General features: G+C 68.2%; 35 protein-coding genes and 1 pseudogene (1 of these 36 running past the window's edge). 16 read left to right on the forward strand and 20 right to left on the reverse strand.

The genetic code is table 11. The features are described 5' to 3' along the window. Positions 1-465: 465 nt before the first annotated feature. Genes ACWF4Z_RS34570 through ACWF4Z_RS34580 form a run of 3 tightly spaced genes read right to left on the reverse strand, consistent with a single transcriptional unit; the run spans position 466 to position 3,301 of the window. Positions 466-2,163: a serine/threonine protein kinase gene (locus ACWF4Z_RS34570; protein ID WP_452247420.1), complete on the reverse strand. Its 1,698-nt coding sequence runs from the start codon at positions 2,161-2,163 to the stop codon at positions 466-468. After that, complete coding sequence (locus ACWF4Z_RS34575; RefSeq protein ID WP_452247421.1) at positions 2,160-2,684, reverse strand: hypothetical protein; 525 nt, start codon at positions 2,682-2,684, stop codon at positions 2,160-2,162. The genes ACWF4Z_RS34570 and ACWF4Z_RS34575 overlap by 4 nt, the downstream gene beginning before the upstream one ends. Further along, on the reverse strand, positions 2,684-3,301 hold the full coding sequence (locus ACWF4Z_RS34580) for a hypothetical protein (protein ID WP_452247422.1): 618 nt from the start codon (positions 3,299-3,301) through the stop codon (positions 2,684-2,686). The genes ACWF4Z_RS34575 and ACWF4Z_RS34580 overlap by 1 nt, the downstream gene beginning before the upstream one ends. 243 nt (positions 3,302-3,544) lie before the next feature. Here ACWF4Z_RS34580 and eccD point away from each other — a divergent pair, with 243 nt between their 5' ends. After that, positions 3,545-4,927: a type VII secretion integral membrane protein EccD gene (gene eccD / locus ACWF4Z_RS34585; RefSeq protein ID WP_452247423.1), complete on the forward strand. Its 1,383-nt coding sequence runs from the start codon at positions 3,545-3,547 to the stop codon at positions 4,925-4,927. A 1-nt stretch (position 4,928) separates the two neighbouring features. After that, a complete protein-coding gene (gene eccB, locus ACWF4Z_RS34590; protein ID WP_452247424.1) occupies positions 4,929-6,356 on the forward strand; it encodes a type VII secretion protein EccB in 1,428 nt (475 codons plus the stop codon). Positions 6,357-6,414: 58 nt separating this feature from the next. On the opposite strand, the gene ACWF4Z_RS34595 is transcribed toward eccB, so the two are convergent. From ACWF4Z_RS34595 to ACWF4Z_RS34615, 5 genes are read right to left on the reverse strand one after another with little or no spacing between them, the layout of a single operon-like run. Further along, a complete protein-coding gene (locus tag ACWF4Z_RS34595; protein ID WP_452247425.1) occupies positions 6,415-8,055 on the reverse strand; it encodes a hypothetical protein in 1,641 nt (546 codons plus the stop codon). A gap of 2 nt (positions 8,056-8,057) precedes the next feature. Beyond that, complete coding sequence (locus ACWF4Z_RS34600) at positions 8,058-8,399, reverse strand: hypothetical protein (RefSeq protein ID WP_452247426.1); 342 nt, start codon at positions 8,397-8,399, stop codon at positions 8,058-8,060. 17 nt (positions 8,400-8,416) lie between these two features. Beyond that, the gene (locus tag ACWF4Z_RS34605; RefSeq protein ID WP_452247427.1) at positions 8,417-9,067 is read right to left on the reverse strand and encodes a hypothetical protein; all 651 of its coding nucleotides are present in this window, start codon (positions 9,065-9,067) and stop codon (positions 8,417-8,419) included. Beyond that, the gene (locus ACWF4Z_RS34610) at positions 9,067-9,432 is read right to left on the reverse strand and encodes a hypothetical protein (protein ID WP_452247428.1); all 366 of its coding nucleotides are present in this window, start codon (positions 9,430-9,432) and stop codon (positions 9,067-9,069) included. The genes ACWF4Z_RS34605 and ACWF4Z_RS34610 overlap by 1 nt, the downstream gene beginning before the upstream one ends. After that, a complete protein-coding gene (locus ACWF4Z_RS34615; RefSeq protein WP_452247429.1) occupies positions 9,429-9,812 on the reverse strand; it encodes a YbaB/EbfC family nucleoid-associated protein in 384 nt (127 codons plus the stop codon). Before ACWF4Z_RS34615 ends, ACWF4Z_RS34610 begins: the two co-directional genes overlap by 4 nt. 117 nt (positions 9,813-9,929) lie before the next feature. Here ACWF4Z_RS34615 and mycP point away from each other — a divergent pair, with 117 nt between their 5' ends. Further along, positions 9,930-11,219, forward strand: coding sequence for a type VII secretion-associated serine protease mycosin (gene mycP, locus ACWF4Z_RS34620; protein WP_452247430.1), 1,290 nt, complete (start codon positions 9,930-9,932; stop codon positions 11,217-11,219). A gap of 333 nt (positions 11,220-11,552) precedes the next feature. Here the strand turns inward: mycP and ACWF4Z_RS34625 are convergent, their stop codons facing one another. Together ACWF4Z_RS34625 and ACWF4Z_RS34630 are read right to left on the reverse strand one after the other, a co-directional pair. After that, positions 11,553-11,858 carry a hypothetical protein gene (locus ACWF4Z_RS34625; RefSeq protein WP_452247431.1) on the reverse strand — a complete coding sequence of 102 codons (306 nt, stop codon included), beginning with the start codon at positions 11,856-11,858 and terminating at the stop codon, positions 11,553-11,555. 34 nt (positions 11,859-11,892) lie between these two features. Continuing rightward, the gene (locus ACWF4Z_RS34630) at positions 11,893-12,225 is read right to left on the reverse strand and encodes a WXG100 family type VII secretion target (protein ID WP_452247432.1); all 333 of its coding nucleotides are present in this window, start codon (positions 12,223-12,225) and stop codon (positions 11,893-11,895) included. A 182-nt stretch (positions 12,226-12,407) separates the two neighbouring features. Here ACWF4Z_RS34630 and eccCa point away from each other — a divergent pair, with 182 nt between their 5' ends. The 6 genes from eccCa (at position 12,408) to ACWF4Z_RS34660 (ending at position 43,139) form a co-directional block, all read left to right on the forward strand. Further along, the gene (gene eccCa, locus ACWF4Z_RS34635) at positions 12,408-16,364 is read left to right on the forward strand and encodes a type VII secretion protein EccCa (RefSeq protein ID WP_452247459.1); all 3,957 of its coding nucleotides are present in this window, start codon (positions 12,408-12,410) and stop codon (positions 16,362-16,364) included. A 24-nt stretch (positions 16,365-16,388) separates the two neighbouring features. Beyond that, positions 16,389-16,790 (forward strand): hypothetical protein, encoded by a 402-nt coding sequence (locus ACWF4Z_RS34640; RefSeq protein ID WP_452247433.1) that lies wholly within the window; start codon positions 16,389-16,391, stop codon positions 16,788-16,790. A gap of 1 nt (position 16,791) precedes the next feature. Continuing rightward, positions 16,792-18,447 carry a hypothetical protein gene (locus ACWF4Z_RS34645; protein ID WP_452247434.1) on the forward strand — a complete coding sequence of 552 codons (1,656 nt, stop codon included), beginning with the start codon at positions 16,792-16,794 and terminating at the stop codon, positions 18,445-18,447. A 40-nt stretch (positions 18,448-18,487) separates the two neighbouring features. Further along, positions 18,488-18,868, forward strand: coding sequence for a hypothetical protein (locus tag ACWF4Z_RS34650; RefSeq protein WP_452247435.1), 381 nt, complete (start codon positions 18,488-18,490; stop codon positions 18,866-18,868). Next, entirely contained in the window at positions 18,855-20,492 is a 1,638-nt protein-coding gene (locus ACWF4Z_RS34655; RefSeq protein ID WP_452247436.1) for a hypothetical protein, read from the forward strand. Before ACWF4Z_RS34650 ends, ACWF4Z_RS34655 begins: the two co-directional genes overlap by 14 nt. A 132-nt stretch (positions 20,493-20,624) precedes the next feature. Then, on the forward strand, positions 20,625-43,139 hold the full coding sequence (locus ACWF4Z_RS34660) for a WXG100-like domain-containing protein (RefSeq protein ID WP_452247437.1): 22,515 nt from the start codon (positions 20,625-20,627) through the stop codon (positions 43,137-43,139). Here the strand turns inward: ACWF4Z_RS34660 and ACWF4Z_RS34665 are convergent. After that, positions 43,136-43,732: a hypothetical protein gene (locus ACWF4Z_RS34665; protein ID WP_452247438.1), complete on the reverse strand. Its 597-nt coding sequence runs from the start codon at positions 43,730-43,732 to the stop codon at positions 43,136-43,138. The two genes, ACWF4Z_RS34660 and ACWF4Z_RS34665, sit on opposite strands and share 4 nt — an antisense overlap. After that, positions 43,732-44,376 carry a hypothetical protein gene (locus tag ACWF4Z_RS34670; protein WP_452247439.1) on the reverse strand — a complete coding sequence of 215 codons (645 nt, stop codon included), beginning with the start codon at positions 44,374-44,376 and terminating at the stop codon, positions 43,732-43,734. Before ACWF4Z_RS34670 ends, ACWF4Z_RS34665 begins: the two co-directional genes overlap by 1 nt. Positions 44,377-44,471: 95 nt before the next feature. Between ACWF4Z_RS34670 and ACWF4Z_RS34675 the strand changes: the two genes are divergently transcribed. Then, positions 44,472-45,245: a YwqJ-related putative deaminase gene (locus ACWF4Z_RS34675; RefSeq protein ID WP_452247440.1), complete on the forward strand. Its 774-nt coding sequence runs from the start codon at positions 44,472-44,474 to the stop codon at positions 45,243-45,245. After that, the gene (locus ACWF4Z_RS34680) at positions 45,172-45,669 is read left to right on the forward strand and encodes an SUKH-3 domain-containing protein (RefSeq protein ID WP_452247441.1); all 498 of its coding nucleotides are present in this window, start codon (positions 45,172-45,174) and stop codon (positions 45,667-45,669) included. Before ACWF4Z_RS34675 ends, ACWF4Z_RS34680 begins: the two co-directional genes overlap by 74 nt. Here ACWF4Z_RS34680 and ACWF4Z_RS34685 read toward each other — a convergent pair. Then, entirely contained in the window at positions 45,647-46,882 is a 1,236-nt protein-coding gene (locus ACWF4Z_RS34685) for an aminotransferase class V-fold PLP-dependent enzyme (RefSeq protein ID WP_452247442.1), read from the reverse strand. The genes ACWF4Z_RS34680 and ACWF4Z_RS34685 overlap by 23 nt on opposite strands. On the opposite strand from ACWF4Z_RS34685, the gene ACWF4Z_RS34690 reads away from it, so the two are divergent. Next, positions 46,881-48,266 carry an aminotransferase-like domain-containing protein gene (locus tag ACWF4Z_RS34690; RefSeq protein WP_452247443.1) on the forward strand — a complete coding sequence of 462 codons (1,386 nt, stop codon included), beginning with the start codon at positions 46,881-46,883 and terminating at the stop codon, positions 48,264-48,266. The two genes, ACWF4Z_RS34685 and ACWF4Z_RS34690, sit on opposite strands and share 2 nt — an antisense overlap. On the opposite strand, the gene ACWF4Z_RS34695 is transcribed toward ACWF4Z_RS34690, so the two are convergent. Further along, the gene (locus ACWF4Z_RS34695) at positions 48,235-50,919 is read right to left on the reverse strand and encodes a GNAT family N-acetyltransferase (RefSeq protein WP_452247444.1); all 2,685 of its coding nucleotides are present in this window, start codon (positions 50,917-50,919) and stop codon (positions 48,235-48,237) included. The genes ACWF4Z_RS34690 and ACWF4Z_RS34695 overlap by 32 nt on opposite strands. 88 nt (positions 50,920-51,007) lie before the next feature. Here ACWF4Z_RS34695 and ACWF4Z_RS34700 point away from each other — a divergent pair, with 88 nt between their 5' ends. After that, positions 51,008-51,715, forward strand: a complete 708-nt coding sequence (locus ACWF4Z_RS34700; RefSeq protein ID WP_452247445.1) for a siderophore-interacting protein — start codon at positions 51,008-51,010, stop codon at positions 51,713-51,715. On the opposite strand, the gene ACWF4Z_RS34705 is transcribed toward ACWF4Z_RS34700, so the two are convergent. The 5 genes from ACWF4Z_RS34705 to ACWF4Z_RS34725 all read right to left on the reverse strand — a co-directional run bounded on the left by ACWF4Z_RS34705 (position 51,716) and on the right by ACWF4Z_RS34725 (position 56,327). Then, positions 51,716-52,345 (reverse strand): TMEM175 family protein, encoded by a 630-nt coding sequence (locus tag ACWF4Z_RS34705; protein ID WP_452247446.1) that lies wholly within the window; start codon positions 52,343-52,345, stop codon positions 51,716-51,718. It lies immediately after the preceding gene. 75 nt (positions 52,346-52,420) lie between these two features. Further along, positions 52,421-53,431 carry a LacI family DNA-binding transcriptional regulator gene (locus tag ACWF4Z_RS34710; protein ID WP_452247447.1) on the reverse strand — a complete coding sequence of 337 codons (1,011 nt, stop codon included), beginning with the start codon at positions 53,429-53,431 and terminating at the stop codon, positions 52,421-52,423. Between the two features lie 25 nt (positions 53,432-53,456). Further along, positions 53,457-53,666, reverse strand: a complete 210-nt coding sequence (locus ACWF4Z_RS34715; RefSeq protein ID WP_452247448.1) for a hypothetical protein — start codon at positions 53,664-53,666, stop codon at positions 53,457-53,459. A gap of 74 nt (positions 53,667-53,740) precedes the next feature. Next, on the reverse strand, positions 53,741-54,784 hold the full coding sequence (locus tag ACWF4Z_RS34720; protein ID WP_452247449.1) for an aldo/keto reductase: 1,044 nt from the start codon (positions 54,782-54,784) through the stop codon (positions 53,741-53,743). Between the two features lie 73 nt (positions 54,785-54,857). Continuing rightward, entirely contained in the window at positions 54,858-56,327 is a 1,470-nt protein-coding gene (locus ACWF4Z_RS34725; protein WP_452247450.1) for a flavin monoamine oxidase family protein, read from the reverse strand. Positions 56,328-56,497: 170 nt separating this feature from the next. Here ACWF4Z_RS34725 and ACWF4Z_RS34730 point away from each other — a divergent pair, with 170 nt between their 5' ends. After that, positions 56,498-57,046 (forward strand): RNA polymerase sigma factor, encoded by a 549-nt coding sequence (locus ACWF4Z_RS34730; RefSeq protein WP_452247451.1) that lies wholly within the window; start codon positions 56,498-56,500, stop codon positions 57,044-57,046. On the opposite strand, the gene ACWF4Z_RS34735 is transcribed toward ACWF4Z_RS34730, so the two are convergent. After that, a complete protein-coding gene (locus ACWF4Z_RS34735; protein ID WP_452247461.1) occupies positions 57,028-57,354 on the reverse strand; it encodes a hypothetical protein in 327 nt (108 codons plus the stop codon). The genes ACWF4Z_RS34730 and ACWF4Z_RS34735 overlap by 19 nt on opposite strands. Between ACWF4Z_RS34735 and ACWF4Z_RS34740 the strand changes: the two are divergent. Together ACWF4Z_RS34740 and ACWF4Z_RS34745 are read left to right on the forward strand one after the other, a co-directional pair. Then, positions 57,266-57,631: pseudogene (locus ACWF4Z_RS34740) on the forward strand (aminotransferase class V-fold PLP-dependent enzyme); the annotation flags it as partial. The gene ACWF4Z_RS34735 and the pseudogene ACWF4Z_RS34740 sit on opposite strands and share 89 nt — an antisense overlap. A gap of 16 nt (positions 57,632-57,647) precedes the next feature. Next, a protein-coding gene (locus ACWF4Z_RS34745) for a hypothetical protein (protein WP_452247462.1) crosses the window boundary here: on the forward strand, positions 57,648-57,671 show its 5' portion. It continues 420 nt past the right edge of the window; 24 of the gene's 444 nt are visible here — the first part of the coding sequence; the start codon lies at positions 57,648-57,650; the stop codon falls past the right edge of the window.

A 57,671-nucleotide genomic window follows, 5' to 3' on the forward strand; every position in this document is an offset into this window, starting at 1 on the left:
CAAGGGTCGAAGATCGCGCAGCGACGCCGAAGGCGCCCTTGACCCACACCACCGCGACCAGCACCATCAAGCAGCCCGGAGACCGCGCCACCACAGTCGCCTCGCGCAAAACCACACGAGCCGCCGAATCCACCACCTGCGCCCCCGCCGCAGGCGGCAAACGGACCAGCCGCCGCGCAGCGGCGACCAATCAACCCACACAGCTCAACCCACACATCCGTCACAAGAGGCGGATAACCCTTCGTCTCGTGGGTTCTCCCATCGCATACCAGCAGAGACCCCCCAAGCCGCGGGGATAACCCACCCCTGTGATCACACCCACCCGCCACGGCCCCCGGCCCGGCACCCTCACTCCGGTCCCTCTGCGCAACCAGCTAACCAGCGGATCCACCGCCCGCGCCCCGCTGAAGGCGGCGACAGTCAGCCGGCGCGAAGCGGTGTCCGATCAGACCCGCGACGGAGGTACTAGCTCTTGCAGGTCGCGCCGCGGATGGGCTTGGGGGAGCTGACGTAGGTGGCGGTGCCGTCGGTGCCTTGGACTTCGAAGCAGTACTTGAGTCCGGGGCTGACGGGGATGGTCAGCGTGGTGCCTTCGCCGCGGTAGGTGGTTTTGGGGCCGCCTTTACCGCCTTGCTCTGCCATGAAGACCGCGTAGTCGAGTGGCTTGGAGCTCTTCCAGTTCAGTACGACGAAGCTGTGCCTGTCCTGTGGTGCCTGCAGCACGATCTCGACCACGGGCGGCGTGCCGGCACCCGGCGTACCGGCGCCTGCGTCTGTCGGTGCGGAGGTGGCTGGAGCTGCTTGTTGTGCGCCGGATCCGTGGCTCGCGTGCAGGATCACGGGTGTCACGGCCAGCACCGCGATCGAGGCGGCTGCCGCGATCACCAGCTCCCGGCGCGGGCGCCACCGTGTCTTGGTACCCGCCACCGGCCGAGCCCCCTGAGCAGCCGCAACCGGCGCCACCGGAACCACCGGCTGCACAACAGGGATCCCCGCAAAGTCATCAAACTCTCCAACCTCCGGAGACGTGACAGCAGGACCGGCAGCTGTCGGCGGGGTGACGGCCGCGGGTGGCGGGTGTGGGGTGCTGGCGAAGTCGGCCGGGTTGAAGGGTGGCGCGGCGAAGTCGTCGAATTCTTGGGTGGAGAGCGCGGACGGGGTGGGCTGCACCGGGGGCGGTGGGGCGATCGGGGCGGCGACAGGCTTGGTGCGGCGGCGCTTGAAGCGAGCCTTCTTGGGGCGGGGCGCCGTGATCGGCAGACCGGGCTGCACACCAGGCGAGTAGTGCGACGCGACCGGCGTCGTCGTGCGGACCGCGGGAAGCTCGTCGCGGAAGTCGTCGAAGTCCAGCTCGTCGTCGGCGTCCGAGTGCTCCGGTAGCATCAACGACTGCAGTTCCCCGGCAACCGCGGCAGCCGTCGGCCGCGCCTCCGGGTCCTTCGCAAACATCCCCTTCAACAGCGACGACAACCCGGCCGGTACGTCGGAACCCGACACATCCGGCACCGGATCGTTCAACGCCCGCAGAATCACCCCGCTCGAAGGATCACCAGGCATCGCGGGGAACGGCGACTGCCCGGTCAGCGCCAGATACAGCACCGCAGCCAACCCGTACACATCACTCGGCTCAGCCGGCTCACCACCGCGTAACACCTCGGGCGCCGTGTAGGCCGCATCCACCAAGGTGTCCCGCGCGAACCGCAACCGCAGCGTCAACCCAAAGTCCGCCAAGGCCGGCAACCCGCTGGAACGCCGAAGCACGTTCGCCGGCGTGAAACCGCCATGCACGAGGCCCGCCGCGTGCGCCTCGCCCAGCACAGTGGCAAGCGCATGGCCGAGCGAGATCACCTCGTTGATCGGCAACGGACCACCCGCGACCAGATCTGTCAGCGTCTGCGGGCAGAACTCCATCCGCAAACCACTGCGCCCGTCCGGCAGGTCGTCGTACTGGTCGATCAGGAGCAGCGATCCGGCCGACGGTAGACCGGCCAGGACCTTCTGCTCATCCCGCACCGCCTGGTACGTCCGCTTGTCGATCGGCTCCGGATAAACCTTCAGCACGGCCGTCCGTCCACCAGCGGGCGGGGCCATCAGATAGACCGTGGCGACCGGGCCGGTGGCGCGCGGGACCAGCGTTGCCGGCGAGATCATCGCAGCGCTCATGATCGCATCCCACCCTCATCGGCCGTAGCCAGAGCCACATCGAGATAGGCACACCCATGCGCGATCAAAGCGCGCAGATCCTGCAGGACCCCAGCCACCACCGACTCCGGATCAACCGCAGGTGACGCCATCCGCGCCCGCACCAAACAGGTCTCCCACAACGTCCGCGGCAACGTCCCCCACTGCCACAGCTCAAAACTCGAGCCATCGAGCATTGCGATAGTCCCCAGCCCAGGAATCCCTACAGCAAAGGAATCCAGCCGCTCCGGACTGTTGCCCAACCCAACAAACAACGAATCCATCCGATGCGTACGAGCGAACGCCGCCATCGCCGCAGGCTCATCCGGTACGTCGACAACCACGCCAAGCCCCACCAACTCCGAAACATCACCCTGCCCGCCGTGAGCCAACCCCCACACGGCAAAGGCCGAATCGGACAGCACCACTTGCCGCCGCCCGACCCGCACCACATGCTCTCCCGCATGCAGACCGCCGTAATGCCCCAACGGAAAGACACTCATCAGAGCCCCTCGCGATCGAAGTACGCCGCCCGCACCGACAGCATGGCGTGAACAGACCCAAGCAGCCCGGCCAGAACCTTCCGCGGATCAAGCTCGTCCGCGGCGGTCACCCCCGCAACCCGAGCAGCCTCGGCGGCGTCCTCGCAACCGGACCACAAATGCGGCGCCAGATGCGCCCAGGCCCACACGTCGTACAGCGCGCTCGACACCTTCGCAACCGGCCGATGCAACGGACCGACCGTCTGCAACCATGGCTCGTCCTGATCGGGCCCAAGCCCAAGCATCAACGGAAACAGCTGATGCCGCCGCGCGAACAAGACCGCCGACCCACCACCAGGCTCCACCTGCGCCAACAACCCGAGCTTCGTCAACCGCTCGACCGCGGCCGTGATGGTTGCCGTAGGCAACTCCAAGCTCTCCGCAGTGGCCACCAGTGACGCAGGGGTCGGCCGATCCTCGTCGTCGATCCCGTGCGCCAGCAGCCAAACGGCGAACTCCTCGTCGCTCAACTCGGCCAGATCCGCACCGATCCGGATCTGCTGCCGCCGTTCGAGGCCGTCCAGATAATGCACACCCAGGTCGTGCCCGACCGGTATCAGCAGTACGTCGTCCGCCACTGGATGCTCCCTCGATCACCTGGTTCCCCGACACCGCGAAGGTACGACGATCCCGCGCGACGTGGCGTCCACCGGCAGGAACCTGTCGCCGCACACCAGACGGAGTCCAGAGCTGATCCAGCGCCGGTACAGCACCGGTCGATCCGGCCCGTTCGGCCGTGTCCGGTACCTGCCGTCCGCCCCGGATCACTCGAGGAATCGAGTGGTCTGAAAACCAACAGCAGCTCGAGAGCGAGGAAGTCCATGAACATGACAGGTCTGGTCCGGGTGACTGTCTCGGCACCTCAACGCCGGCTCGACCTCGCGCTGCCGGAGCAGGCTTCGGTCGCCGAGATACTGCCCGGCCTGCTCAATCGGGCGGGCGAGCAGCTGGCCGACGACGGCGTACCGGACGGCGGTTGGGTACTGCGAAGCGCGGACGGCACCCCGTTGACGCTCGGACGCACGCTCGGCTCGCATCGGATCAAGGACGGCGAGATCCTGCATCTCGTGCCACGGCGGACGGATTGGCCGGAGCTCGAGTACGACGACCTCGTGGACGCGGTCGCGGCCGGTTCGGGCCGGCTGAGCTCACCGTGGTCGGCCCGGCAAACGCGGGCGACAGGCCTGGCCGCCGCGGTGGTCCCGATGCTCGTCGTGCTGGTGACCGTGCTGCGCGAAGGCGCGCCGTGGTACCGGCCGGCCTGGTGGCTGCTCGCCATGGCTGTGTTCCTGGTTGCCGTCGGGATCGTGATGGCGAGGGTCGTCGGCGACTCCGGCGGCGGCGCGCTCGTCGGCGCGATCAGCCTCCCGTTCGCTGCCCTCGGTGGCGGGTTGCTGCTGGCCGGACACGAGCCCGTACCGCAGATCGGTGCCCCACACGTACTGACAGCCGGTGCCGCACTGTTGCTCGCGGGAATCGGCTGCTACCTGGGCATCGTGGACCATGGCGCGATCTTCGCCGGAGCGACTGCCGCCGGCCTGCTCGGGATCATCGCCGGCTGGATCGCGACCGCCGACTCTTTGGACGGCGCGGATGTGGCGGCCATTCTCGGCGCGGTCCTCCTCGCGTTCTCGCCGCTGCTAGCGTCGCTGGCGATCCGTCTGGGCAGGTTGCCGATGCCGATCCTCCCGCGGACGACCTCCGACCTGGTCCGCGACGATCCACAACCACCACGCAGGTTCGTGTACGCCGCAGTCGTGCGCGCCGACGGGATCTTGACGGGCATGCTGATCGGGATCTCGATCACGCTGTCGGTCGGCCTGATCATCCTGGCCCGGGCGAACACCAGGTCGGCCGTCATCTTCGCCGTACTGGTGTCGATCGGTTGCCTGCTCCGCGCTCGGCTGTACCCGATCGTCAAGCAACGCTTGCTCTTCCTGATCCCAGGCACGCTCGGACTTGCCGCCCTGGCGATCGGACCGCTCACCAGCGCGCGGACCGATGCGCTGACGCTGGTCCTGCCGCTGATGCTGCTGGCCGCGGCGCTCGTGATCTTCGTCGGCCTCTGGTACAGCACAAGACCACCGAACCCCTACCTGGGCCGGTACGCCGAACTCCTCGAGGTGATCGTGATCCTCGCGCTGGTCCCGGTGGCGTGCGCTGTGCTCGGTCTCTACTCCGTCGTCCGGGGCTGGGGAGGCTGAGATGGCGACGAAGAAGGATCAGCTCCAGTCGCATCAGTTCCTGGTCCAGCGGATGGTGTCCGCGCTGGTCACCCGGCAGTCCGATCCCGAGCAACCGCCGTTCCGGCGACCGTCGGGAGCGGCGTTCGGCAGCATCGCGATCGCGGTCGTGCTGTTGGCCGGGTTCGGCGTGTTCGGGCTGGTCGTGCCGGGCGGCAGCAAGGCCTGGAGCAGCGGCGATGTCGTCGTGGTGGAGAAGGAGACCGGGACGCGGTACGTGTACATCGACGGCCGCTTGCACCCGGTGACGAACTACGTCTCCGGACTCCTTGCTATTGGCAAGAAAGCGGCGACCAAGAGCGTGTCGCGCAAGTCGCTGGTCGGGGTGCCGCGTGGTCCGCTGGTCGGCATCGAGGACGCGCCGGACGCCATTCCCGGTCCGGACAAACTGCTCAACGGCGACTGGACGTTCTGCTCGCAACCGACTCTCGACCTGGCCGGCGCGCGGAGCAGCGAGTCGGTGTTGATGGTCGGCGAACATCCGCCGGCACAGCAACTCACCACCGCGGCGATGCTCGTCGAGGTGCTCGGGACCAAGAACCAGTTCCTGATCACGGCCGATGGGTACCGGCATCGGATCCTGCCGGTCGACACGGTCACGGTCGGGCTCGCGCTCGGTTCGGAACCGTGGGCGCGCGTGGGTTCGGCGTTCGTCGACGCTCTGCCGGCCGGTGAGGATCTCGCGCCGATCAAGGTCAAGGGAATCGGCAAGAAGTCGGTCGCACTACCGGATCGGCCGAGCGCTCGGATCGGTCAACTGTTCGTCGTCCAGGCGTCTGGCGGGGCGACCCAGCACTACCTTGCGTTGGGCGACCGATTGGTGCCGATCTCGTCGCTGCAGTTCGACATTCAGCGCGCGTACCGGCCGATCATGGGTGCTTATGGCGGCAAAGCGCCGTACGGGATCGAGCTCAGCGTGCTGTCGGCCGCTCGCGCGAAGACCGCCGACGTCGACGAGCGACCGGGCCAGGCGCCGCGCAGCCGCCCCGACTTCGTCGCGCCGCGGGACGGGATGGGGACGGTCTGCGCGGCGTTCCAGTCGGGTGCTACGACGCCGGAGATCATGATCGATCCGCTGATGCCGCCGCGCGATCCGGCCACGGTCACGCCCGAACGCAGCAAGTCCGGTACGGCGCTCGCCGACCGCGTCCTCGTTCCACCCGGTACGGCGGCCGTCGTCGAGGCGATGCCGACTCCGCAATCGCCGGCCGGGACTCTGTCACTCATCTCGGACCTGGGTCGGAGCTATCCGATGGCCGATCCGAAGGTGCTGGAGATCCTCGGGTACGCGGCGGTTCAGCCGGTCAGGATGCCATCCCGGCTGGTTGCCCGGATCCCGCAGGGCGCCGGCCTCAACCCACCGATGGCCATGAAACCGGTCGTCAGCTGACGCTCTCACCCGAGCAGAGAGCTGCCCCAGCCGATCGGCTGGGGCAGCTTCTTTGCGTTCAGTTGGACGGGTGTCCGGGGTGTTTGCCGTCGTCGACGTTCCAGAGGTCCTCGTCGAGGAGTTCCAGCGACTTCGCCTGGTCCCGCTGCTTGGTGGGTCGCCGGGTTGCCATGGGCAACGGCATCACGAAGCCGTCGTCGCGGTCGGGCTTGCTGGATCGGCCCTTCAACCCAGACGGTACGCCGGGAGCCTGGCCGATTGGGCGCTCGTCAGCCTGAGGCGCCCGGATCGTGCCACGGGGAAGACGATGACGGCTCCTTGGGCTGCCTTCGTTGCCGCCGGCACCAGCACCGCCACCAGCTCCTGCGAGGCCACCGCCCATCGGTGTCATCGGCGTTCCGCCCGTACCGGTTGGAGCCGCTCCCGCGGCGCCGGGTGCCGAGGACGGGAGGGTTGGTGCCTGTCCGGAGGCGCTGAGGCTGGTCCCCATTGTCCGCGCGGCCTGGGCGATCTGACGCTCCAGGTCGGGGAGTCCGGTCTTGCCCACGCCGCCCGGCCTGATCACGCTGCCGCCGATGGTCGCCTTGCCGCCACCTCCGATGCCACCAACCCCACCACCGATGCCGGTGATGCCGACACCGCCGGCCGTCGAACCGATCGTGCCGGGGACGACTGGTTTGATCCCGATCAGCCCAGGGGGAAGCGGAACCGAAGCGGCCGGCGGCGGCAACGTCACTCCGCCGGTCGTCGGCAGCGGAACATTCTGCGGGAGGGGCTGCGGAAGCGTGACCGCGCCGCCAGCCAGGCTGCTACCGCCTTGTTCTGCACCACCGGGCAGTTGGACACCGCCCTGGTCGCCGCCTTGCTCACCACTCTGGTCTCCACCGGACTCCCCACCGCCCTCGCTACCGGCCTGACCTCCGCCAGCTTGACCTCCGCCAGACTGCTCTCCGCCAGCTTGTTGTCCGCCGGCTTGTTGCCCGCCTTGCTGTTCGGACTGCTGCCCAGATTGCTGGCTGCCCTGCTGACCCTGACCGCCCTGCGTCCCGCCACCGGTCGGCTGCTTCGACCCGCCACGCGGCGTTGTCGCCGCGGACACAGAGTCCTTCGGCCCGACCCACTTGTGACCTTCAGCCGCCATCTTCACCGCCGTACCCGCGGCCTTGTACGACTTCCCCAGCGCGGTCAGCGCCTGACCCGCCGCCTTGACGTACGGCAGCAGCGCGGCGACCGCTTCCTTCTGGATCTGCTCCTGGGTGGTGCCCGGCGGCCAGACCTTCTTCGCGAGCTCCTGGAGCTTGGCATTGAAGGCCTTGGCCTGATCCTCGACTGTCTTGATCGTCTGCTCGGCGACCTTCTGGGTCTCCTTCAGCGCCCCGACCGGAGTACGGATCTGTTTCGCCGACTCGTCCATCGACTTCACGCTGCTGGAGACGGCCGAACTGAAGCCGTCGGCATCCTTACCGTTCCAGCCGGCCCGAGCCTGTTGGGCCGCAGTGACGAAGTCGTCGGCGGCCTTCTCGAGCCGGTCCGCCGCCTTCGGCCACATCTCCTGCCCGACGGCCAGGAGCTTGACCGTCGGCTGCTCGCCTTGCGCGAAACTCAGCAGGGTCTGCATGGCCTGGGTCAGGCTGGGGATGTCCGTACCGGTGATCTTGTCGTACTGCCCGTCCTGGTCCTTGTCCGCTGTCTTCGGCATCGTCAGACCTCCACCGTTCCACCGCCGGTGCCCGGGCGGTAGACCGGCATCCGGTCCATCGGCACCACGCTCTGCATCTTGCTGACCACCGATTCCTCGGTGGCGTCGTACAGGTCGGCGATCGAGCCGACGCCGGCGTGGTACGCCCGCAGACCCTGGTTGACCTTCTCGAAGTATTCGCTGAGCTTCTGGATCGCTTCGCTGTTCTGTTGCTGGAACTTCTGGCTCTCCGGCATCGATCCGCCGGTCCCTGCGCTCGCCTGCGCGAGCTCGGCGGTCTCCACCGTGATCTGCCGGCCGGCGAACGTGTGCAAGCCGGCAGTCTCCACATCGATATCCGTCATCACCTACTCCTCTCTGCTCAACTGCTCGATACCGACGGGTCGAGCCGGAGGCCTGTACTGGTGACCTCCGAAACCCAGCTGACCGGTCCGTCGGTGGGGATGTGCACCGACCACTCGTGCAGGTCCAGCAGCGGCCAGCCGCCAGGCCTGCGGTACTGACTCGACGAAGCGAAGGTGAGCCGTAGCCCGTCGGACTCTTCTCGCACGATCGGCGGTTCAGCGATCGGCAGGTCCTGCTGCCGATACCGTCGGCGCAAGTAATCCGGCGTGGTCAGCAGCTCGCGGTGCGCGCTGCTGTACGGATGCAGTTGCACCAGGATCTCGGCGTACGCAGCGGGGTCCATCCCGCCGGCCAACCGACGACTGAGCCGGCCGATGGCTTCCTTGTCGTTCAGGTAGATCTCGTTGCCGTCAGCAAGTAAAAGGAAGGCGAAGCGCTCCCGCTGTCCGGTCAGCACCAGGTCGTCCCGGGTCGCGACCACTACGTCGTCAACCCACTCCTCGGCCCCGGCGAGCCACTCCGCCTGCGCGGTCGTCGCCGCGATGAAATGCCGGTACTGCGTGGTCACGGCAACCCCATCGGGCCAGTCGCGCACTCGGGTGACCGGCTCGTCATCCCAGAGGACGTGGCGCTCCAGCAGTTCGACGATCGCGTCGTTGGTTGCCATCAGCCGTCCGTATTTTCGGCGGAGTCCATCGAATGGAAGAGTTGCGGGATGACCTGTCCGTCGAGGTGGAGGTAGAGCTGCACGCCTTGGGCGCCGAGTTGGCCGAGACCGCTGAAGAGCTTCTCCGCATTGTCGACGGCCGGCACGACCGAGGCCGCGAACGCGTTGTAGCCCGCCGCGAAGTTGCGGCCCATCGGGCCGTGGCCCAGCTTCTGCTCTGCGGCCTGGATGCCGGCGTGCAGCGACTGCCAGACCTGACCGAAGGTGGCCCCGGCACCCTGCACTGTCTGCGCGGCGGCATAGGTGTCGTCCGGGTACATGTCGATCGAACCGGCGCCGCCGAGATTGATCGGATTGGGGCTCATGGTGTCAGCTCTCCTTTCGCCGTCCGGACGTGCTCGAGGAGCGCGTCGAACTCGAGATCGATCTCGGCGGGGTCCTTCCCGGCCGGGAAGAGGCTGGCCTTCGACGCCTGCAGTACGTCGGCCTGAGCCTGGACGACTGCGGCCCGGATGGTCGACCTGATGTCCGCGGCGAGCGCGCCGGCATCCGCCGTACGGTAGATCCGGGGATCGAGGAACAGGTCGATCAGCTCACCGCGGCCGTTGGTAGTCGCGTGGACCAGACCGTCGGCCGACTCCGCCTCGCCCCGGACTTCGTCCAGTGCGCGCTGAAGCTCGAGCGCGTCGCGTTCCAGTTGCTCCATCCCGGCGGTGTAGGCACCTGGATCGAAAGACAGTGACATGGGTCCTCCGTTCGGTTCGCTACCAACCCTCACCGCTCGGGTTCGCGCGCGAGAGGCGCTGGCCTCTTCCGGCCAGCGGCGGTACCGCCGTACGACGGGACCGGACGATCAGCAGTGATGAAAAGACAGCTGAGACGCTCCGTGGTCCTGGCGGCCGTGCTGACCTTGCCTGCCCTGGGACTAGGTCTTGGCTTGGCGCCGACTGCGGTCGCGGCGCCGCCCAAGGGCGCGTGCCACAACCCCGAACCGCCGCATCCGGTGGTCCGGCAACTGCCCTGGGCCCAGCAACTGCTGGACCCCGAGGAGGTCTGGCCCTACAGCACCGGTGCCGGTACGACGGTTGCCGTAGTGGACTCCGGTGTCGACGCCGACCACCCGCAGCTGCATTCGCCCGGAAAGGTCTTGCCGGGCAGGGACTTCTTCCTGGTCGGCAAGCTGCCGGGCAACTACGACTGCATCTCGCACGGAACGGCGGTCGCGAGCATCATCGCCGCCGACCCGCAATCCGGCGTCGGCTTCAGCGGCATTGCGCCCGGTGCGAAGATCCTGCCGGTCCGCGTCAGCGAACGCGAGGTCAACGACTCCGGCAACACCCAGCTGCTCGACCCGGATGTCCTTGCCCGAGGCATCCGTTTCGCGGTTGATGCGGGTGCCCGGGTGATCAACCTGTCGCTGTCCGGCGATCGTGACCAGGCCCCGGTCCGCAAGGCCGTCGCGTACGCCGTCTCCAAGGACGTGCTCGTGGTCGCCGCCGTCGGGAATCGCCAGCAGAACGACGGTGTCACGCTCCCGTCGTACCCCGCGTCGTACCCCGGTGTTCTCGGCGTCGGCGCGATCGACATCTCCGGCGCGCGAGTCTCCGGCTCCCAGATCGGGCCGTACGTCGACATCGTTGCGCCCGGCGGTGGAGTCCTCGCCGCAACCCGCGTCGCCGGTCAGCAGTACTGGGAAGGCACCAGCTTCGCGACCCCGTTCGTCGCAGCCACAGCAGCGCTGGTGCGCTCGGCGTACCCGAAACTCACGGCTGCGCAGGTGTCCCAGCGTCTGATCGCCACAGCCTCGCCGGCCCGCGGCGGCACCGGCAGCCCAGAATACGGCGCCGGGATCGTCGACCCCTTCCGCGCAGTCACCGAGAAGACCCTGGACACCCCGGCCCGCAAGATCCCCACCATGGTCCACCCACCACCGGACGAACAAAAGATCGCCGCAGATACGTGGTGGCACAAAGCCGGCACCGACGCCAAACTGATAACCCTCCTGATCCTCGGCACCTCCACCATGGCCGTCCTCCTAACCCTGACCCTAGTAGCCGGCCGCCGCCGCCACTGGACCCCAACTCGAACCCACATCACCACCTCAACCGGCCCCGCCTCAACCGACCCACCCCCAGACAAACTCTTCAAATAGCCGGTCAGTGACGGATGTCTGGGTCCGCTCTGTCCCATTTCGGGGGTCGGCCCCTGAAATGGTGGGTTGTGGATGGTGGATGCCGGGGGTCATCCCTCTGCTTCGGGGGTCGGCCCCTGAGATGGTGGGTTGTGGATGGTGGATGCCGGGGGTCCTCCCTCTGCTTCGGGGGTCGGCCCCTGAGATGGTGGGTTGTGGATGGTGGATACCGGGGGTCATCCCTCTGCTTCGGGGGTCGGCCCCTGAGATGGGGACCGGCGGATCGGGTGTGGATTGCGTGGCGAAGCCCCGGTCCACCAGTTCGGGGCGGTGGACCGGGGCTTCGGGGAGGGGTTAGCCGTTGAACTGGCTGATGATTCCTACTACTTGCTGTAGGCCGCCGGCGTACTCCTGTTGGCTGGCGTCCACGGCGGTGCCGCGTTGGGTTGCCTCGGTGTGGGAGGCGTCCGAGCGCATGCGCCACTGCTGGCCGGTCGCGCCGAGCGAGCCTTCGCCACCGGCGACGTCGCTCCAGTAGTCGGCCGAACCGATGATCTGCCGCATCTGCATCTCCTCGGTCGCCTGCAGCTCGGTCGCTCCGCTCTTGAGCTGCGAGGCGCCCATGTTCATGGCGTTGAATTCCGCCTTGATGTAGGTCATTCGCTGAATCTCCTTTCTGGGCTGACGATCCGGATCACGCCGTGGCGACCGGGTTGATCGCGGCGCCGACGCCCGCCATCCGGCCCTGGACGCTCGTGTCCGTCTGGTCGTAGATGTTGGCCGAGGTGGTGATGTTGTCCCCGACCTCGGTGCCCGGGCGCAGCACCCGGGCCGTCGTGGACTGGTCCCACATTCCGTGGCCCTGCTGGTTCGCGTTGGAGCCCGCGCCCATCCACTGCGCGCTCATGGCCTCCACGTGACCGTTCATGGCCTGCTTGGTGCCGGTCATCTGCTCGATGTTCGCGCGCACCTGGTTGCCCAGGTGGTGCATGCTCTCGGTCGTGCCTTGGAGAAACTGACCCGACATTGGTTCGACTCCTTTCGTCGACAGGCGTTCTGCCTGCTTCACGCTAGGCAGCCGGCCGCCGCCCGATGTCGTGACGACACGTTCCTGCCATCGCGCCGGCCACGCCGTTCAGGCGCGTGATGATCAGGTCGGAACCGGTGCGGGAGAACGCGCCGACCGACAGGAGGTCCGTGGTGGCGACGATGGTGGTACGGCGGCCGATGCGCCGCCCGAGTCCGGAGATGCCGGCCGGCGAACTGATGCTGGAGGCACCGCCGGAGGTGCCCGAGGCGTCCGGCCGGCAATGGGCGCAGGCCCTGATGATCCTGCCGATGGTCGCGATGATGGGCGCGATGATGCTGATGTTCTCCGGCAGCATCAGCGGCGGCAGCATGCGGTTCGTCATCTTCGGTCTCTTCGGCGTTGCGATGGTCGGCATGATCGTGATGGGGATGGTGACCCGCTCCGGCGGCGGCAAGCAGGAGATGGGCCAGGCTCGCCGCACCTACCTGCGTCACCTCGCCCAGCAGCGGCTGCGCCTCGGCCGTACGGTCGAGCAACAGCGGAACTCCTTGTGGTACGTGCATCCCGACCCCGACAGCCTCTGGTCGCTGGCGAACAGCTACCGGTTGTGGGAGCGCCGCCGCGACGACGGTGACTTCTCAGTAGGCAGGATCGGCGTCGGCCCGCAGGGCCCAGCCACCGTGCTGGTCCCGCCGGACACGCAGCCGCTCGAACGACTCGAGCCGCTGTCCGCCCTTGCCCTGCGACGATTCCTCTCCACCTACTCGAGTGTGCCGGACCTCCCGCTGGCGATCGCGGTGAACGGGTTCAGCCGGATCTATCTGCCGGGCGACCGGAAGAAGTCGATGGCGATGGTTCGGGCGCTGCTGGCGCAACTCGCCGTACTGCAGGCACCTGACGACCTCAGGATTGCCGTCTGTGCGGAGAACGACACGCGGGCCGAGTGGGAGTGGACCAAATGGTTGCCACACAGCCTGCACCCCGAACGCAGCGACGCCCTCGGGCCACTGCGCCTGGTGGCGCCGGCGATCACCGCGATCGAGGCGATGCTTGAGGACGTTCTGACCGGTCGACCGCGGTTCGACCCGGAGGTGCAGAGTCGGGTCGCCGGACCGCACATTGTCGTCGTACTCGACGGTGGCGACACTGCCGGCTCGGATCACCTGCTGACGGGCAACGGCCTGGAGGGTGTCACCGTCCTGGATCTCAGCACGCTGCCTCCGCGGGCCATCGACAGCAGCGCCGTCGTCCTCGACCTCGACGAAGTCGGCACGATCGTCAGCGAGACGATGGACGGCGAATCCGTGCTGGGCAAGGCGGATGCGTTCGACCTGACCTCGGCCGAAGGGCTCGCGCGTCAGCTCGCGCCGCTGCGGCTGACTGCGGGTGCTCGCGGCGAGCAGCCGTTGAGTGCCGACCTCGGACTGGCCGAGCTGCTCGACCTCGCGGACCCGTACGACTTCAACCCCGAGGACACCTGGCTGCCCCGCCCGAACCGTGATCGACTCCGCGTCCGGTTCGGCATCCGCGCCGACGGCCTGCCGATCGAGCTGGACCTGAAGGAATCCGCTCAGGACGGCATGGGACCGCACGGCTTGTTGATCGGGGCAACTGGTTCCGGCAAGAGTGAGTTGCTGCGGACGCTGGTACTGGCGCTCGCCGTGACCCACCCGCCGCGATCGCTGAACTTCGCACTGATCGACTTCAAGGGCGGCGCCACGTTCACCAGACTGGACAAACTTCCGCATACCAGTGCGGTGATCACCAACCTGGCCGATGAGCTGCACCTGGTCGACCGGATGGCCGACGCGATCAACGGCGAACTGCTGCGTCGCCAAGAGCTCTTACGGGCCGCAGGCAACTTCTCCTCGTTGCGCGACTACGAGAAGGCACGCGCCGCGGGTGTGCCGCTGCCCGAGGTGCCGACGCTGTTCGTGATCTGTGACGAGTTCAGCGAACTACTGACCGCACGGCCGGACTTCATCGACATGTTCGTCCAGATCGGCCGGGTCGGCCGGTCGCTCGGCGTACATCTCCTGCTCGCCAGCCAGCGGCTGGAGGAGGGCCGCCTGCGTGGCCTGGAAGCGCACCTGTCGTACCGGATCGGACTGCGAACCTTCTCCGATATCGACAGCCGCACAGTGCTCGGCGTGAGTGATGCATTTCGGTTGCCCAGGGCACCTGGTCACGGCTTCCTGCGCGTCGGCACGGATCCGATGGACCGCTTCCGTTCTGCGTACGTCTCAGGTGTGCACCGCCGGCCGACCGGAATCGCTGCCCCGAGCAACGAGACGTCGATGGAGTTGATGGACTACTCGACGGCGTACGTCGCTCCGATCGTCGAGGAGGACGAGGAGACAAAGGTCTCGGAGGCGCACGACGAGTCGATCGGCGAGACGCTGATGGACATCCTGGTCGACCGCTTCCAGGGCCACGGCACTCCCGCTCACCAGGTCTGGCTGCCGCCGCTCGACGAATCGCCCGCAATGGACGAGCTGCTGCCCGGCCCGATGGTCGATCCGGCCCGTGGCCTGATGGCCGGCGGCCCCGAGGTGACCGGCAAGCTGACCGCGATCGCAGGCTGGGTGGACCGGCCGCTGGAGCAGCGTCGCGATCCGCTCGCGCTCGACTTGTCGGCCGCGGCCGGCCACGTCGCGGTGATCGGTGGACCGCAGAGCGGCAAGAGCACGGCACTCGCCGCGATCATCACGAGCCTGTCGCTTACGCACACTCCGCGCGAGGTGCAGTTCTACTGCCTCGACTTCGGCGGCGGTGTGCTGGGACCTCTGCGCGACCTGCCGCACGTCGGCGGGGTCGCGTCCCGTCAGGACGTCAACGCCGTACGACGAACGATCGCTGAGGTTAACGGGATCATCGCCCGACGCGAGCGGGAGTTCGCGGCCGCGGGGATCGACAGCATGGCGTCGTTCCGCGAGCTCCGGACCGCCGGTGGCGCTACCGAGGATCCGTTCGGTGACGTCTTCCTGGTGGTCGACGGTTGGCTCACGATTCGCAACGACTTCGAGGATCTGGAGGCGGGTCTGGCCGATATCGCGGCCCGCGGGCTGGCGTACGGCGTACACATCATGCTGGCCGCGGCCCGCTGGTTCGACCTGCGGACCAACATCCGCGACCTGTGTGGGACGAAGCTCGAGCTGCGGCTCGGTGACCCGACCGACTCGTTCGTCGATCGGCGGACGGCGATTCTCGTGCCGGAGCATGCACCTGGTCGTGGTGTGACTTCGTCCAAACACCAGTTCCTGACGGGAGCCCCGCGCTTCAGCAACGCGGCGGGTGAACGAGTCGCCACCGGCATGACCGCGCTCGTCAACGACGTCGCTTCGGCCTGGACGGGTGAGCCGGCGCCGGACATCAAGTTGCTGCCCGGCGAGGTGCCGTTCGAGGAACTCGACGGGACGAGCAGCCAGGAGGCGGGTGTCTCGATCGGCGTGGCCGAACGCGACCTCAGTGCGGTCCACCTGGACCTGATGGCGGAGACGAACTTCCTGCTGCTCGGGGACACCGCGTCGGGCAAGAGCGGATTCCTCCGCACGGTGGCCAAGCGGCTCACGGAGATCTACACGCCGGAGGAGGCGCGGCTCGTCGTCATCGACCACCGTCGCAGCCTGCTCGGAGGTGTCGAGGGTGACCACCTGCTCGGGTACGGCACCAACCAGCAGGTCTCGGCGACCCTGATCCAGGAGGTCGCCACCGCGATCAGCGAGCGCCTCCCCGGCCCGGACATCACCCCGGAACAACTCCGGAATCGTTCGTGGTGGCAGGGACCTGAGGTCTTCGTTCTGGTCGACGACTACGACATGGTCGCTACCTTCCAGGACCACGCGATGATGCCGCTGCTGCCGTTCCTTGCCCAGGGCTCCGATGTCGGTCTGCACGTGATCGTCGCCCGCCGGTCCGGTGGCGCGGGCCGCGGTCTGTTCGAACCGTTCCTGGCCCGCCTCCGCGACATCGGTACCTCGGGGCTGCTGATGTCCGGCGACCGCAACGAGGGCCCGCTCCTCGGCAACCTCCGTCCCCAGATCCTGCCACCCGGCCGAGGCTTCCTGGTCGACCGCCGCGGTGTCTACCAACTCATCCAGCTGACCCTCCCGCCGGCCGAAACCCCGGCGAGCTGACCCGAACCGCCAGAAAGGACGACCATGAGCGACGTCGACGTCGACACCGGCGACCTGAAACAGTTCGCCGGCGAAAACTTCCAGGTAGACCTAGGCGCAACCGGCCGAGCCGCCGGGACCGTCGGGCTGGTCGGGCAGATGGCTGAGGCCCGGCAGCTCGCGGCCGCGGCCCAGCACGCCGGGCAGGACGTCTTGAAGTACCTGACCGCGGTCCAGCAGGGGATGGACGGCTACCGGGTCGGGATCGGCAAGATCGCCGACGTCTACGACTCGACCGAGGCGAGCGTGATCGACCGGCTCCGCAAGCTCAAGACGCCGGACAACCTGCCGTCGATCGATCAGCGCGCCGGCAACCCCGGCACCGAGGCCGACAGCCGTGAGCAGGCGAACCAGGCCGTCGAGAACGCCCGCAAGGGAGGCAAGTGAGATGGCCGACGCCGCAAAGCCGTCGTACGAGGTGGTGACGGCAATCGACCTTCCTGGGCTCCAGGCGGCGATGCAGGAGATGGTCACCACCGCCACGAGCGAGCAGACTCAGACAGCCAAGGCTCTACAGGGCGTGCAGGAGATGTTCTCGCAGGCCTCGCAGGCCTTGACCGGGCAGTCCGGGATCATGCCTGTCTTCATCTCCAGGACCAACACGCTGCTCGGCCGGTGGAAGAGTCCGGCGGACGGCGAGCTGTTCAACCAGTACCGGAATCAGAGCGTCCAGTCGATGGCGGACGCGGTGCCGCAACTGGAGCAGCCCGGTCCGGCGGTGCAGAGCGCCGTCATCGGGATCGGCATGACGAAGGCGGACGTCGACAAGAACGCGGAGGCATTCAACGCCGCGATCGCGCAGTACAACGCGAAGCTCACCGCTGGGTCGCCGTTCATGTCGACCGGCGCTCAAGGTGTGATGGCCAACCGGCCGTGGACGGCCGAGGAGCAGAAGGCCCTCCTGGACAGTTTGATCAAACAGCTTCGGCCGCTCGTCGAAGATTCCGGTCGGGCGCTGACAGCCCTCGGGCAGACCTATCAGGCTGTGGCAGCGGAGGTCACCGCAGCCACGGCCAATCTGAAGTGGGTCGGGCCTAAGGCGGCCAACCCGGATGTGGCGGTGAAGAGTGCGCCGGGGCCTGGGAGTGCGCCGCAGCAGAAGGGGCCTGGGCAGAAGCCGAGGGGTAGTGAGAAGCAGGGTGGTGGGGAGCAGAAGGGCGGGGGTGGTGCCGGCGGGCAGCAAGGTGGTGGCGCGGCTGGTGGTGATCAGGCCGGGGGTGGTGCTGCCGGTGGTGATCAAGCTGGTGGGGCGTCCGGCGGGGATCAGAGTGGGGATCAAGGTCAGCAGCCGGGGGGTGGGACTGGGCTGGCGGGGAATCCTGTGACGGTGCCGCCGGTGCAGTTGCCGGTGCCGCAGCCCGGGCCGCCAGCGGTTCCTCCGCCGTGGACGACACCCGGACCGGATGCCGGGATCCCGCTGCCTACACCGTTGCCCTCGGCAAAGGATCCGCTCGGGCTCGGCAACGGGAAGTTCCCGGGGCTCGGCGGTGGTGGCGGAGGTGGCGGCATCGGAGGTGGGATCCCCAATGCTCGCGGGATCGGTGAAGGTATCGGTGGAGGCGGGAAGGCAGTCGGCAAGCCGATCCCGAAGAGTGACCAGAACATCGCCCAGGCCGCCCGCAATCTGACTGCCGGTCCCGAATCGACCACCGGCCAGGCACCCTCGCTGGCAGGAGGTCCGGCCACCGGTGGCGGGCAAACCAGCACCGGCGGCGGTGGTGGCATGCCGCCGATGATGCCGCCGGGCACGGCCGGTGCGGGTGGTGGCGGCACGGGACCGTCGACGGGCGGCAGGCCGGGGACCGGGGCGGCTCGTCCTGGTGGACCTGGCCGAGTACGAGCCGATGCGCCGACTCCCGGCGTACCGGCTGGGCTGCGCGGACGGTCGGCGACGGCCGACTCGGGGCGTACGTCGGTGTCGACGGACCGGCAGCGGCAGCGCGAGGGCGCCGAAACCCTGCAGATGCTCGACGAGGAGTTGTGGACCGTCGACGATCCGGCGGCCGCGGCGAAGAGATCAGAGACCCGCCGTCCGGCGCGGTAAGCCGGGCGGATCGGAATCGAGAGACCGAAGGGATGAAACAGTGAGTGACCAAACGTCAGACATCAAGGTACTGACCGACGAGCTTCGCCGATTCGGGCACCGGCCGCTCGGCGTCGAGACCGCCGGGACCGCGCAGCTCGCGGCCGCCGCCGGTGGTGGCGGCAGCATGATGGCGGAGGCCGTGCAGTTGCAGACCACCCATCAGGCCGCCGCCGAGAACGTGCTGGGCTTCATGAACAACGTCGACCGCGGCCTGCACGGCTATCGCCAGGGCGTCCAGAACATCGCCACTACGTACGACGCGACCGAGGGCGAGGTGCTGACGACGTTCAAGAACCTGATGCCGATGGACGCCGGGCTCCCGGCGCTGCCCAAGCCTTCGCGCCGCCTGACCGGAGGTGGCGACGATGCCCGGGTATGACCAGATCACCGGCTCCGACCTGCCCGGCCTCGCGCAGGCGATGCAGCAGCTGGTGGAGATCGCGCAGGGCGAGAACGCGACCAGGGAGAGCCTGACCTCGGCCATGAACATGTGGCCGACGGCCGCCGAGGCTTTGACGACGAGTACGGACGACTTCAACCGGGCCGCTGTCGACGTTCGTCAAACCTGGCAGGGACGCCACGACGCACCGCTGTTCGACACCGCGGTGGTGAACAGCACGAAGTCGGTCCAGCGATCTACCGAACGAATGGATGCGCCGGCTCAGGCACTCGCGGGGGCGATCGATCAGATCGGCGCCACCCAAAAGGCTGTCGGACAGGCACAGTCGACGTTCAATCAGGGCATCGAGCAGTGGAATCAGATCCTGCAGAGCTCACCGCTGGCCGCCCTGCTGCTGATGCCCGCGTTCACCGAGGCGCTGACCCCGGTGGTGCAGCAGGCCGGCGTGGCGCTCAACCAACTGGGTCAGCAGTATCAGTCGGCCGGCCAGGTCGTACAGCAGGCCGGCGAAGGTCACCAGTGGGTCGGTCCGCAGGGAGCGGACACGGGAAGCGACAACTCAGCGCTTCCGCCGGACACGTCGGGCCAGGGGCCGGACGGGAACGACGGCAACGGCTCCTCGGGATCCGGGGACGACGGCAGCGACGACCAGTCCGGCGGCCAGTCCGGTGACCAGTCGGGTGGCGACGACCAGTCCGGCTGCGGCAACGACGACCACGGCGGCGACGACCAGGGCGACGATCAGAGCGGCGACGACAGTGGTGACGACAGTGGTGACGACGGGAGTGATGACAGCGGTGACGACAGTGGTGACGACGGGAGTGATGACAGCGGTGACGACGAGCAGGGCGGCACCGGGCTGGCCGGCATCGGCGTCGTAGCGCGTCCGACGATTCCCATCCCGTCGAGCGGGATCGCACCGTCTCCGCCGGCCGGCCTCTTCCAGCCGCCGCCGACGACCATGCCGTTGATGCCGGTCGCGCCGGTCGGGGCAGGGACCTCCGGAAAGTCCGTGACGAACGGTTCGCAACTGAGCCCGTTCCCCTTCGGCACCGGCAAGACCGGCGGTGTTCGCAGCCACATCACCACCGGTGGTCTGGTCAACATCGGCGGCAGCACGGACCGTCAACTGCAGCCAGCGGCCAAGCCGGTGATCGGCAGCATCTCGATGAGCGAGAGCCACGCGCCGCAGATGTCCGCGCCGAACGGAGTGGTCTCACCTGCCGCCTCGTCGGGCGGGACGAACGGCGCGACCGGTCCGATGGTGCCGGGGATGGGAGCCGCGGGTGCGGCTGCCGGGCTCGGCGCTGGTGACGACTCGTCGCGGGCTCGTCGTCGGAGGCGCGCCGAGACGAACGTGGTCGACGGAGTCGAGGTGACCCCGGTCGGCCCGGCTCCCGGCGTACCGACCGGTCTGCGCGGCCGCTCGGCGCGACCGGAGGACGGCGACTTCCAGCCGTTCCTGCCACTGCTGCTGAACAAGCTGCCGAAGCAGAACAAGGACGAAGGTCTGAAGACCCTGCAACTCCTCGACGAGGAACTGTGGGCCGTCGACGGACCGTCGGCCGACCAGGTGGTGAAGCCTCACACCGCAGCAAAATAAGCAGTTTGGACCGGTACGACGGAACACTCGCGCCTGGGTGTTCCGTCGTACCGATCGAGCCTGCCTCTGGACCGGATGGCAGGTGGCGGTCACGGCCGCCACCGCGGCGGATCGGGTCGGAAGACTTGATGCATGGCCATTCCACCGCCGACCGACAGCCCGTGGTGGCCATGGCTTGCCGACGCGTGGGAGACCTTCTGGCCGTCCGACGACGAGGATGCGGCGGAGGCCTTGTCCGTGGCCTGGAACAAGGCCGCCGACGAGCTGCAGAAGAGCATCGACATCGCCAACCGGGGCGCGGATCAGGTCAGTACCGCCTGGCTGGATGTTGCCGGGACCAACTATGTGAACGCGATCCGGAGCCAGACCATGGCGGAGGACGGGCTGGTCCAGGTCATCGCGATGATGCGGCAGTTGGCCGGGATGGCGCACCAGTACGCGTCGGACGTCCAGCAGGTGAAGTACCAGGTGAAGGTCGACCTGGCCATCAACCTCGCGCTGTTCTTCCTCACGACCGCGCTGCCGCCGGGGCTCGCGGACCTGGTGCGGTTCCGGCTGGCCGGTCAGATCCTGACTCGGCTCCGCGCCCTGATGTCGGCGATGATCCGGCCGCTCGAGGTCACCGCCAAGACGATCCGGTCGGTCGCCGGAACGCTGAAGGAGGCCGGGCTCGGGGTGCATGCCGGCCACTCGTTCGGTCATCTCCTCAAGGAGGTCGTGAGTGAGTCGATCGAGGAGATGGTTGTCGACGGGACCGCGCAGTGGTTCGGAAAACATGGCGGGTACCTGGACTCGTACAACACTCAGTCGATCATCGTGAGCGGACTTGCCGGTGCGGGTGGAAGCGTGCTGGGTACGGGGATCAATCCCGTGACGCAGAAGGTGATCGCCGATCCGATCGCCAGCGCTGCCCGCCGGGTTCATCTGCCGGGGCCGATCGCCGAGCACGTCGTTCCGATCCTGCCGACCACGGCGTCGAACTGGGTGTCGTCGTCGGTCTCGGGCTTTGGTGCGCAGGCGGTCGTCGACGGCGGGGTGAAGAATCCGGACGGCACGGTGCGGGGCGTGACCTGGAACGACGTTGTCGTCGCCGTTCGCGATCAGGGGTTCGCTTCGGCGGTGATGGGGTCGGCGCGGTTCCACTCGGTGACGCTCGGATCGCAACTCGGCGACGCCTGGTCGCGCAACCCGATCACCCAGTTCAACGAGGCGCAGGCGGGGCTCGCTCATGGTGTTGCATATGCGCCCGCTGAAGCTGTCTCCCCGGCACCTGCTGTGACCCCGGCACCTGCTGTGACTCCGGCGCCTGCTGGGTCGGTCGCTCAGGCACCCGCTGGGGCCGCTAGTCCGGGGGCTGGTGAGGTGGGGAACTCGGCTGTCCTGCAGAACGGGTCAGTCGTCCAACAGCAGGCGAGTGGGCCGCAGATCGTCGGTACGTCGGGCAACTCTTCCGCCGGAGCCACGGCGTCGCGGTCGTCTACCGGCAACGCGGCGCCTCACCAGCAGAGCGCACCCAAGCCATTCGATCGAGTCGAGGAACAACACCCCCGAAAGTCCATCGAGCCGGCGGAGGATGACCAGTTTGTTGCTCAAAGCATCGATCAACCTGTCGGCGAGCAGTCAGAGGCAGTAGTCGCACAACAGCCGGAGCACACCGCTCAGCACCTGGTCCAACTTGGTGAGCACAGCGCTGCCGAACGCCAGACCGCATACGGCCAGCACACCTTCGAACCGCAGAACAGCACCGCCCACCACTCGCTCGACGCCGGACCGGCCGTTCAAGAGCAGACCCTCCAGGGCCAGGTCGTCAACGGGCAGGCGGCCGGCGGTCCGGTCGCCGGCGGGCAGGTGGCTGAGGGGCAGGTTGTCGGCGGTCAGGTTGTCGGTGGGCGAGTGGACGGCGGGCAGGTGGTTGGGGAGCAGGTTGTCGGTGGGCAGGCGGCTGTCGGACAGGTGGTCGGCGGGCAGGTGGTCGGTGGTCCGGTCGTTGGGGGCCGCGTGGATGGCGGGCAGGCGGTTGGTGGGCGGGTGGTTGGCGGGCGGGTTGTTGATGGGGCGGGGGTTGGTGGGACGGGTGGTGGTGGGATTTCGGGGGAGGGTGCTGGGATTGTTTTGCGGGAGGTGATTCGGGGGGCGGGGGGTGGTTCGACGGGAGTGGACGGCGGGGGTGGGCGGGGGACGACCGACACCGGGGCGGCGGGGGGTCGGTTGGTTGACGGTGCGAGGGAGGGGGAGCGGGCGCCCGGCGTACTGGAGCTTGGTGGGGTGCATCGGGTTCAGGTTGATCTTGGTACTGGGGCCGTTGGTTTGGAGAGTCAGGCGTTCCTTCGGGCGCAGTTGGTTGAGGCCGCGCCTGAGTTGGCTGCGCATTTTGGGCGGCTTCCGCTTGTTGGGCTGACCGGTGCGGTGGTTGCCGCTGTTCCGGCTGCTGATCGGGCGCTGGTTGCGCAACTGGTCGACTCGCGCGAGATCGCCGCGTTCGTCCCGACCGTTGGCATTCTCATCCGCCCGGACCTGACCGTCGCGGAGCTGACGCCGGCGGTGATTCAGGCGTTCACACACGCGCACGACCTGGCACCCCAAGCCCTCAACAAGACCGGTGACCGGCGCAACCATCCGGCCGTGCTGGCGCAGGAAGCGCACGACGCCCTGGACCGCGCCGAGCATGCGTTGTTGGCGCACCTCGGGTCGACGCAGTCGATCGAGCGAGAGGCTGCAGTAGGAACGGAGGCGCTGCGCGAGTACGTCACAGCGCTGCAGGAGGCGCGCCTGCTCACGCACGATGCGGAAGCGGACCTTGCGAAGCTTCGACGCGACGAAGTCTGGGACGAGGTCCCGGAATCGTTCGTCGAGCTCATGCTGACGTACCGCCGGCTCCACGATGCGTCCCTCCAGCTCACCAACTGGTCGGAGCCCGGCCTCGACGTGCTGAATCCGGCGACGATGAATCAGTCCGCGATCGCCTGGAACGAGAAGACCGGACAGTGGTCGGCCGGTCCGCTGGCCCAGACGATGGCCTATCTGGATCTGGTTGCCGAAGGCCAACAGGCCGTGGTCATCGAAGGACAGCGCGCGCCGCGGGTGACCCGCGAGGTGATGCTGCAGGCTGTCCGTACCGTCCCGCTGGACAAGGTTGCCCTCAGCAAGCGAATAGGCCGTAACTACAGCCGACGAGCCACGGCACAGCTCGAGGACGAGGCGTCGGTCGCGTTCACCGACCCGGAGGCCCAGCGGATCTTCCTGCACCCCGGCCTGACGTCGACCGAATGGCTCGCGGCCTTCCTCCACGAACAGACCCACCTCCGACTGTCCGCCGCCGATCGCGACATCCGGAGTGCGGCCCGGGAATGGATGGCGCGATCGTTGCCGGAGTACGCGATGCTCGCCGACATCGAGCTCGACGAGGTCTGGGCGATCTCGGCGGAGCAGAACTTCTACGCTGGAGTCCGGCTGCTGACCGAGACTCTCCCATCGCAGGATTCCCAGCAGCTGCTCAGCGCGGCCGTATCGGATCCGGACCGCTGGCTGCTTCCCGAGGGCGCGATGGTCATCCCGGCTGGATGGCTGACCACGCGGCCGCAACTCGCCGCGGCCGTCCGGATGCTGCAGCACCGCACGTGGAATCGCAACGACGCGTTCGACGCCGGGCTGTTGATGCTCGCCGACCTGACTTCGCTGGAGGAAGCCGAAGCGGCGGACGCGGTCATCTCCCAAGTGCTGTTCGTGCCCCTCGACGAACTGTCCGAAGCGATGAACGACGCTCACGAGCTGCTTGTCGACCTGCTGCCGAGCTCCTCGGCCGGCCACCTCCTGTACCGGATTCTCCGGCAGCTGCACGGATTCAACGGCCACGAAGGTCCCGCTCTCGCGGACCTGGTGACGGGGCTGCTGGAGCAGTCAGAACATCGACTCGGTCAGCGGGTGGCCCGGGCGCGGGAGGTGGCTCACCAGCGCTTCGGCGAGGCGTGGCACCTGCCGCCGTTGCCGGATGTGCCGACGCGGGACCAGATCGTCGACTGGATGGAGGCCGTCAGCCAACCTCCCAACGCGGCCGAACTCGACCCCGCTCAGCAGTTGGAGAACGAGCTACGTCACGTCGAATCGGAGCTCGGCGATGTCGAGGCCAAGATCGACGAGTTCGGCGCCGCCCTCAGAGAGGCCCAGCGCCCGGAGACGAAGACAGGCGATCGAGCCAGGTACGCCGGGGGCCGGGAGGACCTGCCTGCGGCGTGGACCGAGCAGCGCCCGTCGTGGCTCGCGATCCGCGATGAGGTCAGGACGCAGCGCGCGACTCTCGAGACCGCATCGATCGTCGGCGGGGATACGCCGCCTGGACTGATTCCCGCGATGCGGCGGTACGAGCAACTGGTCGACGAGGTGATCGAGCTCGAGCATCAGGCGGGGCTCGACGTACCTGACTTCGTGTACGGCGGCGCGGATGCCGACGTACCCAACTCGTTCACTCGACTGGTGGCGACGTACGAGGCGCTCCACTTCGCGGCGCTGACGGCGTTCGGGCCGACCGCGACGAAGTTCGACCCGCTGAGCGCATCCGGGGCGGGCCGGACCGTGTTCCGGGAAGCTGATGTGGCCGCCACCTGGTCGGTGCCAGACCTCGCCCGGGGGATGGCGTACCTGGGCCTGATTCACCAAGTGCAGTTGACGACTGACGTGGCCCTGAGCCGGCAGATCCCGATGCCGGACGACAAGTTGATGTCGCTCGCATTGCGATCGATCCCACTGACCGCCGAGGCGATCGAGGAACGCCTGGGCGCCGACGGTCTGATCCGGTTGCGGTCACAGCTGGAGGACCGGTACGTCGTGGCACTCGCCGACCCGGTGTCCGGAGTGCCCGTCCTCATGCCGGGGCTGACGATCCAGCAATGGCTGTCGACGTTCCTGCACGAGTACGGCCATCTGCGGGTGGCCGACGACGGCCTGCACGGTATCGGCGCCCGAGCCGGCATCGAGCGGCTCGCCGAAAGTCTGACCGACTTCCAGGACCTGACTCCGTCGGAGCTCGAGGAGATCTGGGTCATCGAGGGCGAGCAGAACCTCGCCGCCGGATTCGCCGCCGCTGCAGAAGCAGAGCCGGCATCGACCGATGCCGGCGGTCCGGATGCCTGGCTTGACCCCGACGGCCCGCTGCGACAACCGATCTCGGATTTCGCCACCCGCCCGCAACTCGTCGCCGCGCTGCACCTGCTGCGCACCCGTGTCCGCCCGGCCCTCGAGTCGGCGGTCACCGTCGCCGAGGCCGAGTACCTCGCAACCATCCCGGACCCGACGCCCTGGCTGGGGATCGAGGGCGAGACCTACGTCGACGCCCTTGATCTCCTGCGTGGAGTCCAGGTGGCCACTCAGAATGGCGCCCGGCTGGGTGCAGTGGCGACGGCGCTCGACCAGGTCCTGAAGAGTCCCAGCCAGCAGGCCCTGGCCGAATTGCGCACGGCGCTGGATGCGGCACTGGACACGCGGCCCTCGTCGGAGGAATGGCGCGACGAGCAGTCGACGCGGCTGAGCATCCTCCGGATGATCGGGCGGGCCGCAAGCGACGGTGACGCCGAAGCGCTGGAGGAGCACTTCCTCAGCCTCATGGACGCTGTGGGCGCGATGATCCTTCAGGAAATCAGCACACCGCTGGCACAAGCCCGAGGACTCCTTGCCGACAAGGGTTTGCTCGCGGACGGTGATCTCGCTTCGGTTCTCCCCACGGCGCGCCTGACCGCTCTGACCGACCGCGTCAGCGATCGTCTGGCAGCGATTGCCGACAGGATTCTGCGGGCGAATCCGGACGACGAGTTCCGCTTCCAGGTCGCGGCGCATGACCGGGTCAGGCTGGCCGAGGACCGGCTGGAGGCCGCCATACGCCGGATCGAGGAGATCACCGACCGGCTGGAGGCCAGTGAGCCACCTCCGGCCGAGGTCGATCACAAACACGGGCAGCCTGAGGACTACGTCGTCGTACCGCGGTCGATGGATCCGGTCGGCGACGCGAGGGCGGCCGCGACGGCCATCCGGGCGGAGACCCTCGGGTATCCCGGCGCGGCCGAAGAGGGCGACATCCTCGATCGGTACGTCGACGCACTCGACGAGCTCCAGTTGCGGATCGAGGAGCTCGACGGTGTGCCGCTGACCGGCGACAACCAGGTGACTCTGCCCGAGGTCCGGCAGCTGATGGCTGCGTACCGCGAGGCGCACGCGCTGGCGTTGGAGTACGTCGAGGCGATCGGTGGACCGTCCCAGCTTTCGACCGAGGAGTTCGCGAAGCTGGCGCTGCTACACCCGCTCGGTACGGCGGGACTCGCGGTCCAGATCGATCCGCGGACCGGTCAGTGGAATGTGGCCGACCTGGCGGTGTCGCTCGCGTTCTACGAGGAGTCGAGGCTGGCGTTCGTCCAGAGCGGCAACCCGGTCGCCGATCGATTGCCGGTGGTGGACGATGCGACGGTGCAGGCGGTGCTCGACTCGGCTCCGCTCGCGGCCGAGGCGATCGCGCGGAACCTCGGTACGGTGACCGCGCAACGATTGCAAGGGGTTCTTGACGACGAGCACGCGTCTGCCGCCTTGTACGACACGGTGTCCGGCCGGCGCTTCGTCGTACCGGGAATGTCCGTTCCGGCCTTTGTCTCGGCGGTGATCGCGCATGAAGGGACGCACGCGGAGTTGGCGTCGTCGAGCGAGGCCGGCGTACGAGCGAGGGCGGAGGCTGAGTCGGCCGCCGAGTCGCTGGCCGACTATGTGCGGCTGACGCGGTCCGAGACGTACGAGGCGATGTCCGCGTTCACCGAGGTGGTCCTTGCCGATGGGGTACGGCGGTTCGGCCGCTCACTCGGGATGACCGACGAGGAGCTGCTCTGGACGCACCCCGAGCGGGACCATTGGATGCTCGGTGTGGCCTCCGACCGGATCCACGAGCTGACGAAGACCGAGGCCGTGGCCATGGTGCTGGGTCTTCGAGCGGGCATCGGTGCGGTCGACGAGAATCCGGTCGTCGGGCCAGGGTCTTCGGGCGGGTACGTCGGTGGCCGGTTCGTTTCACCGTGGCACGGCAACGAGGCGCAATGGCTCTTCGGCCAGCTCGACAAACCCGATCTGGTCGTGCTCCGGCTCCGTCAGGTGCATCCGACCCCGGTGGAGGACGGAACCCCCTTCGGTTGGGCGTTCGGCGGCGATCCCGGCGATCCCGTCGAGCACCTGTTACCTCCAGGCGCTGTCTTCGAGCCAAGCGCTCTCGCGGATCTCAATCGGCAACTGCGCGAGTTGGTCGAAGGTGGCGCCGAGCTCGTCGTGCGACTCAGCCGGACCGGCGACGGTCTCCTGCACGTGCTGTTCCAGGTCGATCACCCCGCGCCGGCAACCAAGCACCAGCCGTTCGAGCACGCCCTGGACTTCACGCTCAAGTACCAACCCAGAGTGCCGGGCCTGGCGAGTCGGATCTGGTCCGGACGATCCGGTCTCGGTGGCATCAAGGGGGTCGCCGACACCCTGGCCCGAGCGTCCCTCGCCGGCTATTTTGTTGCTCAGGGCATCGTTGACCCGCTCCTGCTGGAGTGGCCGCTGCGAGCCCCCGAGCTCGGCGCGTCGGCCCAGCGGTACCTGCGGATCCTCGGCCTCGGCTATCTCGGGGTCAACGCCGTGGGCACGCTGGCTGCCGGGGTCTACTACTTCGGGACCCACGAAGTCCGGACGACGCCACTCGATTCGACGCACCTGGAATCGGCCCTGCAGGAGATCAGGCTGGACGAGGCCGGCTACCTCGCGCGGAACTACACGAACGTTGCCGCGGGCATCGACATCGGCGATCATCTGTACACCGCAGACGGGCACCTCCGCGCCATCGAGACCGCGACGGGCACCGAGTACTACCGCCGCGTTCCGTTGGATCTGTTCAAGGCACTCCAGCAGGGATCGGATCAGCGCGTCTTCCGGCCCGAATGGGTCCCGACCGAGAGCGGCGTTCTGGTCCGGCGACAAGTCGAGATCCGCCCGCCGTACCGGGCCGAGCCGTTCCGTGACGCCGAGCTCAAGGTCGCCACGCAACCCGGCACCGGGCTGTTCGGCCTGCCGGGGACGCGTCTCACCGTCACGTCGGCGATCGGTCCGATCGAAGGCTTCCGGCCGCACTTCGACGCCGAGGTCCTGCTCAACGACCGCTACTCCGGACCGAACACGACCAAGATCCGGGTCGCGGGCGAGACGTCGACCCAGCCGCCAGGCATCGGGTTCCGCAACGACACCACCACGTACCTGTTCCGGTTGCCGAGTATCAGCACCAACGCGATCAACCTGAACCCTGGCCGGGTCGTCGATCTCACCGATCCCGGGAACTGGCTGAGCGGCCGAAGCCTGCAGATCTTCAACGCACGCGGCTACCTCGACGTCGGCAACCGCACGCGGGGTCGCGTCGACCTGGTCGTGCGCCCGCAGAGCATGCAGTCCGATCAGCCGTACCTCCAACGCCTGTATCTGCGCGAGCGGCAGACTGGGTTCGTCGAGGCCGGCTCGGGTATCGACTTCGTCAAGGTCACCCTGGCGAACGGCGAGACTGTCAGCCTCAACGCGTACGAGGAGCTCCAGCTCTATGCGCCGGATGTCCGAGCGCAGGTTGACCTCGTGCGGCACGGACGACCGACATTCGACGTCACGCAGGTTCTCCAGGACCTGCTTCCCGGCATCGAGCTCGATCCGGCCGTGCAACTGTCGTGGACAGGAACGCCCCCGTTCAGCACGCACCTCCCCATCCTCAACCCCGCGCCTACCCCGCCCGAGGCCCGCGCGGACTACGGCTTCGACCACAAGCATCGGCGGCCCGAGGAACCCACCGTCGCGCCGAGGACGACCGATCCGGTCGGCGACGCCAAGGCGGCGGCGTCCGCGATCCTTGCGGAGACAACCGGCTACGCGGGAGCTGCCCAGGAGGCCGCGATCCTGCAGCGGTACGTCGGGGTCCTCAACCAGGTCGAGACGATCGCCGAGGAGCTCGAAGGTGTGCCGTTGAGCGGACCTGGCCGGGTCGAACCGGTCGAGGTCCAGCGGCTGATCGCGGCGTACCGCGATGCACATGCCTTGGCAGTCGAGTACGCCGATGCGATCGGTGGGCCTGGTGAGCTGTCGACGAACGAGTTCGCGGCACTCGCCTTGCTGCACCCGCAGGGCCTTGCGGGGCTGACGGTCTCCGCGGATCCACTGACCGGCGGCTGGCGGATCGCTGAGGTCGCCCACGCGTTGGCCGCGTACCAGGAGTCTCGAGAAACCCTTGTGCAGCAGGGGATTTCGGCGGTTGACGGGCTCCCGGTGGTCGATGACGACCTGGTACGCGCGGTGCTCGACTCGGTTCCGTTGGAGTCGCACGCGATTTCTCACCGTTTCGACGACGACGTCACCCTGGCCAGGTTGGGGACTGTGCTGGCGGACGTCGATCCTTCCACGGCCGTGTATGACCGCGTCACCGGGCGGAGGTTCGCCGTACCCGATCTGTCGGTGCCGGCGTTCGTGTCGGCTCTGGTCGTGCATGAAGGGACCCATGCGCGGCTGCGGTCGGGCAATGCTGCCGAGGCCGAGGAGGTCGCGACGTCGCTGGCCGGCTATGTGGAGTTGACCCAGCAGGACAGTCACGAGGCGCTGGCGAACTTCGACGAGATCGTCCACCAGGTTGGGCTTTGGGAGCTCGGCCGCTCGCTGGGGATGACCGACGCCGAGCTGCGCGCCGCGCTGGCCGGGCCGGACGGGTGGATGGTCGGACTTGGCGACCGTTCGATCGACGACCTGAGTACGGCGCAGTTCGCCGCCCTCCTGCTCAAGGTCCGGCACGGTCTGATCCCTTCGTCCGACCCCTCTCCCGCCGCAGATCCTGGGGTTTCACGACCGGCGGACCAGACGGATTTGCGGGCCGGGCCGCAGATCGCCGCCGCGGAGGCGCTCCTCGCTCACGTCGAGAACGGGGACCAAGTGCGCGGCGAGCTCGCGGTGCTGGCCGACACGCTGGGCGGAATGGCCGCCGGTGTCCAGCAGCGGCTCGAAGCGAAGCAGGCGAGTACGGCGGCGGCGCAGACCGCGATCGCCGAGGCCGCGGAGAAGATCGCGAAGGCCGACCAGGCCCTGGACGAAGGTCGGCATGCCCGCCGCCGCGCGGCAGAGGCTGACGCCGAGATCCAAGTGGCCACGGTCGAGCGGCATCAGCAAGTGGTTGCTGGGTACAACGATGCGCTCGGTTACCTCGAGTCAGCCCGTGACGCGTACCTGACAATGCTGAGGGATCAACCGTCGGGTGTTCTGGCCCGTGAGGCCGCCGACAAGGTCATCCTCTACCGGGCGGCGATGGAGCGGCTCGCGCCACCGGCCATCAGCCTGCCGACCGCGATGGCGTCCGGCCGGCTGCCGTTCCTGACCAGGCTGGCCGCGCGGGTGAACGACGTACTGATTGCTGAAGGCATCGATCATCGGTTTACCGCGGAGAGCCTGCAGGACAGGTTGCTCGCCGAGTTCGGGCAGTTGACGACCGCGGACGGCGCGGTCCTGCAGCTCGGTACGGCGACGCCGGGCGAGCTGCGGGTCCGACTGCATGCGAACGAGTTGATCGAGGTGCTCGACCCGCCGGTGCGGGCCTCGGAGACGACGATCGGCCTGTTGCCCCAGGGCGGCCGGCGGATGTCGACCGCAGCGGCCACCAGCCTCGGTGGCGCGGCCGGAATCGACCTCGGCAAGTTGCTGCGGTCGGTGGCCCCGGAAGGCTCGGTGCTGAACTCCCTTGGCAAGGTGATGAAGCTCAAGCTCGGTCCGTCGCTCAGTCGGTCCCGGACGGTGTCGGCCGGCGCCGGGGAGTACGCGCTCGGTGGTGGGGTCGAGGACAACCGCGGCGAGTCCGTCCTGTTCAGCGCGACGGCATCGTGGGACCTCAGTGTTCGTACGACGCGGTCCGCTTGGTCGGACGCGGGCAGCGTCACGAGTGGCGCGCCTCAGGACACGAGCGACCTGAAGCTCCATTTCTCCCACGCCTACACAGTCCCTCCGGCGACCCGCACCGCGACGATCGACGAGTCCGAACGCGCGGACGTCCTGCCCGAATATGGGGTCAGCTCGATGGACGGACTGGAGGAGCTCAACACCAAGGTCCAGCGGCTGGTCGACGATTCCGTTCGTGATCAGATCCGTACGGCGGTGACGACAGACCTCCCCGGACACCTGCGGGAAGCCACCGGTGACGGCCTGGTCCGCCCGCTCGTCGTGGACGGCCGAGCCGCCGGGCACGTACTGATCGAGTCGACGCTGCGGTTCGAGCGGGTCGAGCTGGTCGGTCCGCAGAGCAGGCAGCACTGGAAGGAGAAGCTCCGGATCGGGTTCAGCGCGAACTGGGGTGCGCAGTCGTTCGGCAGCGGCATGTCGATCTCGGCCGAAGGCGGCCTCGCGGACATCCCGGGCCTCGGTGAGCTGAAGGACTTCGGTGGGCCGTCGGCGAGTGTGGGCCGGACAGCCGGACGCAACGCGGGACTGAGCGTCGGCAACCAGGCGATCCACGTCGGCGTACAGCGCTTCACCGGGCCGACACAGGGCTACCGGATGGTCTTCGATCACAAGGTCACCGTCGTGCTCGACGGCAAGGACGCCCGCCAGGCGACCGGCAGCAGTGACGGCTTGCTGCGGCTCCAGGTGAACGACGCCTACCGGTACGGACTTCCCGTCGACGCGAAGGCGTTGCGCAAGAACGTCGACGGCACTCCACTGATCGTCGACGGCCGCCAGTCCGTCGACGGCGATCCAGGCATCGATGGTCAGATCCCGGGGCGCAAGCTGGAGCTACCCGACTTCGCCGGATCCGCGGCGGGGCAACTCCGCGGTGCTGGACCCTGGGCGGTTCAGGACCTCACCGGACACACCGAGGCTCTCCGCGCTGTCCTGAATCGCCTCGCGGAGAAGGGATTCGGGCCACCACTCGATGCCGAGGGCAACCCAGACCTGATGCAGCTGCCGACGAACCCGGTCGAGCGGCAGGGCATGCTGACGAACCTGACCGAGGTCCGAACGCAGTTCTCCGCGCTTCGGCTGGAGACCGGTTACGACATCGCCGCCCAGACAGGCCTGTTGCTCACCCTGGTCCGGCCGTCTCTTGGTGCGGCAAGCGAGAGCCTGACGCTGCGCATCGACCTCGACCAACAGTTCGGCGGCCAGCGCCTGCTCGGCGTCACCACCGACGAGAACGTCGTGATCCTCAACATCGGCTCGAATCCGGTCGGCCGCTCCGGCGGACGAGGAACGGCCTGGCCGACGGCGGTCAAACTCGGCGTCGCCGCCAAAGACGGCTCTGCGAAGGGCGGCTTTGCGGTCAACCGGACAAACCTCGGTCGGAGCGTCGGCTGGTCCGCCGGCAGCACGGTCAACCAGGTCACGCTGGTCGAGAGCACCTCGCCGGTGGTGAAGTTCCACCTGCCGCACACCTTGACGGTGACCGAGCTGATCGACGGCCGTGAGCTGGTCATCCACCGGAGTTCGCCCGGCGTCGGGGCTGTGGTGTCGATGGACAGCGACTTCCTGCCGTACGACGATTCGTCGCCGGGCCGAACGCCGTACCGAGCGATCGAAGGCCGAGTGAAGCCGGAGATCCTCGATCGGGGCACACTGCTCGGCCTCGGTGTCGAGGATCTGCAGGCGGCCGTCCCACCGGAGCTGCGGTTCGATCCGACCGCATTGCAACAGGTCGCGTCGTTCCTGAATCCGCGAAACCTGATGTCGCACCCGGAGTGGACGCGGACGCCGTACCGGACGCACGCGGTCGTGCGTGGTGGCGTCGTACCCAAGGTGGCCGGCGTCGCGGTCTCCGGCACGGTTCGGGATGCGGAGTTCGTCTCGGTCACCGATGGGGTGTCCGGTGACATCAATTTCGCCATGTCCAGTCGTGCGACGACCGGGGCGACGACATCGGGTGCCGGCGCGGAGGTCAGCGGTGGGCAGGTCGATGGCGGTGCCGAACCGGCCGACGGGGCTGTTGCTGCAGGCAAGCATTCGCGCAGTCGGTCCCAGCAGAACACGCAGCTGCAGATCTCCGGCGATGAGCGGCTGGCGATCGAGGTCGGCCGGCACTACGTGTTCCGGGCGCCGGTGGACTTCGAGCTCGAGGTCACCGATGGGACGGTCGCGGGCAACCTCTCCTGGGGTGCGACCTCGTCGACCTCGACCGGCACGGCGTTGTTCCAGCTGCCCGAGCGCGACGGCCTCCGGTTCTACTCCGAAGGTGAGCTCAGTCTCCCCCTGCACCAGGTCGCCGACGCGATCGAGCGGCTCGTCAACGGTGATCTCGCGCTGGATCGTCGTACGACGATCTCCTTGGTACGGCGGTATCGCGCCGAGCTCGCCATCGCCGATTCGCTCCCCGCTCTGGCTGGCCGGCACGACACCGCGACCCTCACCGGCCTACTCGAGGACCTGGTCGGCGCGGCACCTGACGGAGCCACGCTGGACGTCGTTCTCGATCGGGCCGAGCAGCTCGCTGTCCAGCCGGTCGCAGTGCCCGACCTCTACGCGCACACGATGGGCAACAGCCTGGTAGAGAGTGCGGAGATCGAGGGCGGCATGTTCGGCGGGGTCAGCGGGACGATCGAGGACGCGATCGGTGGCCTGATCGAGCCGGATCCGGTGCTGGCCGAGGCTCTGTCCGTCGACCTCGCCGGCAAGCGGTGGTGGGGCCGGCTCGACGACATGCTCAGCCCGGGCGGTCTCGTCCGGAGTTACCCGTTGACCCAGACCGGCGGCGGTGTCCAGCAGCAGGTCACTGTGCGGGTCGTTGCCCGGTTCACCGATCAGGCGCAGAGTCTGGGCCAGGTCAAGGGTGTCATCGGCATCATCCAGCGCTACCTCTATCACGAGACGTCGCGGGTCGAGGGGCGCGGCCGATCGACCGGTGGCACCGCGAGTGGGGACACGGGCCATGGTGATTCGAGCTCGGTCGGCACGGATCGCGCGGGTGGTGTGCGGGCGGGATCCGGCGAACAGCTCACCCGCCTGGAGCGGATCGCGAACTTCACCGGGATGTCCCGGGTTCGGCGCCGCCTGGAGTTTTCGATCGAGGCGGTCGTCGAGTCCGTGGATACCCAGGGGCAGCTCCGCCGAGGGCTTCGGCGTACAGCCTTGGGTGCACCGCGCGGCGCGAGTACGACGGTCGCCGGCGCGATGGTCCAGCTGATCCCGACCGATCTGCTCTCCAACGCCGCGCCATCCGACGGGTCACCCGACGGGTCGCTCGACGGGTCGCTCGACGGGCGGGAGGCGATCCTTCCGAGTAGCTACTTCGTCGACGGGACGATCCCCTTCGGGCCGGGGAACCCGGTCCAGGACGAGCTTTTCGATGCTGTCAGCAACGAGCTGAGGAGCCCGCAGTTGCTCGGTGAGAGCGGTCTGGAGTTGCACAAGACTGCCCTGGCGGACCAGTTCTCGGCGTCGGCACGGAACGCGACGTTCTCCCGGATGGCCACCACCGAAGGCCATGCGATCGTTCCGCTGCCGGTCCCCGGGCACGCGCGCAGGGTCGTCGAGGTCAACGTCCGGGCCAGGGTCCACGACGTACAGATCGTCTCCGGGCCGTCCGACGAGGTCGAGCTCGGCGAGGTGAACCGGATCCAGCACACGACCTCGGTTGGGGTGACGTTGGGACGGCTTCTGCCTGCCAGTGGGTCGTTCGGGTTCGGGGGCGGCGAGGCGAGTTCCGAGCGGGCGGCCGGTGTCGACGGCAAGCTCAGCGTTGGCGAGCAGGTCGTGGACGGGGTCGACGATGCGTTTGGTGGCCGGCGGGAGCGGAGCCGGTTCGAGAAGGGTTCGGTCGTGACGGTCCGGGTGCAGGTGAGCTACGACGTGACTCTGTCGCAGACCCGGCTTCGCGCGGACGGTGGTGGTGCGGCCGTCGGCCGGGTGGTGGAGAAGCCTGGAGTGGCGACTGGTCAGGCGTATCTCACGATGTTCGAGCACGAGTACGACGCGATGATGGCCCGCCTCGGGGCCGGAGACTCGATCGCCACCGCCTGGAACGCCGCGACCGATCCCACCCGCGCGGACGCTCCGACGCCAGACGGTTCGGGGCCGCACGGTTCGACGCCGGTTGGTCTTACGCCGGTTGGTCCGGTGCCGGTTGGTCCGGTGCTGGGTGGGTTGCCGGTGGGGAGTCCGTTGCGGGATGGGCCTTCGGCCGAGTACGACCCGCAGCAGACGTTCGCGGAGATTCAACGGGCGTCGGGACGGCAGCGAGAGGGCTGGCGGCGGGTGATGGCTGTGATCGACCGGGTCAAGGGCCGCCCGTCCGTCGGGGACTTCGTCGCGGACCTACCTGACTCCGGGACTCGGCTAAGCGAACTGGCGCGCGACGTACCGGCTGAACCTTCTGTCGAACCGCCGCCGGTCGTGGACGGGCAGCGGCAGGTCGAGCGGCATACTCCGACCACGAAGGACGGCTTCCTGCGCGGCAGCCATCCGCGGTTCTGGGGTCGGTGGGTCAGATCGGGTACGCCGGGGGCCACGGTCGGCGAGGTGATCGCGGCGATCGAGACGTTCCGCGGCCGGCCGACGAAGGCGACGCCTGTTCTGGTGCCGGAGCCGGGTGGGATGGACCGGCTGCTGGACTACACCGGCGGGACCGCCCAGTTGATGGCCGAGCCCGACAGCGTCGAGGCCACGCAGGCTGCACAGAAGGCTGCCGACAAAGTCTTGCTGGCGGCCGGTTCGGAGTCCTACCGCATCGATATCTACACCTGGGCAGACGGCACCCAGCACGCGACGCTGGCCTTGAACGTCGGCGGCTCGATCGTTTATCTGGACCCCACCAGCGGCGAAGTCCACGACGAGCGCCCGATCTTCGGCCAGGGCGGCGTGCACGGCGACATCACCCGCTTCGAAACCCTCCTCGTAGACGCCGCCGACACCCCAGTCCCCCTCCCCGAAAAACCGCTGGCGCCCTCCAACCCCCGCCCAGCCACCCCCGACTACATCCGCTTCCTCCTCGCCCCAGGCGACACCGTCGACCAGCAACTGACCTGGCAAGCCAACCGCCGATCCGAATACACCACCTGGTCCACCACACGCCCACAAACGACAACCGCACCTCCCCGCGGAAGTACTGCGAAGGCCGGAAGTGCCGCGAAGGCCGGAAGTGCCGCGAAGGCGGCGACTGCAGGTCCGGGGGCAAATGCGGTATCGAGTGGATCCGCCACGGCCGCGCGGGCTGGCTCGCCGGAGGCCGCGTACTCGCGGCAGAAGGCGGCCTCGCCGCAGGCTAAAGATTCCCGGTTGAGGGTGGTGCATGAGCGTGAGGAGTTGATCTCGGCGGCAGCTGGGGTTGGGTTTCGGATGGTGGGGGTGCGGACGTTTGAGGTTTTGACGTCGGGCGGGGAGGTGGTTCGGGGGGAGGTGACGTTTGATGGTGGGGATGCGGTCCGGGCTCAGGTGGAGCCGTTGGGTGGGATCGATCCGGGGGCGTATCTGATTCGGATCGGGACGAAGGTCGGGAGCTCGTACGAGCGGCAGCTCGGGAACGAGCAGATCGTGATGCTGGTGGCCGACAAGGTTCTGCAGGTGGCGGCGCGCGTTGACCTCGCGGCCGCGGCGACCGCGGCGATCTCAGCCGCGACGGACGCGCTCAGATCGCTGCCAGAGCTGGACGAGACAGCCACCCTGACGGTCTCGCAAGCGATCACCGGTTTGAAGGAACTGCGATCCGCCGTCGACGACCCGATCGGCGCGGGACCGATGGCTTTGGCCAACGCAGCAAGGGCTCGCGACCTTCTCGCCGTACTGGTGAAATCACCGCTCGGCCTCGATCCGATGCCGGTCACCAGAGTCGACGAGGCGATCGCCGCGGTCTCGGAGCTGAGTACGGCGTTGACCGCGCCCGACGCGCTCCGCCTCGACCCACGGATCCCGACCGAGCCGTCATTGGCCGACCGTGGAGTAGAAGCGCAGCTACACGTCCTGGCCGGCCTCCTCCGGGAGGCATCCAAGGACCGACCGTGGTTCGCCCGGCTGAAGTCATGGAAACAGCAATACCTGCACGACAAAGACGTCCGAACCCTCTTGCGCAATTGGGGTCTGCTCGACCAGATGCCGATCCTGGCGACCTGGTGGCGCCTGGCCGGCACCGAGGGCTTCCGCGAGCGACGCGCGTTGCTATCTCCCGAGTTGGCCGACGTCTTCGCCACGTACGGCCAGCGTCGACTGATCTATGTGCCCGAGGTCCGACCCGCCGTGGACGCCTCGCTACTCCAGGAGAAGCTCCCGAGGCTCGGCGAGTTCGCCGGCGCCGGCGTCACTCAGGTCAGCGAGGCCGAGCTCGCGGCGTTCCTCGGCGAGCCCGTCGACCCACATCCGTACGAAACCGCCTTCTGGATCACCCCGAATGCCGGAAAACCCTTCGCTTTGTACGCCGAAGCCGGCCACACCGGGGATCCGACCAGACAGGCGCGGGCAGTGATCGGCGCCGTCGGCGTACACCTCGTGGTCAACAACACCCTGGACTCGTCGGCCGCAATCCGCGAAGTGGCCCGCGAGCTGGCGACCGTCGTCGCCTTGGCCGAACTGGCCACCGCGCGGTCGGTGACCCTGGCTCAGTTGGCCGCCGTTCGTGAGCTGGCCGGCCTGACCCGACGCGAGCTCGAGTGGGGCTTGACCGGCGTAGAACAGGCCGAAGCCACCGCACTGCGCATGACGCTCGCCGACCTGAGGCACCGGCTCGACCTGTCCGACCCGTCCGCCCTGGAACGGTTCGGCGATCTTCGGCCGAACGTATTGGTGCCAGGGGCAACGGCTCGCGGCCTCCGCCGGCTGGCAACACCGTCCGCGGAGGCCGATGCCGTGATCGGCGAGTTCACCGCGATCGATCGCGGCGAGATCGCCCATCTGCAAGCGGCCGTCGACGAGTACGGCGAGAGCCGGAGCTGGTGGGAGCGTCGCGTCGAGCGGCAGCGGCTCAACCGGGAGGATTTGTCGCGGCTCGGCCTGTCGAACGGGATGGCCGGCAGCACAGAGCTGGTCATGGCCCTGCCCAGCGAGCTGTCCGCCGCCTTGCTGAACCTGCGTTCGGCTGGATCGGAATGGGCCGTCGACCCGAAGCCGGTGCTGACCCCGGAGCAGGCGTTCGCGGCGGTGATTGCGGCTGGCAACGATTTCTGGTCCGCCGTCGGTGCCCGCCCACTCGACGACGGCCCGGTGGTCGACGAGTCCGGGACCAGGCTTCGTTTCCAGACCGCCCGCGGCCGGCTGTTCACCCTTCGGTTGCACGGTGGTCCGCTGGACGGCGTCCAGGGTGAGATGCGCCGGATGGCCGACGGCGAGTTCACCGCGAAGTTCTTCCACCGGTTCAGCGCGGAGGAGGTTCGGAACCAGCTCGCGTACCTGATCGCGACAGCGCGGGACCTGACCGACGGCGGCGCCGGTCGGGACGAACCGATGACCACCGACAGGTCGCCGGTCAGCCCCGGCAACCTCGCCCTGCAGCGCTGGCTGCGAACGCAGGCCGACAAGTCCGCGGGATCCGATCCGCCCTCCTGGCGGGCCCGGCGTCGAGCCGCGGCGGAGTTGCGTGTACTGCACGAGCGGCTCGGGCTCGGCGCAACGAGTTCGTCGTACACCGATGGCGTCTCCGAGGTGGCGGACGTCGATCCGGAGCTGGGAGTGTTCACGCGGCGGTTCATCGATAGCGGCAGTCGGCCGCAGCGCAATCAGAAGCTCGACATTTCCCAGCAGGTCACGACGATGGCCGAGGGCGAATCGATCAGCCGGGTGGCTCCGCTCAAGGCATTCCTGGTCCGCTACGGAGTGCCGAACGGCGGTCTGTCGCTGGTCGGCCTCGGGTTGGCGCACTACTTCCACGGTGACCTGGACGCGGTCTTGCCGACGGCCATCACCACCGCGGCCTTCGCGCTGCAGACAAAGGCCTGGACCGTCGGCGCGGTGCTGACCACCTACTTCGGCGCCGCCGGCGGCATCGGCGCCGGCTTCTTCCGCGCGATGAAAGAGCACGCCGGCAAGGTCTCCGAAGAAGAGGCGGACAAGGCCAAACGCGCCACGACCGCGCCGGCCGGGCAGTCGGACGGATTCGGCGAGGAGGCGGTCGAGGCGGCTCAGGCCGCCGTCGAAGCATTGCGCACCCAGCTGCGCGAGGACCTCGACCGCCAACAACGCCTAGCGGGACTGTTGCCGACCCTCGCCCGGCGGATCGAGGCCGGTGAAATCAACCCCCACGACCTGCGCGCCGCGCTGTCAGGGGCCACGACCTCCCACGGGCCGGCTGTGGCCGAGAACCCGACCGTACGGCGTGGTCCGAGCGCCTGGGCCGTGTCCGCTGCCACGGGCATCCGCGGGGTTCCGACGTACGGCGACACCTTCAAGCGAGTCATGATGCCGGCCGGCATCCGGGCGATGGTCACGTTCCTGACGTTGGGGCTTGGCGCCGGACAGTACGGCTACATGAGTGTGCTGGTGCTCGGGCAAGCGTTGCGGATCGTGCTGGAGCCGTACTCGAAACTGGGTCAGGCCTTGTCGATGCAGCAACAGCTCGCGCTGGTGCGTTCGTTCGACGCGCAGACCGAGGAACGCCACGGCGACGGCCGCGAGCAGGCCACGGTCCGTGAACTGGTGGCCGGGGCGGTCGATCCGAGTCTGGCCGCCGTACGGGCGCAGACCGAGGGCGCGCGCCGGGTGATGGCGGTGCTCGAGCGGTTCGCCGATCCGTCGGTGCGGCCGGCTTCCGCCGTACCGACGCATCCCGTCATCGGCCTGACCCCGCGACCGTCGCCGCCGCTGCATCGACCGTCGATGTTCCCGGGGCTCGGGCGGGCGTACCTGGCCAAGATCCCGGCCGATCTGGTCGCCGGGCTCACCGGCGCCGGGCTGGGAATGATCGTCGATCCGCTCAAGTCCTCGGTCGTCGCGGCCGGCCTGATCGCGGTCTATCTGGCGTACGTGCCGGGCGAGTACTTCGGATACAAGTACGCCGAGCAGCGGATGGAGAACCGGCTGAGCTACGACATGCTGCCGCTCTACCGGCAGCTGCGCCGAACGATCGCGGAGTCGTCGCGGCTCACCTCCGCGGAGTTCGCCGACGCGGTCCGGAATGCGCTGGCGACAGTGCCTGCCGACGTACGAGGTCAGCAGGAGCAGTTGGAGACGTATGTCGCCGGGATCCGCGCCCTGCTTGGGGTCTCGGACGATCAAGACCCTGCGCATCGGCAGCTGGATCCGGGTGAACTGGTCGGCACGTTCGTGACCGCGAGTCCGCCGCCGAGCCCGAAGCCGCCCGGTTGGACCTTCCCGACCCGGGATCTGCCGGCCGGAGCCCTGCAGTCACTCGTCGGCTGGCTCCTCGTCGGGCCGGTGAAGGGCGCGGCCGCCTCGCTGGTGATCACCAACCTGGTTCAGTCGAGCATGTTCAGCATCGCCCAGAACGTCGCCAACTGGAACTCCACCAAGGCCGAGATGGACGGCTGGCGCGGCCAACTCCTGCAGGAGCTGCTGGCCCGGGTCCGGTCGACATCGGCGGCCGCCGGCGTCAACCAGGACAAGATGCTCACGGTCGCTTCGGAGTTGGAGGAAGTTCTGCGTCACCACCAGGAGCAATCCGGCACTGCGCCCGAACTCCTTGACGGTCTGGCTCAGGTCCACGACGCCATCCAGGGTGAACTCGACTACAAACGTGGCCATCCCGAGGAGTACGCCGTACCCCTTGGGGCCCCCAAGGATCGCGTGCGAGCTGCCCGTGAACGCGCCGAGAAGATCCGGCGGCAGCTGCAGGGTCGTCGGCCGTGGGACGCTCCGGCGACCACTGAGAAGGTCCAGCTCCTGGGCCGGTACATCGGCGTACTCGAACGCATCGAGCAGTTGACCGGACCCGCTGACGCGCAGGTCGACGCCTTCGTCCGGGGCGCGACTGGTGACGTGCCGGTGGAGTTCCGGGAGTTGATGGACGCCTACCTGTCCGCTCACCTGATCGGCCGGGAGTTGGGAGAGGTCGGGTCGATCGAGGAAGCGGAGCTGTTCGAGCTGTTGTATCCGGTCGGGATGGCGTCGACCGCGGTTCGGGTTGACTCGCGGACCGGGCGATGGATGACGGGTGATCTTGCGGCGGCGTTCGTCTACTACGAGCTGGTTCACGACACGTCGCTCGCGTATCAACGGACGCTGCTGGGCGAGGTGCCGGAGTCCGGGCGGCTGCCTGGTCTCGACTCCGATCGCATCGCGCACGCGTTGCGGTCGGTGCCGCTGGATGGTGATGCGATCAAGCGCCGTCTCGGAGGGGATGACCTGAGACGGTTGCAATCCGTGCTCGACGAGGGCGCGACGTTGGGGCTCTACGATCCGCAGTCAGGGCAGATGTTTGCTGCGCCGGGGCTGTCCGTGACGGCGTTCCTGTCCACGGTGGTTGTGCATGAAGGCCACCATTACCTGCTGCGTGCGCGGGGGAACGACGGGGACCGGGCGCGGCGGGTCGCTGAAGAGAACGCGACACGCCTGGCCGGCTACGTGGAGCTCAACCAGCAGGAGGCGATGGAAGTCGCGGCGCTGGCTGCGGAGGCGACGTTCTACCGGGCTGTCACGCAGCTTGCGCAGTACAGGATGGTCTTCGACGGGCGAGCTGTTCCGCAGCCGGATAGGTGGCTTGCTGCCGAGGATGGGGCGCAAGGCCGTCACCTGGATCCCAGTAAGGTGCAGCGGCTGGATCGGACCCAGTTCGCGACTGTCTTGCTGGCCTTGCACGACTGGTCGTTGAGACAGCGGGCTGACGCCGCGGAGCTGACGGAGCTGAACGAGCTGGCTCGCGAGGAGCTCGAACGGCGTCTCCGCGAACCCTTCCTGGAATCGATGGACGAGGTCGAGCTGACCGAGGTGATCCGGACCGACGCCGCGCTGGCTCGGGATCTCTCGAAGGCAGCCGCGGATCTGCTGGCGGCGACGGAGGATGTCGCGCTGCCGCCGGAGGAATGGCAGAACCGACTGGAATTCGCCGGCGCGGTTCTCCAGCGTGCGGTCGACCTGGAGCTGCTGGATGGCGACAGCGAAGCGAGGTGGGCGCTGATCGAGGTCGCGGTCCAGGAGCCGGTGGGACATGCGGCGACGCTGGCCCTGCGGCAACAGGCGCTCGCACCGGTGCTGGCGGAGTTCTCACTCCTGATGTTCGGCCTCGATCTGGACGTCAAGGAAGGCCTGCAGATCAACAAGCAGACGGACCTGGTCGCCCTGCAGAACACCATCCTCCAGCGAGAGTCCGACGCGAACGCATCCACCTCGGAATACCTGGCCGGCCGCGAGCGAATGCTCAACCTGACCAACGCACGCACTCAGGAAGGGGCCGAAGGCAACGAAAACTCGAAGGGCCGGGACAGCCAGGGTGATGCGGACAACTCGGGTGGTGCGGAGAGGGGGCGGGCGCGGCGACGGAAGGTGCTTGCGGTTGCGGTGGTTGGGTTGCTGCTGGTCGGGATCCTGGTCGCATTACGAGGTGGTCCGCCGCCTCCTCCGCCGCCGGACGACGAAGACGACGACGAGAAGAAGCGCAAGAAGGCTGAGCCGAAACCAGAAAGTCAATCCGATGCAAAGCAAGCCGGTGATGGGCAGCAGGGTGGTGGTGCGCCGGAAGTGGGCTTGATTGGGCGGGTGCTTCGGGGGGAGACGGTTTAGAGGTCTCGGGCCTCGTCCAGGTAGGCGGCGCCGTGGGAGATCAGGGTTTGGATGCTGTGCAGGCAGCGGGTCAGGAGTTGGGTGGGGGTTGCGGCTTCGGAGAGGAGTTCGGTGATGTGCCAGAGGTTGTCGCAGGTGTGGCCCCACTTCCAGAGTTCATAGGTGAAGGCGGGGACCTTGACGACCGGGCCGGTGGCGGTGGTGCCGATGCCGTAGCTGAGCAGGTCAGCGCGGTCGTTTCCGAAACCGACGAGGAGCGACCGGAGTCGCACCATCCGGGCGAGCTCGACGGCTTCCGGTGTACCGGGGTCGAACTCGATGATGAGGTCGCGCTTGATCAGATCGTCCAGGACACCAGTGGCTCCGGGGATGCCGGTCGCGCGGACCGCGCCTTCCAACGCGGCGCGGGTCCACGGCGGACCGGCCGGACCTTCGGGCAGACCGTGGGCGAGTGCCCAGATCGCGACCTCGCCGTCGTTGTCCAGCTCGTACGTGCGCCAACCGATCCGCACCACGTGGCTCGCGTCGTCGTGATCCGGCCCGGTGTGCGCGGCGCCCAGGTAGTGACCGACGGGAAAGACGAGCGAGTTCATCAGTCCTGACCCCCAGCCGAAAGCTGCGTCGAAGGATGACTCAGGCGTACGTCGACATCCACGCACGCAGCGTTGACACTTACCAACGCGTGGAGCGACTGCAGGAATCCAGTCAGCAGCAGCTCCGGATCAACGAGCTCAGGATCGTCCAACCCAGCGGCGCGAGCGGCGCCGGCCGCGTTCTCGCAGGTCCTCCACAAGGTGTCGTCCATCGCGGACCACTGCCAGACGTCGTAGATCGCCAGGCTCACCTGTAGGACAGGATGGTTGAGGAAGCCGATCCCACACAGCGACGGTTCGGCCGCCGTGTTGCCCAACCCGAGCATCAACGGAGTGACCCGGTGGGCCCGCGCGAACTCGATCCCCGCAGCCGGATCGACCTCGGCCAACAGGCCGGATCCCAACAGCTCGTCGACAACGTCCGGCGTACCAGTCGCCTTGGCCAGCTCGACCACCGCGTGCCTGGTCCAAGGCGTCTCGCTCTCGACCGCCTGGCGGCTTCCGTGCGCGAAGGACCACAGCGTGAAGGTCGGCGCATCCAGCTCGTGGAAGGTCACGCCATGCCGGACGAGCTGGACCGGCGCGGCGTCGACGTACTGCGTGCCGGCGTAGTGACCGATCGGGAAGAGAAGGAGTTCTGCCACGCTCACGAGTGTCGCCGTCATTGACGCGCCGCCAGCCGCCTCGACAGCTTGCTGCCAGCGCCCGTCGCCGGCGCGATCGGGCGCAACGATGAAGCATGATCACTCGTACGGAGGCCGAACAGATCGCGGCCAGGTGGATCGCGGACACCGCGGGCGCTGTCCCCGAGCCGGTGGCGAAGGTGCACGAGTTCGAGCTCGGGTACGTCGTGACACCGAGGCCGGCCGGTCTGGGTGTTGCCCGCGGCATCGTCGACGCGGAGACTGGTGAGCTGTCGGTGTGGCCGTCGTTGCCGTTGGCCGCAGTGATGGAAATGTACCGAGCGCATCGGGCCGAAGAGCCGCCCGCGCCGAGGACCTGGGATCCAGCCGATCAGATCCGTGCCGACCTACGCCGCGTCGGGACGCCTGCCACCGTGACCGAGCTCCGGTATGGCGAACGCCTGATAGTTGCCCGCAGCCTCAAAGGCCCGGCCGAGCCGAACCACCATCCCCTGGTGCGGGACTTCTTCACCGCCGAGCTTCCGGCCGAATATCGCGAACGCGGGCACACGCGGTGTTCGCACGCAGCGGCATTGTCCGACGCCCTGCACGCCGAGGACGCGCGCCGAGCGGCGGCCGGTGCCCCGAACGTCGGCCTGAGTGAGGTGCGGGCCGAACTGTTCCGGGACGCCGAGCTGATCACTCGCCGGATCCGTGAGCGCGGCGATCCGGCCGCCGGCTTGTTGGCACTGCCCTGCGTCTCATGCGCGCTGTTGATGCTGCACCTGGGAATCGACGTACGGGAAGGAGGAATCGATGACGTTTCGCTTTCCCCGGGAGGTCGGGATCGTGCTGGCCGCGGCCGGCTGGTACCAGGGCCGGCGCGATGAGTTGTACGTCGCCCGCGCGACCCGCCGGCTGCAGGAGCAGGCAAGCCGGTTCAGCGATCGGGCCGGCGGGCGGTTTCACCTGTTCCCGGCGGCGTCCGCCGTACTGGCGGAGTTCGGCGGGATCGCGGTCGAGCAGGACGGACCCGGTCGGCAGGTACGGCGTCGACCGTTCGAGTTCGACGTGGTGCAGGTGGCCGCGACCACGCAGACCCTGGCCGGCTTCAGCGAGGTGATCGGGCGCAGGGTGCTGCCGATCGGGCTCGAGGGCGCCAATGACTCCATCCTCGCCATCGACGAGGACGGACGCGTGTTCGCGCTCGACCACGCCGGCGACTGGTTCCTCGGCCCGTCGATCGACGCGGCTCTCACCACCCTCGTCACCGGCACCCGTCCACCCAGACTCACTGAAGCCGGGACTTGGTAGCAGTCGTGAGCTCGTTGACAGCGGCAACGACCTGCGCGAGTTCGGCTTCGGTGTTGTAGTAGTGCGGCGAGAATCGAACGCTCCAGTCGACGTCTTTGTCGCCGAAGTCGAATTGGGCGAACCTGCGGAAGCTCAGCGCCGAATTGATGCCGCGGGCATCCAATTCCTTCTTGAACGCTTCGGCCGACCAGCCTTCGACCGCAATGGTGACCAAGGCGCCGAGCTTGCTGCCGCGATCGAGCGCGCGGATCCCCGGCAGCGCGTCGAGTCCGTCGCGCAACTGCCTGGCCAACTCCGGAGTCCGTACCGAGATCGCCTCGATGCCGACCTCGCGGGCATACCGGACGGCGGTCGCACAACCGAGCAACGTCGCGTACGGAAACTCCCATTCCTCGAAGCGGGCGGCGGTCCGTGCGGGGGTGTAGCCGTCCGCGGTGGACCAGTCGGCGCCGCGCATGTCGAGGAAGAGTGGCTCGTAGCCGGCTTCGAGCACGCGGTCGGAGACGAACAGGAAGCCCGATCCACGCGGGCCGCGGAGGAATTTCCGGCAGGTTCCGGTGAGCAGGTCGCAGCCGATCTCCTCGACGTCGAGCGGGTACTGGCCGACCGACTGGCAGGCATCGACCAGGTACAGCAGGTCGAGCTCACGGCAGTGCCGGCCGATCTCGGCCACCGGCTGAACCAGGCCGGAGTTCGTCGGGATGTGCGTCGCGGCGACGAGTCGCGGGCGACGAGCCTTCATCAGCGCGACCATCGCCGTCACGTCCACGCCACCCTCGGGCAGGTCCGGCGCGTGCACGATCTCGACCCCGAACCGCTTGCGCAGCGAGAGGAACGCGATCTGGTTGGAGATGAAGTCGTTGCGCGTCGTGAGGATGATGTCGCCGCGTTCGAAGGGAATCGACGACAGCGCCGTCGCGTAGGCATGGGTCGCGCTGCCGGAGAAGGCGATGTTGTGCGGACCGCAGCCGATCAGGGCGGCGAGCTCGGTGTAGAAGGTACGGACCTGGTCCGCGGCGTGGTCGGACGCCTCGTACCCGCCGAGCTGAGCCTCGAGTTGCAGGTGCGTCACCATCGTCGCGAGGGTCGGAGCCGCGAGCAGCCCGCACCCGGCATTGTTGAAGTGAATGACCTCTTCACAGCCCGGGGTGTCGGCCCGGAGCGCCGATAGCGATTCTGGTGTCGGCGCAGTAGCACTACCATGTACTCTCATGAACGAGAGTAGCACTTCTGGAGAGCTGCTCGGCCTGCTCCGTGGCCTGGTTCGCGACCTTGCAGCCGGGGACAAGCTTCCGAGCAGTCGGGAGCTGATCGATCGCTACCGCGTCGGCCCGGGCACAGTCTCCAGGGCAGTAGCGCAACTGGCCGCCGAGGGAGTTGTGGTCACTCGTCCTGGCAGCGGCACCTACGTCGCAGCCAAGCCGCCGCAGACCGGCGCGACTCTCGACACTGCCTGGCAAACCGTCGCTCTGGCGGATCGCAGCGTCGACGCACGGTCCCTCGCCGACGCGCTCGGGCCGGTGCCGGAGGGCGCGATCCGTCTCGACGGTGGGTATCTGCATCGGTCGCTCCAGCCGACGCGTGCCCTGAGCTCCGCGCTCGCGCGGGCCGCGCGCCGTCCCGACGCGTGGGATCGTGCACCGGCCGGCGGCTTGACGGCGCTTCGCACGGTCTTCGCGACGATGGCCGGCTCTGGTGTGACTGCCGATGATGTGCTGGTCACGGCCGGCGGCCAAAGTGCGCTCTCCATCGCGTTCCGAGGAATTGCCGCGCCGGGGAGCCCGGTCCTGGTCGAGACTCCGACGTACCCAGGAGCGCTTGCGGCGGCTCGCGCGGCTGGTCTCAGCCCGGTTCCGGTTCCGGTGGATGGAGACGGCATTCGACCGGACCTGCTGGCGGAGACGTTCGAGCGGTCGGGCGCGCGGCTGCTCTACTGTCAGCCGACGTACCAGAATCCAACCGGCGCGGTCCTCGCCGCCGACCGCCGGCGGCAGGTCCTCGAGGTAGCGCGGGCGGCTGGTGCGTTCGTGCTCGAGGACGACTTTGCCCGGCTGCTCGGTCACGGTTCGTCGAGCGCTGAACCATTGCTCAGTCTGGATCGCGACGGCACTGTCGTCTATCTGACCTCGCTGACGAAGCCCGCCGCGCCGAGTCTGCGGATCGGCGCGCTCATTGCCCGCGGGCCGGTGATCGAACGCTTACGAGCGATTCGGCAGGTCGACGACTTCTTCATCCCGCGTCCCTTGCAGGAGGCCGCGCTCGAGTTGCTCAGCTCACCCGCGTGGGAGCGGCACGTGCGCGCTCTCGGCAAGGTGCTGCGCGAGCGGTGTCATGAGTTGGCGACAGGGCTAGCCGAGGTGCAGCCCGACTGGACGGTCCACAATCTGCCGGCCGGCGGACTGCATCTGTGGGTGCGGCTCCCGGCCGGAGTGGATGACGTGGTCGTCGCCGGCCGGGCTCGGGAGCTCGGCGTTGTGGTGAGCGCTGGTGGTCGCTATTTCGCCGCCGAGCGGTCGGGAGCGTGGCTGCGCTTCAACTTCGCGGCCGCCGCGTCCGGCGAGCTGGCTACGGCTGCACAACGGCTTGCTGGGCTCTGAGGAACCCTTCCCTGGTGAGGAAAGCGAACTGGGCGGTCTTCGTCGTACCGTCGGGCTGGGTGATCTTGGCTTCCGGTCCGAGCGCGAAACCGGTACGGCGGAAGCGGTCGATGGCGGCGGTGTTGCGGACGTCGGGCTCGACGACGACGCGAGGATGACCGAGGTGGACGAAGACGAACTGACCGACGGCGGTCAGCAGTTGCCCGGTGAAACCAGGGCGTGGATCGCCGGGCGCGATCAGTAGATGCAGCCCGAGGTCGCCGGCCTGGATGTCGTACGCCGCACCCGCCGGATCGGCCTGTGGATCGTACGTCTGCAACAGCGCCACCGGTACGTCGTCCAGCCGGGCGACGTACACGTGATGCGTCGGCACCGAGTCCAGGAACCCGTAGATTGCCGCGACCTCGTCCCGCGACAGCTCACCCATTCCCCAGAACGTCGCGCGCTCGGCCGTCACCCACTCGTGGATGAGATCGAGATCCCGCTCCGGATCCGCCTCGACGAGCCCAACCGTGCCGAAACCTTCCAGGGTCGTCGTAAAACTGCGGTCCTCTCGGGTCAGTGCACTCTCGACCGGAGCCAGTTCGCCGCGCAACCACAGCGGGAGCTGATCGTGGTGATGCGGATCCCCGAGTACGCCGGACGCACCCAGCGGCACGATCCATCCACTGGCCGAGCGGTCGGCCAGATCCCAGGCATAGCGGGCCGCAGAGCCGCGGATACACACGTCGGTCAGACCCGGCAGGCTCGCCGTCGACATCACGCAGTGGTGGTCGCCGGAGAGACCAAGATCGAACGGCTCCTCGTTCGCCGCGAAGACCGGACCCCGGAGGGCGTGCAGCGGTGAGAGTTGGTGGGTCTCTCCCCACGGCGGTCGGGGTTTGCGCGCGGCGACTTCCTCGAGTGCCTCGCGCGCCAGCCAGGCCACGTTGATGTCGGGGAGGTCGGTGGCGAGCAGGCTCTCGAGGGCATACGAGACGTGCGTCAGGGTATCCATCCACGGTGCGAACACCTCGGGAACCTCGGCGTTGTCGAGGACGGTGAAGTGATCGGTGAGGCGGGAGATGAGCGCCTTGCGGAGGGCGGCGTACGACGAAGCTGTGGTGCTCGTGGCGTCCATGCGCCTGTCCCAGGACAGGAGTTCGGTGCGTAGGGCAACGGCTTGGGTGGAGAGATCTTCCATGCCCGGCAGGAACTTCAGGACCGACTCCGCGGATCCGAGGAAGGTATCGGTGTGGATCTGCGGCATCTCGCTCGCCGACCAATCATCCCGCGCGGTGACCAGTTCGCGGATCCGGCGGGCGCGATGCGGTGCGGCGAACTCGACCCCCAACGGTTCGGCAAGCTCACGCGCGTTCGCCATCACCGCGGGACCGTCAACCGTCTCCCGCGGCATCTCTTCCCAGCCCTCCCACGCATGCTGGGCCTCCCACGCCGGCACGATCCGCCACCGATTGTCGGAGTGCCGCTTCGGGACGAGACCGGCCGTCCGATGCAACAACCCACCCTCGGTGTCAGCCGCCTGAATCACGTTGACCGGCTCCACCCAACCGTCAACTGCGGCATCGATCTCCGCAACGGTAGTTGCCTGCAGCAACTTAGGCAGCACCTCGAACCCCAGCCGACCGGTGACCCGCGGCGGATACCGCAACGAGACCGCCCACTCACCGTCGGCCCACCTCGACTCAACCACCAGGCTGGATCCAGGGCCGACCGTGCCGGCGCTGGATCCGGGGCTGACCGTCCCGGAGCCGGTGATTATTACCGGACCTCGGTCGGTTTCGATGACCTCGACCTCGATCGGGTCTGCGTCGGCTACTTCGATCTCTTCGGTGTGCGTGGCGCAGGGGGTCCAGCCATCCGGGCCTAGGGCTTCGAGGCCGGTGGGAGTCCGGCGGAGTTGTTCGGAGTAGAGGTCTTGGTAGTCGGCCATCGCGTTCGTGATGGCCCAGGCGACGCTGCCGGTGTGGCCGAAATGGGCGATGCCTGGGATCCCCGGGACCGCAAGGCCGAGAACGTCGTACTCGGGGCAGGTCAGCCGGATCTGCTGGTAGACCCCAGGGCTCTCGATGTACCGGTGTGGATCGCCCGCGACGATCGCCTGGCCGGATGCGGTGTGTGAGCCCGGGATCAACCATCCATTGCTGCCGGCGCCGTGCGGTCCCTCCGAGCTGAACCAGTCGATTGCCTCGTCACCCAACTGCTCGGCGACATGCGTCCGCCACAGCTTGGTCGGGAAGCCGGCGAAGAGCACATGCACCGCGAGCCAGATCCCGAGCGGCGCCCACGGCTCCCACGCCTGCAAGGTCAGCCCGGTCTCGGCGAACTCCGGTGCGCGATCCGCCCCACCCGGGAGCCCGTGGTTCACCCCTTCGACGTACGCCGTGACCCACTCGCGGGTGTCCGCATCGAGCGCCTCGAAGCACCGCTGTGCCGTGTCGGCGAGACGAGCCTGTCGGGCGAACACATCCCAGCCCGCGGCCTCGGAACCGAGGAACGCGGCGGTGGTCCCGAGCCACCGGCGGCGCTCGAGCTCGACCTGCCAGGCCCGGTCGCGCGCGGTCGTGACGCCTTGCAGATACACGAGAGCGAGCGGGTCGCCGGCCTGGAGTTGAGGTACGCCGTGGGGATCCCGGAACACCCTCGCGTTCACCTTGTTCCTCGTTTCAGTTAGGTTAGGCTGCGCTAACTTACCGAGCAGCGATTCCGCTGACAACTGCAATTGTCGCTGGAGGTCCGCCGTGGGGCATGGCTGGGAAGGCGTGGTGCTCAAGCTCTTTCGCGGGAAGGACTTCGTCCTCACCGTGACGGGTGCCGAACAGGTCACCGAGCGCTACCAACGCGTGCAGTTCACCGACGGTGGGCTGCTGGCCGCGACCGGGGTGCGCCCGACCATGTGGGTGCGGTTGTGGTTCGACAACGCGGGCAAACCGCATCAGCGCGCGTACACGCTGGTCGATCCGAACGTCGAGGCCGGCACCTTCAGCCTGGAGTTCGCGCTGCACGACGGCTGTGCGAGCGACTGGTCCCGCAAGGCCCAGCCGGGGGACACGATCGACGCGACCGTGCAGGGGACCGGGTTCGAGGTGCCGGATCCGCTGCCGGCGCGGATGCTGGTGATCGGCGACCCCGCATCCCTCCCTGCGATCAACTCGCTGCTCGCGGTCGCGCCGAAGCTCCCGGCAATCATCTGGTTCGAGACCACCCACGAGGGCGATCACGAGCTGCCGTTCCGTCTCGATCCCGAGCGGCACGAGCTGCGCACAGTCCCGCGCCCCGAGCTGATCGAGAACGTACGGGCGAGCCTCCCGAAGCTCCTCGGGGACGACGCGTTCGTCTGGATCGCCTGTGACACCAGCACCACCCGCGAGCTCACGTCGTACGTCGTCAAAGACCTCGCCGTCCCCAAACACCGCGTCAAATCCCTGGGCTACTGGAAGGCCGACTAGTCACGCGGCGGCGTCGCGGGTTTTGACTTGTTCGAAGGCGTAGTAGAGGGCTAGTAGGAAGACTGCGAGGAGCGTCAGTTCGGGGGAGAGGAACGACAGGCCGATGGTGGCCGCGTAGATCACCGTGCCGAACGACCACCTGATCATCGACTTGCGGATCTGTGCCTTGGTCATGTCGTGGTCGACGAGGTGGTGACGCAGGACGTACCACCAGATCAGGCTGAACGAGGCACCGGCCAGGGTCAGGTTGGCGCCGTACACGGCCCCGGCGACGCTGGCGTTGATCGACGTCTCGTCCTGCAGATGCTCGGCGAAGAGACTCGTCGGGAACGGCAGCAGTGTCGCCCACAACAGCAGGATCAGGTTGAGGAACATCAGCCCGCGGTCGGCGCGCTGGATCTGCCGGAACATCGAGTGGTGGTTGACCCACATGATCCCGAGGATCGCGAAGCTGGTCAGGTACGCGGCGAACTGCGGCCACTCGTGCAGCAACGCCGGCCACAGCTTCTCGCCCTCCTCGAGCTCCGGACTCTTCAGCTCCAGCACCAGCAGGGTGATCGCGATCGCGAACACCCCGTCGCTGAACGCTTCCAGCCGTGTGGTCTCGGCGAGGTTGGACTGTGTACTCACAGGCACAGTCTGGCCCCTCGGGGGAGCGGAACCGCGCTCCGAGCCGATCGCTGGGAGCGTAATCGCGACCTTGGCTCAGCCGATGCCGACGGTGGACTCGCGGGTGTGGAGCTCGTACGGCGCGACGCGCTCGACGCGCTCGGAGTCGTCGCCGCCCATCCGCTTGACCAGCAGTTCTACCGCGGTCCGGGCGATCTGGATCCGGTTCGGGTCGACCGTCGTCAGGGTCGGAGTGCTGTAGCTCGCCTCGTCGATGTTGTCGAAGCCGGCCACCGCGACCTCGTCCGGGATCCGGATGCCGCGCGCGATCAGTCCACGGATCGCACCGAGCGCGAGCGTGTCGTTCATGGCCAGAACGGCGTCGAACTCCGCCCCGGTCGCGAGCAGCTCCTCGACGGCCGCCGCCCCACTCGATCGGCGCCACTCTCCTCCGGACACGGCCAGCCCCTGCGGCACGGGTACGCCGTACTTGGTCAGCGTCTCGGTGTACGCGCCGTACCGGATGGCGGCGGTGCCGACCTGTTCACCCGGGCTGAAGCCGATCACCGCGATCCGTCGCCGGCCCTGGTCGAGGAGGTGGCGGACGACCGCCTTGGTGCCCTCGACGTTGTCGATCATCACGTGGTCGACCGGGGCGTGGAACATCCGCTCACCGAGCAACACCATCGGTGTCGGCGTCCGCAGCTCGTCGATGTCCTCCGGGCCGAGGCCGAGCGGGCTGTACAGCAGGCCGTCGACGAGATGACCGCGCGGCCGGGCCAGCGCGGTCAGCTCGCGTTCGCGATCGGCGCCCGTGGTCTCGATCATCACGGTCAGACCGTGCTCGCCGGCCGCCGCGATGGCCGCGTCGGCGAGCTCGGCGAAGTACGGGTTGGTCAGCTCGGGCACGGCCAGCGCGATGATGCCGGTCCGGCCGGACTTCAGGTTCCGGGCCGAGATGTTCAGTTGGTAGCCGAGGGCATCGATCGATGCGAGCACCTTGGTCCGGGTCGCCGCGCGGATGTACGGATATCCGTTCATCACGTTGGAGACCGTCTTCGGCGACACCCCGGCATGCCGGGCGACATCCCGCATCGTCACCGCCACGGGCGCGACCCTACCCACCGGTCGCTCAGCTGTCTCCCGATCCGTCGGTTTCGTCCGTCTGGTGGGCCGGGTGCAGCGGGTGGTTCGGCTGCGGTCCGGCGGAGACGTCGCCGGGGTGGTCCGGTGCATCGACCTCGTGGTTGGTCAACTCGACGCCCTCCTCACGCAGCGTCTCGTCCACCTCCGGGTCCAGCTCATGACCGGGCAACGGCAGTCCGGGCCTGTCAAAACTCATAACACCCTCCCAAGAGTCGACGCTCGTCGACCAAAGGTACGACGCCGGACCGGCCGCAGCCACCTACAACCCCATCAGCGGTCGCTGGGTGGGCGCCGGCGTGCTTCGGGGGTGGTCAGGGAGCGGGGGCGCCAGGCGGCGTCGGTGCGGAAGTAGTCGGTGCCGGGCGGGACGATCTCGTCGATCTGGTCGAGGGTCGCGTCGTCGAGAGTGAGGTCGGCGGCCTTGAGGAGACCGTCGAGCTGTTCCATCGTGCGGGGTCCGCTGATGACGGACGTGACCGCGGGATGGGTGGTGACGAACGCGAGCGCGAGCTCCGGCAGCGAGACCCCGATGCCCTCGGCGACCTTGATCAGGCCTTCGACGGCGTCGTACTTGGCGGCGTTCTCGGGCAGCGCCGGGTCGAAGCGGTGTGGCGCCAGGGCGGCGCGGCCGGAGGTGAGGTCGACCGGCTGGTCCTTGCGGAGCTTGCCGGTCAGGAATCCCCACGCGAGCGGGCTCCACGTCAGCACACCCATCCCGAGCCGCTGACAGGTCGGCAGGACCGAGGTCTCGACGCCACGGCTGATCATCGAGTACGGCGGTTGCTCGGTCCGGAAACGTCCGTACCCGCGCCGCTCGGACACGTGGTACGCCTCGACCAGGTCCTCGGCCGGGAACGTCGAGCACCCGAACGCGCGGATCTTCCCCGCGCTGACCAGATCGCTCAGGACCCAGAGCGTCTCCTCGATATCCGTCGTCTCGTCCGGCCGGTGGATCTGGTACAGATCGATCCAGTCGGTGTCGAGGCGGCGCAGGCTGTCCTCGACCGCCCGGGTGATCCAGCGGCGCGAGTTGCCGCTCTGGTTCCGCGTACCGTCCTGCAGCGGGAAATGCACCTTGGTCGCGAGGACGACGTCGTCGCGCCGCCCCTTCAGCGCCTTGCCGACGATCTCCTCGGACTCGCCGGAGGAGTACATGTCCGCGGTGTCGACGAAGTTGATGCCCTGGTCGAGCGCGGCGTGGATGGTCCGGGCCGAATCTTCGTGATCGGAGTTGCCGATCGCGCCGAACATCATCGCCCCGAGGCAGTGCGCACTGACCTCGATCCCGGTCCCACCCAGCGTGCGATAGCGCATGAAAGCTCCTAGCGTTCCGAATAGCCTGACGACCGGAACGCTAGGAGCTAGAGCGCTGTCTAGGTCAAGCCCCTCAGCTGCCGTCGGCTGCGGTGATCTCCGCGACGACCCGCTCCGCGGACTCGAGCGCGCCGTTCATCCAGGCGATCCAGAGCGAGGTGTGCTCGCCGGCGAAGTGGATGCGGTTCTCGGCCCGGCGCATCACCGGGAACAGGGACCGCAGCTCACCGGGTTGTACCCAGCCGGTCACTCCGCCGATCCACGGATCCTCCTGCCAGACCTTGCTCACCGCCGCGACCTCCTGCCCCGCGAACCCCGGCAGCAGTTTCCCGAACTCGTGCCGCATCCGCGGAATCCGTGCGTACTCCGGCCGCGACGCGAAGTCGATCGCGTCGGTGTCGAGCATGTAGCTGTGGACCATGCCGAGCGTGCGATCGTGCTGCTGCGAGCTCGTGTTCCAGATCCGGCCGACCGAGGTGTCGGTGCCGACCAGCTCGAGCCCACCGAGCCGACCGAGCGGGTCGTCGGCCCAGAACCGCGTCTTGGTCTGGAAGAAGCAGCGCGCCGCGGGGACGTACTTCAGCCCGTGGATCGCATCCAGTTTCTGCGTGGACAAGCCGGCACAGGACAGATCGACCTTGCGCAGTGGCGGCATCGGCATCGCGCACACGACCCGATCGGCGCGGATCTCGTGCAGCCCGTGCCGATCGCGGTAGTTGACGCGGAGTCCGCCGTACGACGATGTCACCCGGACGACCTGGCTGCGGTACTTGACCCGCCCGGCGAGTGCGGCCGCGAAAGCCTTCGGCAGCTGGTCGTTGCCGCCCTCGATACTGCGGACAATCTTGCCGTCGGCAACGAGCTCCTCCGCGAACCCGGCCAGCGCGTTGATCCGGCCGAGCCGTCCGTTCTGCGCGAAGAACCAGTCCGTCCAGCCCGACGATGCACCGCGGCCGCGCATGTACGACGTGAACGTCTCGCGGTCCAGCTCGGCCGTCGTCGGGAATCCACCCGGCCAGGCCGGTGAATGGACGTCGCCGAGCAGTCCGAAGCCGGATTCGACGTACTGCGGGAAGAACGCGAACGGGTTGGCCCGTTCGGCCGGTGTCATGGTCGGGATCGACCAGGGCTCACCGGGCGCCGGTGCGACGAAGCGTTTGCCGCCGATGAAGAACGCCCGCCGGCCCTCGTCGTACGGGATCAGGTTGAGGCCGAAGTGGTCGACGTAGTGATTGGTGAACTCGTGGTTCTCGAAAATCCTGGTCGCGCCGAGCTCCGCGTGGCCGCCCTGGTGGAAGCCGTCGCGGTGCGTGAGTACGCGCCCACCTGGACGGTTCTGCGCCTCGAGTACGACGACGTCGTACCCGCCCTGCATGAGGTTGTACGCCGAACTGAGGCCGGCCAATCCTGCTCCGAGCACCACGATTCGCCGGCGCGAGGTGGTTGCCGCGGCTGATGTGGCGGCGGAGGTGGCTGGGACGGCCGCGGCGGCGGTGATCGCTCCGGCGGCCTGCAGGAATCTTCGGCGGTCGATGGTTGCCATAGCTGGCTCCTTTCAGCACTGACTCGGAGCCGGTACGGCGTTAACACGCGGGCCGGATCCGTCGAACCGGAACCGTCGCGGGGTGCGTAGGGCATAGGCAGGTCTGAGCCCCGGGATGGGTGATTGCCACCGATGTAGACGGCCGGTGGTTGGCCGGAGCATGAGATTCCATGACGACCTTGATGGCACAGGAGACGCTGGGGGAGCGCTTTCGGGAGGGTGACGGGTCGGCGTTGGACGAGATGTACGAGCGGTACTCGGCGCCGATGTACGCGACCGCGCTGAACCTGCTGGGGAACCGTGAGCACGCGGCCGACGCCGTACAGCGAGCCTTCGTGCAGGCGTGGCGCGCGGCGGACCGCTTCGACCCGGCGCGGGAGCTGAAGCCCTGGCTGTACGCGATCACGCGCCGGGCCGCGGTGGACATCTACCGGCGGGAACATCGTACCCAGCAGCAGTTGAGCTTCGACGACGCGGTCGAAACGATCGTCGCGGAGCCGCCGAACATCGTGACGGTCTGGCAGGCCTGGCAGGTGCGGGAGGCGTTGGGCCGGCTGCGGCCGCGGGAGGCGCAGGTGCTGCGACTCGCGTACTACGACGGGCTGACGCAGACCGAGATCGCCGACCGGCTCGGCGTACCGCTCGGCACGGTGAAGAGCCGCACCTCCCGGGCACAGCGGCGATTGGCGGCCCTGCTCGCTCACCTTCGGGACACGTAGGGTGAAAGGGTGGACTTCGCTGAGCTGTGGGAGCCGGAACCGGGCTGGTTGAACACTGCCTCGTACGGCCTGCCGCCGCGCCCGGCCTGGGAGGCGTTGCAGGCTGCGCTCTCCGACTGGCGTGTCGGTGCGACGAGCTGGGAGCCGTGGGACGAGTCGACGACGCGGGCGCGGGAGTCGTTCGCGCGGCTCGTCGGGGCGTCGGCGGCTGATGTGTTCGTGGGCAGCACGGTGTCGGCGGCGGTCGCGCCGATCGCGGCGGCGTTGCCGGATGGGTCGACGGTGCTGACGGATGACGTTGAGTTCACGTCGAACGTGTTCCCGTGGCAGGTGCATGCGGACCGTGGCGTGTCGGTGGTCGGCGTACCGGGGTCTGAGTTGGTCGCGGCGATTCGGCCTGGGATCGATCTGGTTGCGGTGAGTGCGGTGCAGTCGTCGACTGGCGCCGTACTCGATCTGGCCGGGGTTGTTGCTGCTAGCAAGGAAGTTGGCGCGCTGGTGGTGATCGATGCTTCGCAGGCGCTGGGGTGGCTGCCGTTGCGGGTCGACGGGGTCGATGCGCTGATCACGCACACCTACAAGTGGTTGATGTCGCCGCGCGGTGCGACGATCGGGTATCTGTCGC

The organism is Kribbella sp. NPDC055071, from assembly GCF_053608045.1.

Coding starts and splice junctions, on each gene's coding strand:
- ACWF4Z_RS34570 (WP_452247420.1), bottom strand. CDS start 2,163: ATGAGCGCTGCGATGATCTCGCCGGCAACGCTGGTCCCGCGCGCCACC.
- ACWF4Z_RS34575 (WP_452247421.1), bottom strand. CDS start 2,684: ATGAGTGTCTTTCCGTTGGGGCATTACGGCGGTCTGCATGCGGGAGAG.
- eccD (WP_452247423.1), top strand. CDS start 3,545: ATGAACATGACAGGTCTGGTCCGGGTGACTGTCTCGGCACCTCAACGC.
- eccB (WP_452247424.1), top strand. CDS start 4,929: ATGGCGACGAAGAAGGATCAGCTCCAGTCGCATCAGTTCCTGGTCCAG.
- ACWF4Z_RS34595 (WP_452247425.1), bottom strand. CDS start 8,055: ATGCCGAAGACAGCGGACAAGGACCAGGACGGGCAGTACGACAAGATC.
- ACWF4Z_RS34600 (WP_452247426.1), bottom strand. CDS start 8,399: ATGACGGATATCGATGTGGAGACTGCCGGCTTGCACACGTTCGCCGGC.
- ACWF4Z_RS34605 (WP_452247427.1), bottom strand. CDS start 9,067: ATGGCAACCAACGACGCGATCGTCGAACTGCTGGAGCGCCACGTCCTC.
- ACWF4Z_RS34610 (WP_452247428.1), bottom strand. CDS start 9,432: ATGAGCCCCAATCCGATCAATCTCGGCGGCGCCGGTTCGATCGACATG.
- ACWF4Z_RS34615 (WP_452247429.1), bottom strand. CDS start 9,812: ATGTCACTGTCTTTCGATCCAGGTGCCTACACCGCCGGGATGGAGCAA.
- mycP (WP_452247430.1), top strand. CDS start 9,930: ATGAAAAGACAGCTGAGACGCTCCGTGGTCCTGGCGGCCGTGCTGACC.
- ACWF4Z_RS34625 (WP_452247431.1), bottom strand. CDS start 11,858: ATGACCTACATCAAGGCGGAATTCAACGCCATGAACATGGGCGCCTCG.
- ACWF4Z_RS34630 (WP_452247432.1), bottom strand. CDS start 12,225: ATGTCGGGTCAGTTTCTCCAAGGCACGACCGAGAGCATGCACCACCTG.
- eccCa (WP_452247459.1), top strand. CDS start 12,408: ATGGTGGTACGGCGGCCGATGCGCCGCCCGAGTCCGGAGATGCCGGCC.
- ACWF4Z_RS34640 (WP_452247433.1), top strand. CDS start 16,389: ATGAGCGACGTCGACGTCGACACCGGCGACCTGAAACAGTTCGCCGGC.
- ACWF4Z_RS34645 (WP_452247434.1), top strand. CDS start 16,792: ATGGCCGACGCCGCAAAGCCGTCGTACGAGGTGGTGACGGCAATCGAC.
- ACWF4Z_RS34655 (WP_452247436.1), top strand. CDS start 18,855: ATGCCCGGGTATGACCAGATCACCGGCTCCGACCTGCCCGGCCTCGCG.
- ACWF4Z_RS34660 (WP_452247437.1), top strand. CDS start 20,625: ATGGCCATTCCACCGCCGACCGACAGCCCGTGGTGGCCATGGCTTGCC.
- ACWF4Z_RS34665 (WP_452247438.1), bottom strand. CDS start 43,732: ATGAACTCGCTCGTCTTTCCCGTCGGTCACTACCTGGGCGCCGCGCAC.
- ACWF4Z_RS34675 (WP_452247440.1), top strand. CDS start 44,472: ATGATCACTCGTACGGAGGCCGAACAGATCGCGGCCAGGTGGATCGCG.
- ACWF4Z_RS34680 (WP_452247441.1), top strand. CDS start 45,172: ATGACGTTTCGCTTTCCCCGGGAGGTCGGGATCGTGCTGGCCGCGGCC.
- ACWF4Z_RS34690 (WP_452247443.1), top strand. CDS start 46,881: ATGAACGAGAGTAGCACTTCTGGAGAGCTGCTCGGCCTGCTCCGTGGC.
- ACWF4Z_RS34685 (WP_452247442.1), bottom strand. CDS start 46,882: ATGAGAGTACATGGTAGTGCTACTGCGCCGACACCAGAATCGCTATCG.
- ACWF4Z_RS34715 (WP_452247448.1), bottom strand. CDS start 53,666: ATGAGTTTTGACAGGCCCGGACTGCCGTTGCCCGGTCATGAGCTGGAC.
- ACWF4Z_RS34720 (WP_452247449.1), bottom strand. CDS start 54,784: ATGCGCTATCGCACGCTGGGTGGGACCGGGATCGAGGTCAGTGCGCAC.
- ACWF4Z_RS34725 (WP_452247450.1), bottom strand. CDS start 56,327: ATGGCAACCATCGACCGCCGAAGATTCCTGCAGGCCGCCGGAGCGATC.
- ACWF4Z_RS34730 (WP_452247451.1), top strand. CDS start 56,498: ATGACGACCTTGATGGCACAGGAGACGCTGGGGGAGCGCTTTCGGGAG.